Origin of the sequence: Nannocystis bainbridge (assembly GCF_028368995.1) — a bacterium.
Taxonomy (GTDB): domain Bacteria; phylum Myxococcota_A; class Polyangia; order Nannocystales; family Nannocystaceae; genus Nannocystis; species Nannocystis bainbridge.
Genome location: NZ_JAQNDL010000003.1, coordinates 173,015 through 230,291 on the forward strand (window position 1 = coordinate 173,015; position 57,277 = coordinate 230,291).

Sequence of the window (57,277 nt, forward strand, 5' to 3'; positions counted from 1 at the left end):
ACACCGACGTGCTCGACAGCTGGAAGGAGGACGGCTGCTTCGCCGAGGTCGCCTGCCGCCTCGGCTATCGCCTCGCCGTCCGCGAGCTGCGCTGGGCCGACACCGCCGCCGCGGGCAGCACGCTGCCGGTCTCGCTCGATCTGGTCAACGACGGCTTCGCCGCGCCCGTCAATGCGCGCCCGCTGGTGCTCGTATTCGCCGGCCCGACCACCTTCAGCGCCACGGTCGACGCCTTCGACATCCGCACGGTCCGGCCCGGCGAGCCGCACAGCCTGTGCGCCGACGCGGCCATCCCCGCCGACGCCCCGCCCGGGATGTACCGGATCGGCCTGCGCCTCGCCGATCCGGCCCCGAGCCTCGAAGCCGACCCGCGCCAGGCGATCCGCCTCGCCAACGACACCGGGGTCGAATGGAGCGAGGGCGTCAACTGGTTCGATGCGACCGTCGTGGTCGAGTGACGCACCGGCGGCATGTCCCCGGGGACATGTCCGATGAGCGCTGTCCGAACGGACAGCGCTCCCTCACGGCAGCATTGCGCCGGACGTCAGGTCGAAGGTGTAGGGCATCGGCGAGTCGGAGCCGTTGAGGGTGATGTTGAACTTCCAGGCCGCGATCTTCGCCTGCATGCAGGCGAACAGCGCGTCGTGCTTGAGGGTGCTGCGCTGCGGGTCGAAGCTCGTCTTCTTGACCTTGCCGTCGCCGTCGACCACGATCGTCGCCTTGACCCGCCCGGTCGGCGCATCCGGGGCCTTGCCGGCCGTTTCCTGCCAACAGGCCACGATCTCGCCGGCGTGCTCCTCGACCTTGCGGTTGAAGTTGGCGACGTCGAGGTACGGCGACTCCTCCTCGTCCGCAGGCGCCGCCGGATCGGCCGGCGCCGCCTCCTCGCGAACGTCAGCCGTCGGCGGCGGGCTCGACGCTGCCTCCTTCTTGCAGCCGAAGGTCAGGAGCAGCACCGAGACGAGCGCGAGGCGGAGCGAAGACATCGGCGCCGACGGTATCACAATCGCCGGCTGACCCGCCCACGCGCGCGACCGGGCGCGGGTCCGCTCGCCGCCACGCGCGGCCGGCAAACTAGCCCCGCTCACGCGACACGGCCACGGCCGAGCGAGTTGCCCATCATCACATGTCCCGAAGGACATCCGCTCGGGCGCAAAGCCCAATCAACCGAGCCCGGGCGGCAGCTCGCCCGACCACAGCGGCACCCCGCGCTCGTGCAGCGCCGCCGTCAACGCCGCCGCCTGCTCGCGCTGCCAATCCAGGCTGCCGGCGGCCGCCCAGCGCGGCTCGGCGAACTCCTGCTCTGCGCCCTCGACCCCGTGGAGCACGTCGACCCGCACCGACCCCGCGCATTCGGCCAGCGCGTCGGCCAGCGGCGCGATCGGCCCCGGCAGCAGCGGCTGCACGATCGCAAACGTGCGCAGCCCCGCCGCCTTGCACGCCTGCAGGGCCGCCAGCCGGGCCGGGATGCTGGCCGCTCGCGGCTCGAAGTGCCGCCGCGCCTCCTCGTCGATCGTCGGGATCGAGATCCCCGCCCACGCATTGGCGATCGCCGGCAGGACGTCGAGGTCGCGCTCGATCAGCCCCGAGCGCGTCAACAGCAGCACCCCCGCCTGCCACTGCGCGTCGCGCAGCGCCAGCAGCATGCGCCGCGTCAGCTGCAGCTTGCGCTCGATCGCGTGGTACGGGTCGCTGACCACCGCGCAGAACTTGATCGGCGCCGGCGGCGAGGTCATGAGCTCGGCCGCCAGCACCTCGGGCGCGTTGACCCTCACGTCCACGTAGGAGCCCCACGGCGCCGGCGCCAGCCCCAGCAGCGCCCGCGTCTCGGCCACGTGCGACTGCGCGTAGCAGAACTTGCAGCCGATCAGGCACCCGACATACGGCGTCACCGTGTAATAGCGGCCGCCCTCGGCCGGCTCGAGCAGGCGCTCGACCGTCACCCCCCGCACGCGCGCGCCGGGCTCTTCACCTGTCTCTTCGGCCATCTCGGCGTCGTGGGCCAGGGCCGCCAGCACCGCCTCCTCGCGGACCGCCGCGGCGCTCGCCACCGCCCGGCAGACGGTGACCCCGAGCGCGCGCAGGTCCGCCGAGACGACCTCGTCGAAGCGGTACGACAGCCCGAGCCGGCGCGTCTGCACCGCGCTGCGGCGGCCCGGGACCAGGCGGGCGACCTCGACGTGGACCCGCGTGCCACCTGTCTCGAAGGTCAGGCGCGGCCCGCACTCGGTCGTGACCTCGGCGAGGCGCAGCCCCGGCGCGAGCTCGTCACCGCGAGCGAGCCCGCCGACGAGCGCGCGCAGGTGGACCTCGAGATCGCGGGCGCCGGGCATGCCGCCGTCGCCTATACCATGACATCGAGGCCGCAGCGGGCCAACGCCGGGACCCATGACGAGAACGACCTGGCGGCCATGGCCGCCAGGTCGTCCTGGTTGCTCGGTGTTCTACTCGGCTAGCGTGTCAGACCGGCGCTCGCGTTCACCGCCTCGGAGGGGCGGTTCGCGGGGCGCTGCGGCCATTCGATCGCGAGCTTGAGAATGCGGCGCTTGAGCGCGTGGCGAGTGATCCCGAGCAACGCGGCGGCGCCGACGATGTTGCCGGCCTGGCTGAGAGCCTCGGCGCACAGTCGCCGCTCGGCCTTCTCGAGGTTGAATTCGTCAAGGATGATTTGGGCCAATGAAACCTCCGTTTCGATACTCGCGGGAACGGGCAACATAATCCCGGCGAGCTCCAGATGCGAACAGCGCCAACTCACGGCCGCGCGGCCCCCACGAGCCGGTCCCGCGGCCCGAGATCGCGCATTGGAGTGTGGCTGGCAGCCCCCTGTGAATCGAGCGAGCTGTTCATATCATCAGTGTGTTCGCCGATTGCGGGCCGAATGATCTGACCCGGCAGGTATCACCGCATCGCACATCGCCCGCGGCGGCGAGCGCGCGACCGGCGGAAGCCGCCCATACGTGGTGGCGAGGCCGCAGACCCGCCCCTCACGCATGCGGCAGAGCCCGGCAAGCCACGGCAGCGTCGTGTCGCCGTCGCCACTCGCCGCGCCATTAGTCCGGTGCAACAGCAACCATTCATCGCCTGTCTCTCGGGCCATGTATTGTAAATATCCAGTCCATTGGATGTCGCCATCACTTCGCTTCGCAGTCTCGTGATTCGGCTCCAGTACGCGCTGCGCACCCGCAACCCGCCGTCCGCAAACATCACAACCACGTCACGCCCGCGCGGCGCCGCGGTGAACTCCGCCGTGAGGCCGTTTCGCAGCGAAATCGCCAGTTCGCGTGTACGCTCGGCCCGCTCCCCCGCGCCTCGCCATGCCCGCCTCGATCCTCGTCGTCGACGATGAGCGCGATCTACGGTCCGCGATCTGTCACGCGCTCACGCGCGAAGGGTTCCACCCGCGCACGGCCGATACCGGCGCGCAGGGCCTCCTGCTGGCCCGCAGCGAGCCCCTGCCCGATCTCGTGCTGCTCGACCTCGACCTCCCGGACATGTCGGGCATCGCCGTGTGCCAGGCCCTCCGCGCCGACCCTGTCACGCGCGCGCTGCCAGTGATGATCGTCAGCGCGCGCGCCGAGGAGATCGATCGCGTGCTCGGGTTCGAGGTCGGGGCCGACGATTACGTGACCAAGCCGTACAGCCTGCGCGAGCTGGTGCTGCGGATCCGCGCCGTGCTGCGCCGCCAGGCCCCGGCGCCCGCGGTCACCGAACGGGTCACCTGCGGCCGCGTGCGCGTCGACGCCGGCGCCCAGCGAGTCTGGCTCGACGACCGCGAGCTCTCGCTCACCGCCCTGGAGCTGCGGCTCCTGATCCTGCTCGTGACCCGTCAGGGCCGCGTGCACACCCGCGAGGCGCTGCTCGCCGAGGTCTGGGGCCTGTCGCCGCACGTCACCACGCGCACCGTCGACACCCACGTGCTGCGCCTGCGCGCCAAGCTGGGCCCGGCCGCCGGGCAGCTGCAGACGCTCCGCGGCGTCGGCTATCGCTTCGCGCCCGACGACGGCCTCGTCGAGCCGGAGTGATCCCGCAATCGAACCACGCGCCCGGGTCTGCGCCTGAACGTGCAGCCGGGGCGAACCCGGGCGAGCCGCCGCCCTCGACGCGGCGCGCAGGCAGATCGGCCCGGCCCGCGCCCACGGGTCACGGGCCCGCGGGGCCATCAATGCGTGACGAAGCGATCGCTCTCGCGCAGGCACGCCTGCAGCGCGTCCTGCAGGTTGCGGTGGCTGAGGAACGGCGAGATGTCGACCCCGAGGTTCGTCATCGTCTGCGCGATCGCGGGGTTGACCCCCGACAGCCGCACCTGCCCGCCCAGCAGCCCGACCGCGCGGATGATGCGATACAGCTGCTCGGCCGTGGTCGAGTCGACCGAATCGACGCCGGTCATGTCCATGATCGCGTAGCGGGCCCGCAGCCGCACCACCTCGGCCAGCAGCCGGTCCATGATCTCGGACGCCCGCTCGGCATTGACCGCACCGACCAGCGGCAGCGTGATGATGTTGTCCCACAGCTGAATGATCGGGGTCGAGAGGGCCCGGATCGCCTTTTGCTGGCGGGTGATGAGCTCGAGCTGATCGCGCGCGGTCTCCTCGGCGAGCTTGAGCGTGGTGATGTCGCGGACCACCCCGATCGCGCGGATCTTGCCCTTGTTGTCGGCGTCGGGCAGCGAATCGCCGAACACCTGCCACCAGCGGATCTCGCCCTGGCGGTTGATCACCCGGTACTCGGCGAAGATCGGCTTGCCGGTCATCAGGTGGTCGGCGATCGCTTTCGACGACGTCCCCACGTCCTCCGGGTGAATGGCGTCCCACCAGCTGCTGGCGACCTGGGGGAAGCCGCGCTCGGGGTAGCCGAGGAGCTCGGGGAACCGCTCCGAATAATGCACGGGGATGTTGCGGTGGAACGCCTGCTCGGGATCGACGGCCGGGTACTCCCAGATCCCGTCGCCAGAGACCGCTATCGCCATTGCATATCGTTCGAGAAGACGGCGGATCTCCGTCTCGTCGTTCATCATCATCGGCCCCTGTCCTCCGCGCCTCACCCTATCAGCCGGAGCCGTCGGCGAAAAGCGGCAAAGTTCCCGCCTGCTTCGTTCCCAACTCTCCACAAATGCATGCAGTGGGCGCGGTTTCGCTCATTCTTAGGCGAGGCCCCGACGACGAGTCGCGCAGCATCGAGCGGCCGCAGCGCGCCGCCGGGGCGCCTCTGCATCGGTTCCTCCGACCGCGCCGCACACGCCGGCGCAAACTCCGCGACGGGCGCCGATGTGAGTCTCCATTCTCCGGCTTTTCCGCGCACCCCCCTTCCGCCGCTGTGGTCGGCGTGGCATAGACCCGGGCGAATGGTGGCTGCACGTGGTGTAGCCATTCGGGTGGCCGTCGAGGACGGGGGGCCGACATGATCGAGACCGAAGCGTGGGTGCTCTACGAGCGCTCCGGCGGCAGCGAATCCGCGCTGGATTCCGACGACTTCCGCCGCGAGACGTTCGCGTTCCCGGGGCCGGCCGGCGACGAATTGCTGGTGGAGCCGCTGTTCGGCAGCTGGGAGGGCAACATGACCCATTCGCTGCAGCGGCGGCCGATCGACATCTGCAAGCAGCGCGGCGAGCGGCGCGTCGTCATCGGCAACGGCAGCGTCCTGCGGGTCCTGCGGGCCGGGGCGGACGTCCGAGGGATCCACGAGGGCGACGTGGGGATCCTTCACGGCGGGCATGTGCAGGATGAATTCGGCTACACGGTCCTGGTCCAGGGCTACGACGCGCCAGGCACCGTCGGCGTGCTCGCCAAGCGGACCAAGATCGCCGCGCGCAACTTCTTGCCGCTGCCGCTCGAATCACACCACCGCCTCGAACAGTGGGCCGCGTTCTCGGTCCGCTACCTGACCGCGTGGTCGAATTATCACCTCGCCCTCGGCGCCTACCGGCTGCAGGTAAACGAGCCGCTGGACCCCGCCCCCTTCGTGCTCGGCTGGGGCGGCGGCTCGACGCTCGCCGCCCTCGACCTGGCCCGCCGGGCCGGCTGTCGCGCCGCGATGGTGTCAGGCAGCCCCCAGCGACTCGCCGAGCTGGCCCGCATGGGCATCGTCGGCATCGACCGCAGGGCCTTCGCCGGGCTCGAATTCGACGAGGGGCGCTATGCGAGCGACCCCGAGTATCACGCGGCCTACCGCGCCGCCGAGAGGGCCTTCCTCGCGGCCGTGCACGACTGGACCGGCGGCCGCGGCGCGGCGATCGTGTTCGATTACATCGGCGCCCCGGTGTTTCGCGCCAGCGTCAAAGCGCTCGGCCGCCAGGGCGTGCTGGCGACCGCCGGCTGGCTCCTGGGCATGCAGACGACCGTCAATCGCGCGATCGAGTGCATCGGCCGCCACGTCCACGTGCATTCGCATTACATCCGCCGCGCCGACTCGCCGAAGGCGATGCGCTACGCCGAGCGCGAGGGCTGGATGCCGCAGGTGTCGGAGATCTATTCGTGGGAGGAGATCGGCGGCCTGGCCCGCGCCGCCGCCGCCGGGCGCTTGCGCTCGTACTTCCCGGTCTATCGCGTCAACCCGGTCTGACCGGGCCCCGGCGGCGTCCGTGGCGTGGCCACGGTGCCACGATTGCTGCGAAGGAGTGAGGACATGAAATCGGGGCTGCCCCTTGAATCGGTAGATCTCGCGGCGGCGCGGCGGGCCGTGATCGACGATTGGAACGCCACCGCGATCGATCTCGACGGCGAGCGCTGCCTCCACGCCTGCGTCGCGGCCCAGGTCGCGCGCACCCCCGAGCGAATCGCCGTCGTCGCCGAGAGCGGCAGCTGGACCTACGCCGAGCTCGATCGCCGCGCCGATGCGATCGCCGCCGAGCTGCAGCGCCGCGGGGCCCGCCGCGGCACGCTCGTCGCAGTCTGCGCCGACCGCTCGTGCGAGCTGCTCGCGGGCCTGCTCGGCGTGCTCAGGGCAGGTGCCGCCTATGTGCCGCTCGATCCGGAGCACCCGCGCGAGCGCCTGGAGTTCATGCTCGCCGATTGTGGTGCCCCCCTGGTCCTGGCCCAGCGCCGCCACGCCGCGCTCCTGTCGGCGGCCGCGGCCACGCTCGTCGTCCTGGACGCATCATTCCCGCCCGCCGGGCCCGTCGCCGCCGAGGTCGGGCCCGACGATCTGATCTACGTCATGTACACCTCGGGCTCGACCGGTCGGCCCAAGGGCGTGATGAACATTCACCGCGGTGTCGTCAATCGCCTGCTCGACATGCAGCGCACCCTGCCGCTCGGCGCCGACGATCGCGTGCTGCAGAAGACCCCGTGCGGCTTCGACATCTCGGTCTACGAGCTGTTCTGGCCGCTGCTGGCCGGCGCGACGCTGGTGATGGCCCGCCCTGGCGGCCACCGCGATCCCGCCTACCTCGTCGAAACGATCGCCAGCCACGCGATCACCACCATTCATTTCGTGCCGCCGATGCTGGCCGCGTTCCTCGAGCAGGACGACCTCGGCCCGTGTCACTCGCTGCGGCGCGTCCTGTGCACCGGCGACGTGCTCGCGCCCGCGCTCGTCCAGGCCTGCCACGCGCGGCTCGACGTCGAGGTCTACAACCTCTACGGACCCACCGAGGCCGCCATCGAGGTCACCGCCCACCGCTGCGAGCGCGACAGCGACACCGCCTCGGTCCCGATCGGCAAGCCGATCGCCAATTGCACGATCTACGTGCTCGATCCCGCCGGCGAGCCGGTCCCGCCCGGCACCGCGGGAGAGCTCCACATCGGCGGCGTGCAGGTCAGCCGCGGCTATTGGGGTCGCCCTGCCCTCACCGCCGAGCGCTTCGTCCCCGATCCATTCACGGCAGCGCCCGCCCGGCGGCTGTATCGCACCGGCGACCTCGCGCGCTGGCGAAGCGACGGCGTGCTCGAGTTCCTCGGGCGCCTCGACCATCAGGTGAAGATCCGCGGCGTCCGCGTCGAGCCCGGCGAGATCGAGGCGGTCCTGCGCGAGCATTCGCAGGTCCGCGACGCCCTGGTCGTCGTGCACGAACAGGCCAGCGAGCGCCGGCTCGTCGCGTATGTCGTGTTCGCCGGCGAATCACCCCACGACCTCGCCGCGCTGCGCGCGAGCCTGGCGAACCGCCTGCCCGCGGCGATGGTGCCGGCCGCGCTCGTGCCCCTCGCCGCGATCCCGGTGCTCTCGAACGGCAAGATCGATCGCAGCGCCCTGCCGCGGCCCGAGGCGCAATCACCCGAGCGCGTCGCGCCGCGCGGCCCGATCGAACTGGCGATCGCCGAGCTCTGGCAATCCGTGCTCGGCGCCGGTGAGTGCGGGGTGAAGGACGAATTCCTGGCGATCGGCGGTCATTCGCTGCACGCGGCCCAGATCGTCGCGCGCATGCGGCGAGCGTTGGGCAGGTCGATCTCGCTGGCGGAGTTCTTCGCCCACCCGACGATCGCGGGGCAAGCCGCGTTGCTCGCCGAACGCGCGCGCCCGGCCGAGGATGCGATCCCTGCGCTCTCTGCCGATTCAGGCCCGCTCTCGTTCGCCGAGGAGCGGCTGTACTTCCTGCACCAGCTCGCGCCGGCCAGCCCCGCCTATCATTGCCCGCACGCGTTTCACATCACCGGCGAATGCGACGAGGCGCGGCTCGAGGCCGCCCTGCTGGCGCTGGTCGGCCGCCACGACGTCCTGCGCACCCGATACCTCGCCGAGGCCGGCCTCCCGCGGCGCGCGATCGATCGCCAAGCGCGCCTCGACCTCGCTCGCCGCGACCTGTCCCATCTCGCACCGGAGGCCCGCAGCGAGGTCCTCGCGGCCATGCTCGCCACCGAGGTCGGCCGGCCCTTCGACCTCGCTGCCGGCCCGCCGCTACGCGCCGGCCTCGTGCGCCTGGACCGCGACGCGCGGGTGCTGTGGCTCGTGCAGCACCACATCGTCACCGACGGCTGGACCGACGCGCTGCTGCTGCGCGAGCTCGGCCAGCTCTACGAGTTCGGGCAGATCGACGCCGCCCCGTCGTTGAACTACGCCGACTACGCCGCGTGGCAGCGTCATGACCGGTCTGACCAGCATCACGCAGCCCTCGCGCGCTGGCAGGCTCGCCTCGCGGGCGCGCCGGCCCTGCTCACATTGCCGATCGATCGCCCGCGCAGTGATGCCTCGACGGGTCGCGGCGCGCGCGTGACCTTCGCCGTCTCGCCGACGACCCTGGCCCCGCTGCGTCACCTGGCCCGGGCCGCGGGCGCCACCCTCGCGCACGCGCTCCTGAGCGTCTTCGTGGCCGTCCTGCGCCGCTTCGCCGATCAGGACGACATGGTCGTCGGCTTGACCACGGCCGCGCGCGCGCGCGTCGAGCTCGAGGAAGTCGCCGGCTTCTTCGTCAACACCTTGCCGATCCGGCTCGACCTCGCCGACGATCCGACGCTGCCCACCTTGCTCGCGCGGGTACGCGACGCGGTGCTCGCGGCCCACGCCGACGAAACCGTCCCGTTCGAGCAGATCGTGCGCACCGTGCGAGCCCCGCGCGACCTCGGCGGTTCACCGCTGGTGCAGGTCGCGTTCGCCCCGCAGCCGCGGATCGACACCAGCCTGCGACTGCGCGGCTGCGCGGTGCGGCCGATCGACCTGCACGCCGGCGGCGCCATCTTTGACCTGACCCTGCTCACCCGCGAGACCGAGGACGACGGCCTCGCGGCCGCGCTCGAGTACAGCACCGACCGCTTCGATCGCTGGCGCATCGAGCAGCTTGCCCGCGCGATCGAGGTCGTGCTCGCCGAACTCACAGCGCCTCCGGTCCCGATCTCCGAGCTGCCGCTTTTGACGCCAGTTGAGCAATCACAGCAGTTCGCGCTCGCCTGCGGACCGCCGCAGGACAGCGCGCCGGGCGGGGTGCACGCTCGCTTCGAGGCTCAGGTCGACCACACGCCCGACGCCGTCGCCCTCGTCGACGGCGACGCGCGCGTGACCTACGCGCAACTGGAGCGCCGCGCCAATCGCCTGTCTCATCATTTGCGCGGGCTCGGGGTCAGGCGCGGCAGCCTCGTCGGCGTGGTCGCCACGCGCACCGCTGCCACCTTCGTCGCCGTGCTCGCCGTCCTCAAGGCTGGTGGTGCCTACGTCCCGCTCGATCCGTCCTACCCCGCCCAGCGGCTCGCGCACATCCTCGAGGACGCCGGCCTGCGCTGGATCGTCGCCGAGCCCGACGCCGCAGCCCTCCTCCCGCCGCACACGGCCCGACTCGTCGAGCCCGACGCACCCTCGCCCGACGCACACCGGCTCGAGCCTTCGGACCTCGGCCCCGACGACCTCGCCTACGTGCTCTACACCTCGGGCTCGACCGGCCGACCGAAGGGCGTGGCGATGCCGCACGGGCCGCTGCACAACCTCGTGGGTTGGCATCTGCGCGACCCTCGGCTCGGGCGTCCGGCGCGGACCCTGCAATTTGCCTCGCTCAACTTCGACGTCTCGGCGCAGGAGTTTCTCACCACCTGGGCCACCGGCGGCGCGCTGATCCTCGTGGCCGAGGACGCCCGTCGAGACGCGCGGGCGCTGCTGGCCCTGCTCGCGCGCCAGGCCGTCGAGCGGTTGTTCCTCCCCTTCGTGTTCTTGCAGCACCTCGCCGAGGGGCCCCCGGCGCCGTCTCTCGTCGATGTCATCACCGCCGGCGAACAGCTCAAGCTCTCGCCGGCGCTCCGCGAGTGGTTCGGGCGCATGCCGGCGTGCGCGCTCCACAATCACTACGGCCCGACCGAGGCCCACGTCGTCACCGCGCACGTCCTGCTCGAGTCACGCGAATCGTGGCCGAGCTTGCCGCCGATCGGCGCGCCGATCTCCAATACCCGGATCTACCTGCTCGACGCCCATCAACGCCCGGTCCCGCCCGGCGTCACCGGCGAGCTCCACATCGCTGGCGCCGCCCTGGCCCGCGGCTACCTCGGCCAGCCCGCCCACACCGCCGAGCGCTTCGTGCCCGATCCATGGTGTCCCGGCCAGAGGATGTACCGCACCGGCGACCTCGCCCGCCGCGCGCCGGACGGCGACCTCGAATACGTCGGTCGTCGCGATTCGCAGGTCAAGCTGCGCGGCGTCCGGGTCGAGCTTGGCGAGATCGAGGCCGTCCTGACCGAGGATCTCGCCGTGACCGCCGCCGCGGCCGTCGTGCGCGAAGATGTCCCCGGGGACAGGCGGCTCGTCGCTTACGTCGCCGCCAGCGGGCCGCTCGACCTCGACTCGCTGCGCGCGCGCCTGCGGGCCCGCCTGCCCGCGCCGATGCTGCCCGCCGAGCTGGTCCCGCTGCCCCGCTTGCCGCTGCTGCCGAGCGGCAAGCTCGATCGCCATGCCCTGCCGCCCCCTCCGCAGCGCTCCGCCGCGCCGCCGCGCGACACGCCTGCTTCGACGCTCGAGCAGCAGATCGCCGCGAGCTGGCGCGAGCTGCTCCAGCTCGACCACGTCGACCTCGACGATCGCTTCTTCGACCTCGGTGGTCACTCGCTGCTGCTCGCCCAGGTCCGCGCTCGCCTCGAGCGCACCACCGGGCGCACGATCGCCCTCGTCGAGCTGTTCCGCCACCCGACGATCCGCGAGCTCGCGCGTCACCTCGGCGGCGCCAATGACAGCCGTGATTCACCAGCCTCGCCGCCGCCACCGCTCACCGCGCCGACCGGCGACGCGCGGGCGATCGCCATCATCGGCATGGCCGGTCGCTTCCCCGGCGCCGCCAGCGTCGACGCGCTGTGGGCCGCCCTCGTGGCCGGGCGCGAGCTCATCACCTTCTCCACCCGCGAGCAGCTCGTGGCCGCCGGCGTCGATCCGGCCCTTATCGACGCCCCGCGGTTCGTGCCCGCCATCGGCGTCATGCCCGACGCCATGTGCTTCGACGCCGCCTTCTTCGGCTACGGCCCGCGCGAGGCCCGGCTCCTCGATCCGCAGCAGCGCGTCCTGCTCGAGGTCGCCTGGGCCGCGCTCGAACACGCCGGCCACGCCCCCCGCGGCAGCGAGCGCCCGGTCGGCGTGTTCGCCGGCTGCGAGGTCCCGCGCCACTGGCTCGAGCGAATCGGTGCACCGGGCGGCCCGCTCAGCATCGAGGAGTACGAGGTCGGCTTCGCCAACATGAACGACACCCTCGCCACCCGGGTCGCCTACGAGCTCGGCCTGCGCGGCCCCGCCTTCACCGTCCAGACCGCCTGCTCGACCTCGCTGGTCGCGGTCCACCTCGCCTGTCAGAGCCTGCTCACCGGCGAATGCGAGCTGGCGCTCGCCGGCGGCGCCGTCGTCATGCCGCCCGACCGGCTCGGTCACGTCTCCGAGGGCGGCTCGGTGGTCGCGCCCGACGGCCGCTGCCGGCCGTTCGACGCCGACGCCCAGGGCATCGTCGGCGGCAACGGGGTCGGCGTCGTCGTGCTGAAGCGCCTCGCCGACGCTCTGGCCGACGGTGACAGCATTCACGCAGTGATTCATGCCACCGCGATCAACAACGACGGCGCGCGCAAGGTCGGCTTCACCGCCCCGAGCGTGCCGGGGCAGATCGAGGTGATCGAGCGCGCGCTGGCCCTCGCCGCCGTCGACCCGGTTCGGATCGGCCTCGTCGAGGCTCACGGCACCGCCACGCGCCTCGGCGACCCGATCGAGGTCGCCGCGCTCACCCAGGCCTGGCGCCGGTCGACCGCCGCGCGGGGTTACTGCGCGCTCGGCTCGATCAAGGGCAACATCGGCCACCTCGGGGCCGCCGCCGGCATCGCCGGGCTGATCAAGGCCGCGCTGGCGCTGGCGCGCGAGGCCATCCCGCCGACCCTGCACTTCCGCGCCGCCAACCCCGAGCTCGCGCTCGACACCAGCCCGTTCTTCGTCAACAGCGATACAATAACATGGCCCAAAAGCCATGTTCCACGATTCGCCGCCGTCAGCGCGTTCGGGGTCGGCGGCACCAACGCCCACGCAATCCTCGGCGAGGCCCCCGCGATCGCCCCGGGCGAACCGTCGCGGCCGGTGCAGTTGCTGGTGCTGTCGGCGCAATCCCCCGCCTCGCTGGCCGAGGGCGCCACGCGGCTCGCCGACGCCCTGAGCGGTCCCGACGCGCCCGCGCTGGCCGATGTCGCCCACACCCTCGCCCGCGGCCGCACGCCCATGCGCCATCGTCGGGCCGTCGTCGCCCGCGACGCCGCCGCGGCCGCCGTCGCCCTGCAGACCGGCGATCGGGCCCGGGTGGTCGACGGCCTCGCCGGCGACCGACCGCCGCGCATCGCCTTCATGTTCCCCGGCGGCGGCACCCAGACCGTCGGCATGGGCCGCGAGCTCTATACCGCCGACCCGTCGTTCCGCGCCGAGTTCGACGCCGCCGCCGATCGCTTCGCCGCCGAGCTCGAGCTCGACGTCCGCGCCCTGCTGTTCACCGCCGATCCCGACGAAGCTGCCCGCGGATTGCTGCGCCCGACGCGATTTTTGCCCGCGATCTTCTGCTGTGAATACGCGCTGGCCCGGCGGCTCATCGCGCTCGGCGTCGTACCGGCCGCGGTCACCGGTCACAGCCTCGGCGAATACACCGCGGCCGCGATCGCCGGGGTCCTCTCGCTCGCCGACGCGGCGCGCCTGCTGGCCATCCGCGCCCGGCTGCACGAATCGATCGAGCTGCCCGCCGGCCTGCTCGTCGTCAGCCTGTCCGAGGCCGCCCTGACGCGACGGCTCACGCCCGACCTAGACATCGCCGCCGTCAACGCCGAGGACAGCTGCGTGGTCGCCGGCCACCTCGCCGCAATTGAATCCTTCGAGGCCGAGCTCGCCCGCGACAGCGTCGAATGCCGGCGCCTGCCGGTCTCGGGCGCCTCGCATTGCGCGCTGGTCGATCCGCTGCTGGCCCCCCTGGCCGCCTGCGCCCGCGAGCTCGACCTCGCCGCGCCGACCATTCCGCTCGTCTCCAACGTCACTGGCGATTGGCTCGGCGACGACGAGGCCCGCGATCCGCAGCACTGGTGCCGTCACCTGCGCGGCGCCGTGCGCTTCGCCGACGGCCTCGGCCGCTTGCTCGCCGATCGCGACCTGCTGCTCGTCGAGGTCGGCCCCGGCCGCACCCTCGCCGGGCTCGCGCGCCGCCACCCCGACGCTGGCGGCCGCCCGATCGTCGCCACCATGGCCGCGCGCGGCGGCGGCCGCACCGACCTCGAGGCGTTCACCCACGCGCTCGCCCAGCTGTGGTGCCGCGGCGTCGACCTGCGCTGGGACGCGCTGTTCGCCGGCGAACGCCGCCGCCGCGTGCCGCTGCCGACCTACGCGTTCGCGCGGGTCCACCACGAGCACCCCGTCGCCCCGGCCCGGCGCGGCCGAGACGTCGCAGCATTCCCGATCACCGATGCGCCCGTCGCTCCTGCCATCATTCCCGCCGACGCCCTCGCCGACCCGATCGCGCGGACCCTCGCCGACGTGTTCGCCGAGGTCCTCGGCGTGCCCGCGCCGGGCCTCGCCGACAATTTCTTCGACCTCGGCGGCTCCTCATTTTTGGCCCTGCGCGTGCGCGTCCGCGTCGAGGAGCTGCTCGCGGTCAAGCTGCCGGTGCATGCATTCGTCGAGCACCCCACCCTCGCCGGCCTCGCCGACCTCGTGCGCGCCCGCCTGCCCACGGTCGCCGCGCCCGTCCCCGCGCAAGCGCGGCTCACCGTCGCATTGCGCCCGGGCCCTGGTCGGCGCCTGTTCCTGTTCCAGCCGATCGGCGGCACCGTCTTCACCTACCTGCCGCTGGCGCGGCGCCTCGAGCCCTCGCTTCACGTCATCGGCGTGCGCGCCTCCGGCATGGAACCCGGGGAGCCCGTCTTCGATCGCCTGGACCCGCTGCTCGATCGTCTGCTCGACGAAGTCCGCGCCTGCCAACCGCACGGCCCCTACCTGCTCGGCGGCCACTCGGCGGGCGGTGTGCTCGCCTTCGAGCTGGCGCGGCGGTTGCTCGCGGCCGGCGAGCGCGTCGAGAATATCGTCATGCTCGACACCGCCTCGCTCGCGCTGGTGCGGCGGCTGGTCATCACCAGCGACGAGGACGTGTTCGAGATCGCGGGGCGCATGCGCAGCGACTCCTCCCACGCTTACGAACAATTCGCGGCGACCTTGCGCGACGACCCCAGCTTCCGCACCCTCGTGCGCACCACCTGGAGCGCCCTCGCCGGCTGCGAACCGGGTCCGCTCGCCGCCGAGGTCCTCTACGTCAAGGCCCGCGTGCAGCCGGACGACGACCGCCACGCCGACCACGCGTGGATGGCTCTCGTCGAAGGAGCGTTCGCGCGTATCACCGTCGACGCCGATCATTTCTCGATGATGGACGAGCCCGCCGTGGCCCACGTCGCCGCCGCCATGAACGCCGCGCTCGCCGCCCCGCCTCGCTCGACGCCATGATATGTCTCAAAGGACAGGACGATCGCACAGGCCCCGCACGATCGCCTGTCCCTCGGGACATCTTATTTCGAGCTCAGGCCGCGCCCTTGACCGGCGTCGTCGGGGCAGCCGCGGGGATCCCATAATACAGCCGCGCCGCCAGCCCGCCTTCCTCGGCGACGCGCTCGGCCGCCGCGCCGGCCACAAGCTCGATGCGCGCCCCCGCGGCCATCGCCAGCTCGGGCAGCCGCACCCGCAGGTCGACCTCGGCCAGCGGCCACGGCACCAGCAACAGCTCGACCTGCTTGTTCTTCAGGCAGTCGAGCACCGTGGCGATGCCGAGCGCCCCGCGGCCGCCGGCCTTGGCCAGGTCGACCACCTCGTCCACCAGCGCGCTCTCGTACGCGCGCTCGTGCTCGAGCGCGTGCGGCATCAGGTGGTCCCACGTCGCCTGGTCGGTCAGGTGCAGCGGCGTCGGCACGATCGCGATCACGGCCTTGCGGACCGTGTCGTGCATGAGGCCCTCGACCGCCCGCGCCGCGCCATCCATCCCTGCGAGCACGATCCGCTTCGCACCTGACTCTTCGAGCAGGTTCGCGCATTGCTCGGCGACCTGGCGGTAGAACCGGCGCGCATGATCCTCGATCGTCGCCTCGAAGGCGTCGCGGTTGCTGCCGCCCTGGGTGTAACCGCCCTCGCCGCGGCCGGTCGCCGGCAGGTATTTCGGCGGGAAGTCGTACTCGCGGACCTCGTTGTAGCGGGTCCCGCCGAGCCCGGCGCGGCCGAGCCGGGCGACGAAGAAGCGGACCTTCTCCGAGTCGACAAGGGCCACCACGTACGGCTCGTACTCGTCGAGCAGCCACAGCAGCGAGGCCACCGCCGGCCGCCCGAAGTGGACCTCCGGCGCCACGATCGGCACCTGCAGTCTCAGCACCTCCTCGCCGGTCGGGGTGAAGAACGCCGCCACCGCCTTGCACTCCGGCCGCAGCGTGGCGAAGAACTGTTCGGCCCGCGCCAGCAGCTCCGGCAGCGCCGGGTCGTCGGAACTCGCCTTCAGGTCGCGCAGCGAGTTCTTGACCAAAATCCGCCAGCCGGGCGTGCGGCCCTGATTCTCGAGCAGCGACGGGTCGACCTGGGCGTAGATCGAGAGCGTCTTGTCGGCCCCCGGTTGGCTGAGCACGCGATGGACATCGGTAATTTTGAGCATGCAGACCTCGTTGCCGCGAAGTCTGGGCAATTGCCGCGCTCGTGCAAACGCCGGACGAGCTCTGCCGCCGCGATCGCACCGCCGCTCGCCAATGGTGGCAGGCGCAGCCGCGACGCCGGCGCCGGGGCGACGGGTGCGCTCGGTGCATGCCTCGGGATCGCCGGCGGCCGCCCGCTCTCACGAGCGCTGATATTCCGGACTACGCATTCGCCGATCGACGCGAGCGACCAGCGAGCCCGACCTTTGGCGAATGTCCGTTCGGACATGTCTTACGAGACATGTCCCGAGTCGCGTCTCGAGCCCCGCTCGCTCAGCGCTCCACCGGCCCGAGCACCTCGGCGAGGAACCCGTCGATCGCCTGCTGCGCGCGGCGGGCCGCGTCGGCGTCGTATTGCAGCCCGCGCTCGGGCATCTGCGCGCCGGGGAACGTGAAAGCGTGCATCGCGTGCCCGTACGCGTGAAGCTGCCAGTCGGCGCGCGCGGCCGTCAGCTCGCGGGCCAGCACCAGCACGTCCTCCGGCGGCGCCACCGGGTCCTCCCAGCCGTGCAGCACCAGGATCTTGGCGGTGATGCGCGGCTGCTCGGCGAAGCCCGGCGGCTTCAGCACCCCGTGGATCGACACCACCCCGCGGACCCCGCCTGCGTTGCAGCGGGCAGCGTCGAGGGCACACAGGCCGCCGAAGCACCAGCCGATCACCACCAGCCGATCGGGGTCGACGAGCGGGTGCTGCCGGGCCGCCGCGACCCCGGCGACCAGACGATCGCGCAGGTGGCCGCGGTCGTTGAGCAGCGGCATCATCAGCCGCGCGTTGTCGCCGGTCTCCTCGCCGCGCACGCCCTTGCCATAGAGGTCGAGGGCGAACGCGACGCGCCCCTGGGCCGCGAATTCCTCGGCGCGGGCGCGGATCGATCCGTTCTGCCCGTCCCACGCGTGGGCCAGCACGACGCACGGCCGCGGCCGCCCGGTCGCGCCGTCGTGGGCGACGTAGGCCTCGCCCACGACATCACCGGCGGGGTAATCGACGAATTCGGTGATGAGCGGGCGGCTCGCGGCGGCGGTCATCGGTGACAATTGATTCGCACGAGCGGCCGTCCTCGACAAGCCCCCGCGCCGCCTCACGGCCCGCGCCGGTCCGCGTTCGCCGGCGGGAACGTCGCCAGCGACGCCGGCCGCGCCGCCTGCAGCCGGACCGCCGTCGCCTCGGCCGCCCGCAGCACGCGGAGCAGGTTGCGCCCGGCGAGCTTCTCCAGCTCCGCGTCGGTCCACCCGCGACGGGCCAGCTCGGCCAGCAAATGCGGGTACTTCGAGACGTCCTCGAGGCCGACCGGCGCCGCCGACATGCCGTCGAAATCGCCGCCCAGCCCGACGTGGTCGACGCCCGCCACCCGCCGCACGTGCTCGACGTGATCGGCGACCTGCGCCAGCGTCGCCCGCGGCTGCGGCTCGGCGTCGATCTCGGCCAGACGCAGGGCCCGGGCCGCGAGATCGCCGATCTTGGCCGCCTCGGCCCGCGCCTTCCGCCGGGCTTCGCGGGCCTCCCCGGCCGCCTGCGACACGTAGGCCGGCAGGAAGGTGACCATCACGATGCCACCATTGTCGGGGATCCGCCGCAACACGTCGTCAGGCACGTTGCGCGGCGTGTCGGCGATCGCCCGCGCCGACGAGTGGGAGAAGATGAGCGGCGCCTCGCTGACCCGCAGCGCGTCGTCCATGGTCGCCGGCGATACGTGCGAGAGGTCGACCAGCATGCCGAGCCGGTTCATCTCGCGCACGACCTCCTCGCCGAACGGGGTCAGGCCGCCGTGACGCGGCGGCAGCACGGCGCAGTCGGCCCAGTCGGTATGCACATTGTGGGTCAGCGTCAGGTAACGGACCCCGAGCGCGTGATAGGCCCGTAGCGTCCCCAGCGAATTGACGAGCGTGTGCCCGCCCTCGGCCCCGAGCAGCGACGCCACCCGCCCGGCGCGGAACGCCTGCTCGACCTCGTCGGCGGTCAGCGCCAGCGCGAGATCGTCAGGATAATGCGCGATCATCCGCCGGGCCAGATCGATCTGCTCGAGCTGCAGGCGCACGAGATCGCCGGCAGGCCGATCACCGGGCACGTACACCGACCAGAACTGCGCGCCGACCCGCCCCGCGCGCAGCCGCGGCAGATCGGTGTGACCGGGAGTGGCCGCGCGCAGGTCGTAGGCCGCCACGTCGCCGGGCGCCTGCTTGTATTCGCGGATCGTCCACGGCAAATCGTTGTGGCCGTCGATCAGCGGCACGCGGGCGAGCACCGCGTGGGCTCGTCCCAGCGGATCGTCCGCCAGCGCCGGATCGTTCGCCGACGCCGAATCAGCCGAATCCGATGAATCGCGGGTGGGGTCCGGCGCCGCCGCGCGCGGCGATTCAGGCCCCGCGATCGCGGTCGCCAGCCCAGCGCCCGGCAATGGCTCGGACACAGGCGCGGCGCGTCGCTCGGGCTCGGCCGGCGACGCGCACGCGAATGCGAAGAGAGCGAAGGTCGTCGCGCACGCTGAGAGAGACGGCCGCCGGCTCGTGGTCACCCCGCGACTCTATCACGGGCGCTCCTCCGGTTCCGCTCGCCGCTCGGGGCGCCGCATCGACCCTGAACGCTCCTCGTCGGAGAGCGGCGATTGCTGGCAATCGCGGCCGCGCCCCGACGAGCCCCCGCGATTTACAGCGGCGGCGGCGTGGGCGAAGGCGCCGGCGACGGGCCGGGCGGCTGCGGCGCCGGCGACGGGTTCGGAGGCGGCTGCGGCTGCGGCTGCGGCGGCTTCGGAGCCGGCGGCGGCGGATTGGGGTTCGGGTTCGGGTTCGGATTGGGGGTCGGCGTCGGCGACGGCGTGGGGTTGGGCGTCGGCGACGGCGCCGGCGGGCTCGGCTGCATCGCGTCGGCCGAGACCGCTGCCTCGGCCTCCGGCGCCGCGACAGCGACCAGCGTCAGCGCGGCGATCGCCGCCGCAGCGGACTTGAGCATGCGGGTCATGATGCGTTCTTTCATGCATCGACCGTAGGCAACCTCCCATCACCCGTCCAGCGGCGCGGCGGCCATGCCTGCACTCCTCACATTCACCGGCGGCGCGCATCTATCGCCGGAGCCGCCCTACCAGCGAGGCCAAGCACGCCGATCGCCGCCCAGGGGCCCCTCGCGCCGAGAAAGTGGCGGCGCGAGAAGCCTCGCTCGCGGATCGCCGCGGCGTTGCATGCTCTCGCGCCCGCACGGGTCGCGAGCACCGCGCTGCTCGCGCGAGCCGCCCTTGCACCGATTCCACACCTGCGATTCGCAATCCTCGCAGCCGGTGATCGCGGGCCGCGACAATCGCCTGAGTGCGCTTCTCACCTGACCTTCGCGCCAGGTTTGAATCATCGCGGCGACGCTGCCGGACCCAGCCCTGACCTCTCACCTGCGCTTCTCACGCGATCTCCTCAGGGCCGCGCAGATCCCCCTCTACGGCCCCCAGACAAATACTAAAGTTTTAACTTTACTTTCTGGCGGCCGCCTCGCATCCTCCACTGCATGCTCGATCCAGGCGCTGTCGACCGGGTGTTTCATGCGCTCGCGGACCCGACCCGGCGCGCTCTGGTCGAGCGGCTCGGCCGGGGCCCGGCGTCGGTCAAGGAGTTGGCCGCGCCGTTGCCCATGAGCCTCGCGGCGGTCGTGCAGCACGTCCAGGTGCTCGAGCAGAGCGGCGTCATCCGCACCGAGAAGATCGGGCGGGTCCGCAGCTGTCGCCTCGACCCGACCGGGCTGGACGTCGCCGGGCGGTGGATCGCGGAGCGTCGCGCCCTGTGGGAGCGCCGCCTCGATCGCCTGGGCGACCTGCTGGCCGAGCCCGATTCGCCCTGTGAGCAGCGAGCGCAGCCCCACGACCCCAACACCACGGAGGAACAGTCATGACCCCGGAGTCCGTCGTCCACAGCACCATCATCGTCGAGCGCACCTACCCCGTCCCGCCCGAGCGCGTCTTCGCGGCCTGGGCCGACCCCCGGCAGAAGCAGCGGTGGTTCGCCGACGGCGAGGAGGGCAGCGTGCTGCAATTCGACATGGACTTCCGCGAAGGCGGCCGCGAGACCGCCCGCTTCCGCAACGGGCCCGACGGCCCCGAGTTCCGCAACGACGGTCATTATCAGGACATCGTGCCCGATCGGCGGATCGTCATCGCCTATACCATGAGCAGCGGCGCGAAGCGGTTCTCCGCCTCGCTCGGCACCGTCGAGCTGCGGCCGCAGGCCGGCGGCACCCGGCTCGTCTACACCGAGCAGGCCGCCTTCTTCGAGGGCGCCGACGGCCCGCGCATGCGCGAGCAGGGCTGGCGCCAGCTGTTCGAGCGGCTCGCCGGCAAGCTCGACGCCCCGCGCTGAGCTCGGCGGCGGCCTCGCGCATTCCGCCGGCGATCAGCGCAGCGGCAATCGCAGCACCTGCACCGGCGACAGCCGCTCGTGCGGGAAGATCTGCCCGCCCGCGAAGCTGCGCAGCTGCGAGTTGGCGATATAGACCAGAGAATCGCCGTCCAGCACCCCCGTCGTCGGGATGTGAAAATCGGGGTGTCCCGCCTCGAGCACCCGCGCCGCGACGATCCGGTCCAGGCCCGCGGCCAGCGTCAATTGCACGATCCGCCCCCCGCCCGCGCTGTTGTCGATCCCGACCAGCGCGCCGCGGTGAAAATCCAGCCCGTCGAAACCGTGCGTCGCCACCCCGCGCGGGTGCGGCAGCGTGTGCAGCCGGCGAGTCGCCAGCGGGATCGCCGTCAACCCGCGCACGAAGTCGGCCACGAACAGGACGCCCCCGTCGTCCGACAGCGCGATCCCGTTGGGGTACGCGAATTCGCCGGCGGGGGCGACGACCTCGAATTGCGCGCCCGGCCCCGGTCGCAATCGCAACACCTCGCCCGCCTCGCTGTCGGTCAGGTACAGCGCGCCGTCGGCCGCGATCACCAGATCGTTGAGCAAATGTCGGCCCGGCGATTCGCGCGGGTAACGGGCCCGCGATCGACCGGTCGACGGATCGAGCTCGTGCAGGGCCGCCCGCCCGCGATGCTCGGCCTCGACGAAGCCCTGCATCTCCGGCAGGCCGGCGCTGGCCACCCACAGCGATCCGCGGCGCCGATCGAACTTCATGCCCAGCGGGCTATAGAGCCCGTTCGTGGCGTCGGCGACGGCGAGGTCGCGGGCCGCCCCGCCGCGCTCGACCGCCACGATCTTGCGCTTGTGAATGCTGCCGACGAAGAACGTGCCGGCGCCCGGGTCGTGGGCGATACCCTCGGGGATCAGCGCGCGGTCTGCCAGCGTGAATGCGCGGACGCTGGGCGAGGCCGGCAGGCGCGCGCGCGCGGCCGCGGCCAGGCGCTCCAGCGCGGGGCCGACGAGCCCCGGAAAGTCATGCGCCTGCGGCACGAGCAGGCTGCCCGCCGCGTCGAGCCGGCCCAGCACCGCGAGCGCCTCCTGCTCGCGCCCCGCGGCCGCCAGCACCGCCGCCCGCAGGTACTCGAGCGCCGGATCGCCGACATCGATCGCCGCCGCCGCGTCGAGCGCGACCAGCCCCGCCGCGAATTCCTGGCGCCCGAGCGCGGCCCCGAGCTGGCCGTACGCGGCCGTCAGCGCGCCCATCTCGGCCTCCGAGAGCCTCGCCGCGGCCGGCTCGCCCGCCGGCGCCGCCGGCTCGCCACGGGGCGTGCAGGCGGTCGCAAGGATGGCCAGCAGCAGCAGTCGTCGCATCCCCGCGACCCTATCCGAACTCGCGCGCCGCCTCGACCGCGGTGCAGCGCGCGGGCGCCCGCCCGTGACCGGCCGGGCACGATCGGTGACGCAGGTCGGTGATCGTCCCGCACGTCCCGCGGCACTTCAAGAGCGGGGCACGCCGCACGCAACCGGGTGATGGTCGCTGCAATTCTTGCCGGAGGGGCCCCGCCTTCTGCGTCGGGCCGTATGGCCGGGCCGACGACGCCAGGTCGAGGCGAGCAGCACGGCGCCTGCTCGTCGCATTCGAGGTCCTCATAAAAACGACCTCGGAGGACGACGGGAACGATACCAAGCGCCACTGTATAGACGTCGGATGGGCTCTCTCGCAAAACCAGTATGTTCCCCGCTACCCTGGGCCGCGGTCGCCTTTATGTTCGCCGCAGGGGCGACGCCGGGCCCGGCCGGGGCCGATGTCGCCGGTCCGCCCGGTCCGAGCCGCGTCCTCGACGGATTTGAGGTCGAACCGTGCGCCTGGCCCTCGGCCGTCTATCTCCCGGATTCGAGCGGATTCTGCAGCGGCGTCCACATCGGCGGGCGGATCGTGCTCACCGAGGCCCATTGCCTCGAGGACACCTACGAGACCGAAGTTTCATGCCAGGAGAACGCCGATTGCCCCGAGCAGGACGCGTTCGGCAACCCCCTGGCGCTGAGCTGCGAGGACCTCGGCGGCGGTGAGGGCGTCTGCCGCGACACCGCCTCGCTGATCGTCAATTCCCTGCCGTCGGTCCTGTTCGGCGAGTCCTACCCGAACCACGACGGCCACCCGCGCCGCACGATCCCCGTCGAGTACTGCCGCCAGCGAGAGGTCGGAAAAAAGCCCGCTTTCGACTTCGCTTATTGTGTGCTGAGCGAAGACCCCGCGGTCCAGCCAGTGCCGATGATGATGCACTGCGAGGCCGACCAGTTTTTGACAAAGGGCGCGCCGCTGGTCGCCATCGGCTTCGGCAGCGAGGACCTCGACGACAAGCCGCCGCCGAAGGGCACCAAGCGCTTCCTCCTCTCGTCGCTGAAGTTCGACGCCTCGTCGATCGGCAACATCTCCCATACGCCGTGGATCGGCGCCGGTGACGCGCCGGGGCTGGCGGAGGGCGACTCCGGTGGGCCGCTGTTCGTGCAGCTGCCCGACAAGACGTGGCGGCTCGTGGGCCTGGCCGAGACGGCGATCTCGCACACGCACGTGTGGATGCACGTCGCTTGGATGCTCGAGGACCCGCACGTCGTCGCCGAGCAGAGCAAGATCTTGCCGTGCCACACGGCGGACGGGAAATGGGCGCCCACGCCGTCCTGCGGGCAGTTCCCGCTGGCCCCCGACCTCCCCCAGGGCGACTGGACCCGCGGCGCCTTCGCCTGCCATCACCCCGAGGTCAGCGGCCCGAGCACCACCTGCGGTCAGCCTTTCTCGTCGCTCGCCGCGCAAGACCTGCCGCCGGGGTCCATGGACGATCGCACGGAGGTCTCTGCATCGCCGGATCGCAGCAATCAAAAAATCGCGCTGCTTGGCCCCCTGCTGGCCGGAGGCCTCGGCCTGTGGGCCTCGCAGCGGCGGAGGAACCGTCATGACTGAACATCGTCTCGCTGCGATCGCACTCGGCGTTCTCGCGGCCTGCTCGCCCGGCGGCGGTGACGACGGCTCGGCCACGGCCGGTGATACCGCGTTCACGACCACCGGCGAACCAGTGGAGACCTTCCCGACCGAAGGCAGCGCCTCCGACTCCGGCTTCAACCCCGATTTCCGCCGCGTGCTCGGCGGCACCACCGTCGAGTCCGCCTATACGCGGGTCCGGGTCGGTCAGCTCGATCGCGTCGATGCGACCGGCTGCTGCGCCGACTATGTGCTCGCGGGGCCGGCCCAGAACCACGTAAAGATCCTCTTCGGCGCGCCCTCCCGCGGCCTGTTGTTCCTCGCGGACACCCCCGATCAGGCGTTCACCATGGGCCCGGCGACCGTCGGCATCGACGACATCGTGGTCGGCGATTTTGATGCCGACGGCCGCGAGGACGTGCTCGCGCTCCGCAGCGACGGGATCGTCGGCATTCGCCGCGGCGTGGGCGTCGCCGCGCCGGCCCTCGTGCTCTCCGAGCAGCTGATCGAGGTCCCGCTGACGACCAAGCACACCCGGGGCCGCCGCTCGCTTGCGCTCGCCGACCTCGACTGTCTCGGCAAGCCCGACCTCGTCGCCGTCTCGCCCGCGGACGACCACGTGGTGTACGCTCTGGCGGTGCCTGGTGATGTGTTCAGCCCCGCGCAAGTCCATGCGACCGGCGCCGGCACGGCCCCGCAGCAGCTCGCTGTCGGCGACGTCGACGGGGACGGCGACAACGACATCATCACCGGCAACAGCCACGGCTCGGCCTCGGTCCTGCGCAACGAATGCGCCGGCGCCTTCGCGCCCGCCGTCGAGTTCCCCCTCTTCACAAAACCGTTCGACACGCCCGGCATGCAGGTCGCCATCGGTCGCATGTGCATCGGCGAGACGACCTCGCATTGGCCGGCCATCGCCCTCGGCCACGCCGACCAGGTCTTCATCCTCTGCGGCAACAGCAAGGGCACCTTCGACGCGATCGACGAGGAGCCGTCGGCCGCGTTCGGCGTGCCCGTCGACTACATCATGGACAGCAACGAGAAAGGTACCGATGACGGCGCCACGGTGTTCCAGCTGCAGTACTGGGAGCCGACGCTCAGCCTGCACGTGCTGTGGTCGGGGCAACAAGAGGTCGTGCGCTTCGTCGCCTCGCCCCTGGCAGGATCCGTCGGCCCCGGGGTGCCGGTCGCAGATCTCGCAGGCCGGGACTTCATCATGGGCGAGGGCCACAAGTCCTTCGCGCTCCATCGCAGCCAGGCAGCGGCCGGTTTACAGTGGACACATATCGTACGACTCGTGCAAGGCAGTTCCTTGACCGACATCGGTTTTGCGAGGTGAAACATGCGGGTATATGCACCCCTCTCCATCGTGTTCGGTTGGTCCCTGGCCGCTTGTGGCGAAGACCCGGCCGAACCTGATCTGGAAGCCATCAGCCGCGACTATTGTACCATCGTTCAAGAGTGCAATCCTGCGGCTGCCTTTCCCAGCCAGGAGGAGTGTGAGGCCCACTCCTCGCAGGAATACGCCCTCGCGCGAAAAGACGATCCCCCGTGCTTCGAAGCGCTCATGAACTGGGAGGCTTGCGTGGGCGCGCTGGAAAATTGCGAAGAGTATGACCTCTATCTATACGCCATGGGCACGCAATGCCTGGAGGAACGCGATGAATTCTATAACTATTGCATGGTCATCTAGGATATTGACCGCAGCCTTCGTAATGTTCACCGCCTGCGCCGACCGAGCCCTCGAGGACGGCGCATCGGAGAGCTCGACCACCCTCGCCGCGGAGACGGCGGACCCCAGCGAGCATCCCGAGGCCGACACGATCGCGCGGCGCTGCGCGTGGATCGTCGACTGCCAGTTCGGCTGGGACGAGCGCGCCGAGTGCGAGCGCGACCACGCGGCGCGCCTCGCCGGCTATCGCGCGGACGACACCGCGTCGCTCGACTGCGTCCCCGCGACCCTCGATTTCTGGGCCTGCGGCAACGAGGCCACCGACTGCAGGGAGTTCTGGTTCAGCTGGGGGCTGCTCGAACACAACGAGCGGTGCGGCGACGCCAAGGAGCGGGTCTGCGAGGCCCGCTGCGGCGGCTGCGTCAGCGACACCTGACGCCGCTCATTGCTGGTACCAGTCGTCGAACGGTGCCAGCGCCCACAGCACCGTCTTCCACGTCGTGTACGTATCGACCGCCTGCGGCCCGCAGTCGCGGCCGAAGCCTGACGACTTCACCCCGCCGAACGGCACCTCGACCGGCGTCGGGTTGTAGTTGTTGATCCACACATAGCCCGACTGCAGCTCCTGCGTGCACCGCAGCGCCCGCTGCACGCTCCCCGTCCATGCCCCGGCCGCCAGCCCGAACTCGGTCGCGTTGGCCAGCGCGATCGCCTCGTCGTCCGTCGTGAACTTCGTGATGGTCACCACCGGCCCGAAGATCTCCTCCTGGAACACGCGGTGCTCCGGCTTCACCTCTGCCAGCACCGTCGGCAGGTACCAGTGCCCGCGCGCGAAGTGCTGCTCGGCCGGCGGCGGCCCGCCGCACAGCCGCTTCGCCCCCTCCGCCAGCCCGACCTCCACGTAGTCCGCGACCTTGCGCGCGTGCGCGGCCGAGATCAGCGCGCCCATCTGGCTGCGCTCGTCGAGCGGCGGCAGCACGCGGATCGCCCGCGCGCGCTCGACCAGGCGGGCCACGAAGCGCTCGTAGATCCCCGCCTGCACGAGCAGGCGGCTGCCCGCGTTGCAGTTCTCGCCCTGATTATAAAAGATGCCGAACGCCGCGCCGGCGCTGGCGCGCTCGAGGTCGGCGTCGTCGAACACGATGTTGGGTGATTTGCCGCCGAGCTCGAGCTGCGTCGGTCGCAGCAGATCGGCGCGCGCGTGCAGCACCTTGCGCCCGGTCACCACCCCGCCGGTGAACGCCAGCACGTCGACGTGGGGGTGGCTCGCCAGCGGCGCGCCGGCGTCGCTCCCGGTGCCGCAGACGACGTTGAACACCCCCGGCGGCACCCCAGCCGCCAGCGCCAGCTCGGCCGCCGCCAGCATCGTCAGGCTCGTCAGCTCGCTGGGCTTGAGCACCACGCTGCAGCCGCTGCACAGCGCCGGCGCGAACTTCCACGCGCCGACGTACAGCGGGAAGTTCCATGGCGTGATCTGCCCGACCACCCCGGCCGGCTCGCGGATCACCGTGGCGAAGCTGTTGCCCGGCACGCGCGTGGTCTGCCCGAACAGCTGCGACGCCAGGCCGGCGTAGTACTCGAGGATCTCCGCGGTGCCGACGATGTCGGCGCGGGCCTCGGCGATCGGCTTGCCGCTGTCGCGCGTCTCGAGCCACGCCAGCGCCTCGGCCTCGTCGCGGATCGCCCGCGCGAACGCCCACAGCACGCGCCCGCGGTGGGCCGGGTCGGCGCGCGACCAGGCGCCGGCGACGAAGCTGGCGCGCGCAGCCCGGACCGCGCGATCGATGTCCTCGGCGCCACCCGCGGGGATCGTGGCGAAGATCTCGCCGGTGGCCGGGTCCTCGACGGGCAACGTCGCGCCGCCCGTCGACGGCACCACGCGGCCGTCGATCACGTGGCCCTGAGGGTGGAGGAAGCGCGCGGCGCCGGCGGGGATCGTGGCAGTGCTCATGAGGACGGCGGCGAGTCTACCCGTGAAGGCGTCACCGCGGATACCGCCGAACGCCCGGCTCGGGCGACCGCCGCGGGCGCTGGTATCCTCGCCGCCATGGTCACCGAGACGCCCGTGTTCGCCGCCCTCCTGCTCCTGCTCGTCACGCTGCTGGCCGTGAACACCTCGCTCACGCGCATGCGCCTGCAGATCCGCCTCGGCGACGGCGGCGACGAACGCATGACTCGCGCCATTCGCGCGCACGCCAACGCGTTCGAGCATGTGCTGCCATTCGTCCTGCTGCTGTTCTTCTACGAGCAATCGGGCGCCTGCGCGACCGCCATTCGCTGGTTCGGCGGGCTGTTCCTGGCGGCGCGGCTCGGCCACGCGATCGGCATGCTGCGCGGCCCGTTCAACCTGCTGCGCTTCGGCGCCTCGCTCACCGCCGTGCTCGAGGTGTGGCTGGCGCTGTCGCTGCTGCGCAACCTCCTGTGACGGTCACTGCGGCAGCCGCAAGTCCAGGAACCCGTCGACCACCGCGCGCGAGAGCACGTTCGGCAATGCCGGCACGATCGCCGCGGCCGCCGCCGGCACCTCGTCCGGGTGAATCACCGCGACCTGCACCGCGCGCGCGGACTCGTCGAGCAGGAACAGGTAATAACGATCGTCCTGCGCCCGCCGCCACGCCGGGCCCTCGGCCGACGCCGGATCGTCGGCGTCGATCACCGCCCCGTGGTCCATCGCCGTCAGGCTGTTGACGTCGACCAGATCGGCGTCGCCCGGGAACTGCTCGATGCCGCACGACTCGATCCCGCAAGTCACCCCGCCGAGCGAGCCGACCTGATACGAGCGAATGCCGGTGCTGATGATGTCGCGGTTGCCCCACTGCGGCCCGGACGCCTCCGGAATCACCTCGAACACGTTGATCTGCCCGCAGCCATCGCCCAATTGGCCATTGTCGGTATTATTAAAACAATGACATGGGTGGTAGCCCGACCAGCCGTCGCGGTTCAGCTCCGACGGCGACACCCCGATCCACGGCGCGTCCTGCTCCCGCTCGTCCTCGCCGTCGGCGATGCAGCTGAGCGGCGACAGCCCGGGATCGTCGGCGTACGGCATCGACGCCAGCAGCACGACGAGCTTCGAGCCGGCCCAGCCGTGGTAATCGAGGTCCGACCCGGGGCAGTACGGCTCGCTGCCGGGGCCGCACGGGAACGGCTGCGCCTGCATCGCATAATAGGCGCAGTTGTTGCCGAGGTCGCCGAGCAGCTCCTTCGCCCCGTTCGGGCCCGACAGCTGGAGGTTGTACGGCTGGTCCGGGGTGCGGCGGTCCCACAGCGAGCGGATCGCCCACGGGCCGTCGCTCGGCCCGAGCGGCTGATACACCGCCAGCGCCTTGATGCGCAGCGGCCCCTCGAGCACCAGGTGGAGCTGCTCGTTGAACGGCGTCAGTCGGTCGGAGGTCACCTCGTGCCGCGTGCGGCAGCAGAACTCGGAGCCCCACCCGAAATCGATGGTCTCCGACTGCACGTCGCAGCGCGCATCGCCGGGCTCGGCCTCGATCCGGCGGCCCCAGTAGCCGGGCGCGCCGATGTTGGTAAACGTCAGCGTCCCGCCGCGCGTGGGCTCGCCGTCGTTGTCCGGCTCGACCGGCGGATGCGGCGGCGCGTGCGGCTCGTCGAGGTCGTCCCAGCCGCCCGTGTCGGGCTCGCCCGCCGACGTCGACCCGCCCGCCGATGTCGGCTCTCCTGCCGACGTCGGCTCGCCCGCCGAAGTCGGCTCGCCCGCCGAAGTCGGCTCTCCCGCCGACGTCGATCCGCCGGCCGAAGATGGCCCCCCGTTCGCGCCGCACGCGGTGATCACCGCCAGCAGCGACAGCGCGCGCTGCCAGTCCCTCACAGGTCCTCGATGATGGCGAACACGTGGTCGCCGCGGTCCTGGAACACCGGGCCGTTGACGATGAAGCGGCCGTTCGCGTCGTTGAGCGAGTGGACCTCGGGCCCCTCGCCGGTCGGGATCCACTCCTGATTGGGCTGCTGTTCATACGACAGCGTGCCGAGCAGCTCCGTCTTGTCCTCCTGGCCCAAATAGCGGTACAGCGTGATCTTGTAGAGTTGCTCGCTCGTCGGGATGTCGCCCATCGCCGTCCTCGCCGCGCGCAGCTCCGGCCATGTGAAGCCCTCCGCGTGGGCGAAGTTGTAGCCCGCGCGATCGCAGCCGCCCGAGTACGGCTTGTGGAAGTTGCCCGGCGAGTTGAGGCCCGGCGCCCCGTCGTCCTCCCAGATCGCCACCTCCTCCATCGGCCGGCCCTTGTGGCCCCAATACTTGTGCCCCGGCGCCCCGGCCGACGCGTAGCCCGGCAGGAACGTCTCCGACGGGTAGTAGGATTCGTTGCCCGGGAACTGCGTGCGCGTGGTCGGCACCGGCGCGCTCGCCCGGTTGATCGTCACGCACGCGTGATAGTCGTCCCAGCCGTCGTCGTGATTGGCGACGGTGGCCCGCTCCGGCTTCGGCACGTAGACCTTGCCCTCGGGATCGACGTAGAGGCCGAAGTTGAGCTGCCAGTTCGCCCCGTGGCGCGGCCACTCGAACCCGTGCGAGTCGGGCGCCTCCGGGTTCAGGAAGAACATCGTGTAGCCGTCGCCCTCGGGGTGCACCACCCACGTGGGCCGAAAGCCGGTGAAGTTGATCGGGTCGTCGGGCAGCGGGTCCTGGTTGTACGTCGAATAGCCGTACTCGTAGCCCGCGTTGACGTGATAGACGAACGGCCGCATCCCGCCGTTTTCGGCGACGAGCTCCGCCGGATCGTCATTTTCGCCGATCGCCCAGCCCTTGTTCTTGGCCCCCGGCATCCAGGCGACGTCGTCGGTGACGCCCGCGATCCACGGCACCTCGAAGTCGCTGTCGACGATGTAGTGGGTCTCGGTCTCCTCGATCGGGAATTCCTTGCCGCACTGGACCGCCGACAGCGTGTAGCTCCACGGCATCGCCGTGATGATCGGATACGGCTGGCCCTCGAACGTCGTGTCGGCGAGTGGGATCACCCGATAGATGTCCGAGAACGGCGTCGTATTGTCGACGCCGTCGACGCTGCAGCCCGCGGGCGGTGGTTGCCCCGTCCCCCCGGAGCCGTCGGTCCCGTCGGAGCCGTCGGTCCCATCGGTCGGGTCGGTCCCGTCGGAGCCGGGGTTGCCCCCGGTCGCATCGGTCGCCTCGGTCCCGCCGGTCGCCTCGGTCCCGCCGGCGCCGTCGGTCTCGTCGCTCGGATTCGTCGCCGAGCATGCGACCATCATCAGCGACACCCACAGGATCCTGCCCTCGACCGCGTTCCGCATGCATGCAGCGTATCGGACCGCGCAGACCGGCGGAAGCACGAAAAGCGAGCGCGGGAGGTGTGATACGCACCCTCGGCAAAGAGGTCTATCGCCACCCATGGCGGCAAATCGTGGGCTGCGGCCTCCAGACGTCTGCGCGAGCGGTCGGTCCTTACCCCTGCGGCTGCTCGGCCATCGCCCGAGCGCGATACTCGGTGATTCCATGCACCGCGGAGCCGCGACCTCGCGCGGGCGCACCATTGGGGGCACCGCGCTCGCCTGCACGATCCTCAGCGCCTTCGCTGCGGCTTCGTGGGGAACAGCGCCGCTACCCGCTCGCGCAACCACTTGTGAGCCACGTCGTCCTGGCGCGACGCCGCGTAGAGCAGCCCGAAGCGGACCTCCGGCAGCTCGAGCGGCGGCGCGAACGTCACCAGCGGCGCGTGGCGGACGTACTCTGTCACCAGGCTGCGCGGGGCCGTCACCAGCAGATCGGTGCGGGCCGCGATCGCCAGCGCCGTCTGGAAGCACGGCGTGCGCAGCACCACCCGGCGCGCGCGGCCGAGGCTCGCCAGGTGATTGTCGACCACCCCGCCCGGCAGCGCGCGCGGGGCCACCAGCACGTGGCGGGCCGCCAGATAGCGCTCGAGCGTCAGCCGCCCCGGCGCGTGCTCGGCCGCGATCGCCACCACGAACGGGTCGCGCAGCAGCGGCCGCAGCATCAGCCCGCCGCGCTCCGAGAACGAGGCCCCGAGCGCCAGGTCGGCCTCGCCGCGCTGGACCACGTCCTCGACCGCGTCGCCCACGATCTGCGTCACCACGTCGATGCCCGGCGCCTCGCACGCCAGCGCCGTCAGCAGCCGCGGCAACACCACCAGCTCCGCGTAGTCGGCCGCGATGATGCGAAAGCTGGCCTTCAGCGTCGCCGGGGCGAACCCCTCGCCGGCCTGGAACACCCGGCCCACGGCCGCCAGCGCCTCCGCCAGCGGCCCGCGCAGCGCCAGCACCCGCTCGGTCGGCGCCAGCTTGCGACCGACGCGCACGAACAGCGGATCGCCGAGCGCCGCCCGCAGCCGCCGCAGCGCGTGGCTGATCGCGCTCTGCGTCAGCCCGAGCTCTCGGGCCGCGCGGACGGTGCTGTGCGTGCGCAGCAGGACGTCGAGCACGCGCAGGTGGCCCAGATCGATCCCCGACGTATGAACCAGATTCATGGCTGACATGACGACGATGAGCTTCATGATGCCATGCTCCGGGCGCACAGTCGTGGCCATGACGACCACCAAGCTGCTCGCGCCCGCCCTGCTGACCGCCGCCTTCGCCCTCGCCTGCGCCCATGGCTGCGACGGCGACGACACCGAGAACCCCGAGGCCGCCCCCGACATCGCCGGCACGTGGGTCGGCGACTGCCTGCCGAGCCCCCAGGCCGACGGCTCGACCCAGTACCTGCGGCTCGAATTCGCCATCACGGGCGACGCCTGGAAGCTCGACTACGTCACCCACGCCGACGACGCCTGCGCCACCAAGCTGGCGACCGTGCACATCGAGGGCCCCTACGCGCTGCAGCAGCCCTCGAGCGCGGTGGAGGGCGCATGGGAGGCCCGGTTCGGCTTCACCACCAAGACGATCCGCCCCGAGGTCGACGGCCTGCGCGACTACCTCAATTCACTCGAAGGCTGCGGCGCCTCCGAGTTCGCCACCGGCGTCGCCCAGGACGTCCTGACGACCGGCTGCGCGGGCTTCGGCCAGTACCCGGGCGCCGACTGCCCGGCCGACTTCGACCTCGTGAAGCGCGACGGCGACGACCTGTTCTTCGGCGCCCGCCCGGCCGACAACGACATGTGCACCGCCGGCAAGCGCCCGACCGCGCTGAGCCCCGTCGCCAACCACCGCCGCTGAGCGCCGAGCGACCCTCCCATCGGCCGGCGCGCCGGTTCGCGGGTCACCCCACGCGGCGCGCGTCCTCGACCTGCGAGTTCACCTCGCGCAGCGTCGGGGAGACGAATGGCGGCTCGCCCGAGGTTAGAATGAGTCGTGCGCCACGAGATACTCGCGGGCTGCTTCACCTCGGCCGTCACACTCGGGCGATGAAGCCCGCGCTGCGCTCGATCGACCGTCCCGCCTGAATCTCGGCGCGGCCCGATCAGGGCTCGAGGCAGACGGTGGTGTAGCCGGAGCCGCCGAGGTAACCCCAGCCGGACGGGCAGATCAGGGCCTCGTCGGCGACGGACTCGGGCCAGGTCTGGCTGTTGGTGTTGCGGGTGAGGTTGATGATCGCGCCAGGGTTGGCCTCCGCGCAGGCGGTGGCCCAGCCGGAGCCGCCGAGGTAATCCCAGCCGGCGGCGCACATCTCGGCCTCGTCGTCGACGGTCTCGGGCCATGTCTGGCCGTCTTCGCTGCGGGTGAGGTAGGCGAGGGCGAGGCCATCGCTGCCGGCGCACACCGTGCTGTCGCCGGAGCCGCCGAGGTATTCCCAGCCGGGCGGGCACATGTCGGCCTCGTCGGTGACGGTCGCGGGCCAGCTCTGGCCGTCGACGTTGCGGGTGAGGCTGACGATCGAGCGCGCCTCGGCGGTGCTGCAGGCGGTGGCCCAGCCGGAGCCGCCGAGGTAATCCCAGCCGGGCGGGCACATGTCGGCCTCGTCGGCGACGGTCTCGGGCCAGGTCTGGCCGTCGACGTTGCGGGTGATATAGATGGTCGTGAGCCGCTGGTCGCTCATGCACATGGTGGCGAAGCTGTTCCCGCCGAGGTAGGTCCAGCCGGCCTCGCACATGTCGGCCTCGTCGGTGAGGATCTCGGGCCAGGTCTGGCCGTCGACGTTGCGGGTGAGGTTGATGATCGTGCCGGGGGCGTCGAGCAGGCACACAGTGGCGAAGCTCGAGCCGCCGAGGTAGGTCCAGCCGGCCTCGCACATGTCGGCCTCGTCGGTGAGGACTTCGGGCCAGGTCTTGCCGTCGACGTTGCGGGTGAGATAGGCGACCAGCGACGCGGCCGCGGGCGGCTCGCCGGTCTCGCCGGTCGGATCACCGGTGCCGGGCTCGGTCGCGGTGCCGGGCTCGGTCGCGGTGCCGGGCTCGGTCGCGGTGCCGGGCTCGGTCGCGGCGCTGGTCGTCGGTCCACCGTCGCTGTCCGTACCCGTCGAACCTTGCGTGGGGTCGTCGTCGGTGGTGCCGCCGGGCGTGGTCGAGGGGCCGGGCGTGCCGGTGGCGGTGGGGTTGGTGGTGGTGGCCCCAGTGAGGTCGGGGCCGTCGTCGCCGCAGGCGGAGCCGAAGATGAGCACGAGGGCGAAGGTGTGTCGGGGGGCCATGGGCCCGTCTACAGCGATCGGTCGGGCCGCGCAAGCCGAGTCACCCGCGGTCGCAGCGGGCGAGCGCGGTCGGGTCCCACACGAGACGAGCCCCGGCTTACCCGATATGTCAGGGTCACCCCCTGCGATCTGCAATGGCGCGCCCGCGCGATCCTCAGGCTCGTGGCATTGGCAGCGCGCCTGCCCGGGCCCGCGCCGCCAGGCCTGCGACTCGATCGTGCAACCACGTCACCCAGGTCTCGCTCTCGGGCTTCATGAGCGCGCTGCGGAGGATCCGTGCGCCCGCCGCGTCGTCGATCACCGCCGGGTGCCTCTGTCGCATCGCCTCGTTCGTGATCCTCAACGTCGAGAGGAACACCGGATCGGCCTCGCGCATCCCGGCGTGCAACACGGCCGCGCTGGCCGCGTCGATCGCCGTCATCGCCGGCCGCTCCAGCGTCGGAAAGCAATTGACGATGTCCAGCGCCGGCGGCTGGTAAAGGGTCAGCGCCTCGCTGGCCTCGATGCGGCGCGCCCACGCGCGGGCGGCCCGGAGGTTGGCGGCCAGCACGGCGCCGAGGCCCTCCGCGGACAATGGCAGCAGCCGCTGCGTCAACCACAGCGCAGCCGCGGCGGCCCCGGCCCGCGAGCACTCGAGGCTGATCTCGCCGAGGTGGAGGTCGCCGGACGTGAAGTAGGTGTACGGGGAGTCGTGGCGGTAGAAGCGGCCGACCGCGGGATCGCGGAACAACACCGCCCCGCAGCCGTAGGGCTGCAGACCGTGCTTGTGCGGATCGATCGCCACCGAGTCGCACTCGGCGATCGCGCGCCACGGCGCCGGGTCGAGGCCGTCGGGATCGACGCCGGCGAGCAAGGCATAGAACCCGCCGTAGGCGGCGTCGACGTGGACCCTGACCCCGTGCGCGCGCGCCAGCGGGACGATCGCGTCGAGCGGATCGATCGCGCCGAGCGAGGTCGTGCCGAGCGTCGCTACCACCGTGCCGATCTCGCCGCCGGCGAGCAGCTCGGCGAGCGCATCGAGATCCATCCGGCCGCGCGCGTCGGCCGGCACGGAGCGCGTGGTCACGCCCAGCAGATGCCCCATGCGAGCGTGCGTGTAGTGACTCTCCGCGCCGACGGCGATCGCCCGGCCCGGCTGGCTCTCGCGCGCGACGAACAGCGCCTCGAGGTTGGCGATCGTCCCGCTCGACGTCAAATGACCCAGGTGCTCCGCGAACCCGAACATCCGCGCCAGCGCGTCGACGGCCTCTCGCTCCATCGCCGCGGTCGGCGGCCCGCCGTCGAGGGCGTGGTTGTTGGGGTTGATCAGCATGGTCGCGAGGTACCCGACCACCGCGACCGGGTGCGGCGGTTTGATCATCTGCCCCGCGTAGCGCGGATGGAAGAACGGGTAGTTGCCGGTGAGCCGCTCGCTCAGCTCGGCCAGGCCACGCGCGAGCGCGTTTGGATCGACCGCGAGCGACGGGTGAGCCGCATAGGCGCCCCAATTCGCCTGCCACTCGGCGACTGCATCGACGGCGCGCACCGCCCATTCGCGGATCTTCATGATGGTCGTTCCTCTCGGCTGCCGCGCGTGACGGCGGCGGACGATACCGCCGGCGAGGACACCCGGTCGAGGCCGGCGCGCGTCGTCCTGGCCGCAGCGCTCGTCGGCGCCGCGGACGCCGGACGCGCCCGCACGACGGCCAGCCACCGCTTCGATCTCGGCCCCGGGGAACCACGTCGAGCAGCGCAAGGCGCGGCGGCATCGACGCCCCCGCGACGCACGAGCACGGGCCCCTCGGCCCATCTGTCCCGAAGGACAGCCGTCACCCACCGTCGCGCGGTCCTCCGGCGCGCTCGCGGCGAGCCCAGTCACGCCGGCGCCGAGACCCGGCGCGATGAAGATCGCAAGTGCGCGCGCGAACGTCTGCGCCCCGGCAGGCGGGCGCTCCGCGAGCCGTGCGAGCACGGGTCGGCGTCGAGGCGACACGCCGGCACGTGTCGGCGTGCTGGCGGGGAACACTCACCGGACACCGCGCGCCTCGCCTCTCGGCGGACGCTCCGCGTCGAGCGACGCGATCCCTCCAGGCGCCCCACCGCCTGCGCCTCGCGGACGCCGACCCTCTGGCGGGCGCGACACCTCTGTCTCTCGCATCGACTCGAGCTCCCCTGCGTGCATGCGACGACACCCCATCGCAATCGTGGCAGGTCACCTCGGATGGACTTGCGTCGGCGCCTGCGCCGGCGCACCGTCCGACGCGCCCTCCGACACTTCCACCTACGCCTCGTCCGACACCTCGGCGCACGCTCCCGACGCCTCGGCCCAGTCGTCGTCCGGGGCCGCTCTCGACGCCCCGACGTACTACCGCGACGTAGCGCCGCTGCTCGCGAGTCGATGCACCGAATGTCATCGCTCGGGGGGCATCGCGCCGTTCGCCCTCGGCACCTACGACGAGGCCGCGCCCTTCGCCGCGCTGGTCGCCAGGACCGCCGTCGAGCGGACGATGCCGCCCTTCAACCTCGACAACAGCGGCGCCTGCAACACCTACGTCGGCGCGCCCTGGCTCGCCGAGAGCGACATCGCCACCCTCACCGCCTGGGCGCAGGCCGGCGCTCCCGCGGGCGAGCCCACCGGCGAGACCCTCGAGAGCCCGTCCGTCTGGCGGCTCGATCGCGTCGACCTCACCCTCGAGATGCCGACCCCCTACGCCCCGACCGAGCCGATCGTCGACGACTACCGCTGCTTCATCCTCGAGCCCGGCCTCGCCGAGGACGCGTTCGTCACCGCCTTCGAGGTGCGCCTCGGCCGGCCCGACGTGGTCCATCACCTGACCCTCTACGCCCTCGACACGGCGAAGGACGAGCAGGAGGCCGCGGCCCTCGACGCCGCCCAGGACGGCCCGGGCTACACCTGCTTCGGCGACACTCTGGTGCCGTCGCGCTGGCTGGTCGGCAGCGGCCCGAGCGACAAGGGCGGCGATCTTCCGGCAGGCACGGGGCTGCGCATCGGCGCCGGGCGCAAGGCCGTGCTGCAGATGCACTACAACTGGCAGAACGGCGCCGCGCCCGATCGCACCGCCGTCGACCTCAAGCTCGAGCCGATGGTCGAGCGCGAGGCCTTCATCGGCCAGATCGCCGACAAGGAGCTCGAGCTCCCGCCCGGCCTGCCCGCGGTGAGCGAGTCCGAAGCGCTGCTCATGGACGGCGACTACACGCTGTGGGGCGTATGGCCGCACATGCACAACCTCGGCGAGGCGCTGCGCGTGACCGCGAGCCGCCCGGGCAGCGAATCGTGCCTGGCCCAGGTGAATCGCTATCAGTTCCACTGGCAGCGGTTCGCCTTCTACGACCGACCGGTGCGCGTCTTCGGCGGTGACACCCTGCGGATCACCTGCACCTACGACACCACGAGCCGCGACACCACGACGCAGTGGGGCTTCGGGACGGACGACGAGATGTGCATCGGCTTCTTCTACATCACGCCGGGCGGCGAGACGGACCGCGCGGATGGACCCCTCGCGGCCGGCGTCAGCCGCTCGCCAGGAGCCCCTGGATCTGCTCCTTCAAGCCAGCGTCCGCGGTTCGAGCGATGAGCGACTCGAGCGCCTCCCTCCGGGCCGCGGCGACGAGGTGCCGATCGACGAACAACGCGAGCTGCATCTCGTTGGGTCGCCCATGTCTGCGGTCGGTTGCCGCGCGCTAGCGCCTCGATCGGGCTCGCCTTTTCGGCCGGGTCGCGCGACGCCTTCGAGACATGTCATGAGGGTCAGGCCCGCGCTCGGCCACCAGCGCGGCAGCGCCCCGGTCGAGAGGTCGACCTCGAAGCTCGCCGTCGGCAAGCCGAGCACCGCCCGACCCGGGGCCCGCGAACGCCAGGCCCGCAGGCTCCACCAGCGCGTCCCACGTCTGCGGCACCGGCCACACCGGGACCTCGGTCGGCCCGCGGCCCGCCTGCGGCAGCTCGCGCGCCAGCGTCGGCGCCGGCGGCTCGCTCGCCCCCCACGCGGCCAGCACCGCCTGCAGCGCCTGCTGGACCACCGACCGGTGGTACGCGCCGACGATCGGCGGCGCCCCCAGCTCGAGCAGCCGCCGCAAGCGGACCGTCGCGTCGATCAGCGCCACCAGGCTGCCGCCGCCCGGCCCGACCACCCGCGCCCGCGCGGGCTCGTCGGCGGCCGTCAGGCGATCCTGCGCGCGCAAGATCGCCGCGGCATCGGCGGTGAAGAAGCCCGCGAGCGGATCGTCGCGCACGGCTTTTTCTATCTCGAGCGCGCCGCCTTTCGTCCCCTGCGCTGCGAGCCCCGATCTTCGCGGCACGGGGTCGCGCAGACGAGCGGGCCGGGGGCCCCGGGCGAACGTCGCCGCGGCGTCGCGGGCCGACGGCTCGCCGGGCTCAGTGACGCGCGGCGATCGCCACGCGGTTGAGCGCGTTCATCAGCGCGATCGCCATGGTCAATTCGGAGATCTCCCGCTCGCTGAAGTGCTCCGCGAGCGCGGCGTAACTCGCGTCGGGCGCGTGGGTGCGAGCGATGTCCGTCACCGCCTCGACCCACTCGAGGGCGGCGCGCTCGCGCGGCGTATAAGCGGTACTCACCCGCCAGCCGGCCAGGGCGTCGATGCGCCGGGTCGTCTCGCCGCCGTCGCGCAGCGACTTCGCGTGCATCTCGAGGCAATACGCGCAGCCGTGGATCTGCGACACGCGCAGGTACACGAGGTCGATGAGCGGCCGGCCGAGTGGACCGCGGAGCAGCGCGGCGTGGGACGCGTAGAAGCCCTGGATCACCTCGGGCGAGAGGGCGGCGTAATCGTAGCGGGGCATCGTCATTCCTCCGGTAGTTGCAGATCCAGCCAGGCGCGCGCGCGTCGTTCCGCGGCCTGCACCGCCTCCGGACCGCGCACGAGGCTCTCGAGGATGTGAAAACGGACGTCGCAGATCCCCACCACCGACAGCACGTGTTGCAGGTAGGGCGTGACGAAGTCGGGCTGGCGGGGCCCATCGCCGGACACGGCGCCGCCGGCACTCACGACCACGTAGGTCGGTCGGTCCGCCAGCAGACCCTCCTTGCCGCGGGGCGTCAGCGCGAAGCTGCGTCGCGCCCGCACGACATGGTCGATCCACGCCTTCAGCGTCGACGGCACCGTGAAGTTGTGCATCGGCGTGGCGATCACCAGGCGGTCGGTGGCCTCGAGCTCGGCGATCATCGCCTCCGAGCGCGTCAGCGCCTGGCGGTCCGCGGCGGTGTGGTGCGCCTCCGGCGTCGCCATCGCCGCGGCGTAGGCGGCGTCGATGTGTGGCGGCGGCTCGACGCCGACGCGCCGCACGATCAGGTCCGCGTCGAGCGAGCGCCGCAGCAGGCGCTCGACCACCATGCGGCCCACCTGCTCGCTGTGAGACGCCGCGCCGCGCGGGCTGGCGTAGATGGCGAGGATCGAGGGCATGTCAGTCCAGGCTCCGGCCGAAATGCATACCGACCGCCAGCAGGCCCTGGCGGAAGTAGAAGCGCTGCGCCAGCGCATTGGCCATCCCGGTGTCGAGCACCAGGCGGGCGCAGCCGAGCCGGCGCGCCTCCGCGGCGACCGCGGTGAGCAGCCGCTCGCCGAGCTGCTCGCGGCGGGCATCCTCTCGCACCACCAGGTCGTCGACGTACACGAAGCGGCCGTAGATCAGGTTCTCCTGCTCGCGGTAGCCGGCGAGCCCGAGCGGCTCCCCGCCGCGCCAGGCGGCCAGGAGGCGGTAGCCCTGCGCATGCTGGCGACGGACCCGCGTCCGCAGCTCCTCGGCGTCCCGGAGGTCCGGCCGCAGGCTCGCCATCGTCGCATAGCAGGCGCGGAGCTCGTCGTCGTGCTCCGCGTGGCGCAGCAAAATCTCGTCGGTTGCGATCGTCACCCCGCGAGTATGTGAGGACCATGTCCTGGCCAGAAGGTCCAAGATCTGCAAAAATCACTGGGACATGTCCGCCACGGCGTTTCCGCTGACGCTCGACCCCTCGGAGGACACCCCCTATTACCGACAGATCTACGCGCGCGTCCGCGACGCGGTCGCCGCCGGCCGGCTGCGACCCGGCGATCGGGTGCCCTCGATCCGCGGCCTCGCGAGCGACCTGGGGCTCGCGCGGGGCACCGTCGAGGCCGCCTATGACCTGCTGATCGGCGAGGGCTATCTGCTGCCGCAGGGCCAGGCGGGCACCCGGGTGGCCGCGATCGGCCCGCACGCGGCCCGGCTCGGCCGCCCCCGCCCGGCCGGTCCGGCCGCCGCGCTGCCGGACCGGCGATCGGTGCGTCCCTTCCAGCTCGGCCTGCCGGCGCTCGACGCCTTCCCGCACGCGCTGTGGTCGCGCCTGACGGGCAGGCGGCTGCGCGACGCGACCCGGCTCGACGACGGCTACCCCGCGCCCGCCGGAGACCCGCGGCTCCGCGAGGCCATCGCGGCCCACCTGGCGCTCTCCCGCGGCCTCCGCTGCGCCCCGGCGCAGGTGTTCGTCACGGCGGGCTACCGCCACACCCTCGATCTGGTGGCGCGCACCCTGCTGCGCCTGGACGACGCCGTGTGGGTCGAAGATCCCGGGTACCCGCCGACGCGCCTGCTCGTCGAGGCTCACGGCGCGCGCGCGGTGCCGGTGCCGGTCGACGCAGAGGGCCTGCGCGTCGCGGAGGGCCGCCGCTGCGCCGCGCGGGCCAGGCTCGCGGTCGTCACCCCGTCGCATCAAGCCCCGCTGGGGGTCGCCCTCGCCTTGCCGCGCCGCCTGGAGCTGCTCGCCTGGGCCGCCGGGGCCGGGGCCCGGGTGCTCGAGGATGACTACGACGGCGAATACCGCTACGAGGGCCGGCCGCTGCCGGCCCTCGCCAGCCTCGACCGCGAGGGCGTGGTCTACTACGCCGGCACTTTCAGCAAGGTGCTGCTGCCCGCGCTGCGCCTCGCCTACGTCGTCGTCCCCGAGCGGGACGTGCCCCGCTTCGAGGCGACCTGCGCCGCCTTCCACGGCGGGTGCCCGCAGTTGGTCCAGGCGGTCGTCGCGGACTTCATGCGCGAGGGTCACTTCGCCCGCCACGTGAAGAAGATGCGCGGCCTCTACGCGCGGCGCCGGGCGGCGGTGGTCGATGCCCTGCGCGCGGTGTTCGGCGCGCGCCTCCGCGTCGAGCTGCAAGCGGGCGGCATGCACCTGCTCGTGCGCCTGCCGGGCCGCGCCGACGACCGCGAGCTCGCCCGCGCCGCCGACCGAGCAGGCCTGGCGCTGCAAGCCATGAGCGACTGGCAGCACGAACAGCCAGTCGAGCCGGGGCTGCTGCTCGGCTTCACCAACGTCGCCAGCCCAGCCGCGGCGCGCACCCTCGCTGAGGAGCTGCGGGCAGCCTGGCGCCCGGCGCCGCCGCGCCGTCGCGCGGGATGAGCGGCGCTGGAGCGTCTCCACCACCGGGCAAGCCTGCTCGACAGGCGCGGGTCGGAGCGCGAACCAGACCGGGAACGCGAGCAAGCGAGGGCGACCGCCAGGGACTGGCCGCGGGCGCCGAGCGCGAGGGCGGTCGCCGGGGCGTCGGCGTCCCGGCGGTGCCGGTTTGTACCCCCGTGGACGAACGCAGTAGAGTCCCGCACGTGACCAGGCTCCTGAGCGCGCTCATCCTCGTCGTGGCTTGCAGCGGCGGTCCATCGCGGCCGCTCGCCGAGGAGATCCTCGGCGAGTGGGAGGTGCTGTGCCGCACTGACAAGGAGTCGACGGCGACCTGCCTCGGCAAGGAGAACCGCGGCATGTACAAGACCTTTCTCCCGGCCGGCAAACTGGTGAGCGGCGCGCGCACGGGGATCTCGATGGACGGCACGTGGACGCTGACCGGCGACGAGCTCGTGCTGGCCTTCGAGGGCGGCGGGATGCGCATCCAGGAGAGCTACCGGGCGCGGATCGAGGACGGCAGGCTGGTGCTGTGGTTCCCGACGCGGGAGTTCGGGTCCGTGCTCGGTCGAGTCGGGGCGGCGTTCGAGCCCGGCGCGAGCAAACAATCCGCCGGCGGGCCGACGTCGCACGCGATCGGCGGGGTGGCCTACACGCTCGCCCTCCCCCCCGACTACCGGCTCGCGCGTGACGACAACAACCGCCAGGAGTGGTCGCCGTCGGCGAACACCGGGTTCATCGTCAAGCTCTCGATCTCGGCGCGCTCGCAGACGCAGGTCGACGGCAAGTGGGTGACGCCACCCTGCAATGATTACGATGATGGGGGAGTCTCGGGGTCGGGCAACGTGATCGACGGGGTCGAGCGCGACACCTCGATCGGCACCACGGTGTGCCTCGACGGCCGTGACCAGGCGCTCATGTGCTCGGCCGAGCACACGCGCGGGTACCTCGAGAAGGCCGAGCTGGACGCCGCGCTCGCGCTCTGCAGATCGCTCGTGGTCGAGGGCGGACTCGACGCCCGTCGCGCGCCCAGGTGAGCGGACAGCTGCACGCGGGAGTCCGGTCGATGCGCTCCGCGCGGGCGCGCTCGCGGGCCCGGCCGTCGGGGAGCGCCTGGACGGCGTCATGGGCGAAGGGCGGCCGCAACAAGCTGCTCCTCGCCCTGCACGACCAGAGCGAACACGGGCTCGTCGTTGCTCCGAGATTGGTCGGATCGTGCAATCCGTCGGAACGATTCGTTCCGCGGCTGGCGACCACGAGCTGCATCGAGCGACTCTGTCGCGTCGGCGGCGATCCGATCGGTGATCTCGGGTCGAATTGTGCTGTTTGGGCCGCGTGCTCAGTCGTCGCCCCATACGATTTTCATGCGCTCGAGGTCCAGGTGGGCGTCGTCGCCGGCGAAGTTTCCGCCGACGTCTCGCTCGTCGATGTGCAGGTAGCGCGGGCGCACGCGTGTCTCGTATGAATTCGTCGTGCCGCCGAAGTGGTTGCGAGCCAAGGCCGCGAGCTGCTCTCGGGCCAGCTCTTTGTAGCCGCGGCTGTTGGTCGGTTTGCCGACGTTGGGGTCCTCGAAGCGTGCGCGCAGCTCGATGAATCGGTGGTCCTTGCCCGCGGGTCCGCGCGCCCCGGGTACGGGCAGAGTTCGACCGGAATCGTATTTTCGACGCACTTCCAGAGGCCGTCGACACAGCCCGGATTCAGGACACCGTTGGCGCAGAAACCCGGCTCGTCGTCGACCTCGATGCACGCAGCACATCGAAGCGGCACCTCGGGGCCGGGGTGCGCATCGGCCTCGCAGTGGAGGGGTGACGTGGTCTCGCTGGGGCTGCCGCTGCCGGTCGGACTCTCAGTGGTCGTTCCGTTCCCGGTCGTGCTCGTTCCGGCGCCCGACGAGTCGGTCTCGGTCGTGCTCGGCCTGGCGCCCGACGAGTCGGTCTCGGTCGTGCTCGTGCCGCCGGACGGGCCCGCGCAGGCGACGAGAAGGATCAGAATGAGCGGTCGCAGATTCCCCACGGCTCAATCTACGCCTTGCGGCGTCCCGCGACAGCTCGATGCAGCCCACTGGCCGCGCGCGGAGACTCCGCTCGCGTCAGGACTCTGCCCGGGTGAAATCCATGATCCAGTTGGTCTCCCAGGTCATGCCGCCGTCGTAGGAGAAGGCCTGGGTCCAGCGTGCGCTGTGCGGCGTGATGTCGGACCAGATGAAGCGGGCGAGGATCGGCTGGTCGCCATCCATGTCGGGGCCCACGAACACGCCGACGCCCCCGTCGAAGCCGCCGCGCACGGGCGGCTGGAGCTGGCCGTCGAGGCTGTTGAGCCACCAGATCGACCACTGGCCCGTCTGCAGATCCAGCGCCCGCAGGGCCATGCCGGTCCAGCCGCGCGCGGGACAAACGACTTCCTCGACGTTGGCGGCGCCGCCCAGACGCGGTTCGCAGGTCGAGGCGGAGGGGAAGGCGTCCCAGTCCGCGGCGCCGGCGTTGCGGGTCTTCAGCCGCCGGTTGGCGATGGTCCAGCGACCGTGGATGAAGTGGAAGGCGTGGGCGGCCGGCGAGGCAGAGGGAGCGAGGGCGGCGGTGGTCATGACAGGTTCCTCCATGGGCTTGGTGCCCGTTCAGGAGGCATAAGCCCCATAACCTGTCATCCCGTGTCAGGATTTATCGGCTAGCCTCGAACAATGCGCGCCAGCCGGCTGCTTTCCATCCTGCTCCTGCTCCAGACCCGGGGGCGGATGACGGCCGAGGCGCTGGCCGCCGAGTTCGAGGTGTCGGTGCGCACGATCTATCGCGACATCGACCAACTCAGCGCCGCCGGGGTGCCGGTCCATGCGGATCGCGGGCGGGCTGGGGGGTTCCAGCTGCTGGACGGCTATCGCACGCGGCTGACCGGCCTGACGGACGGCGAGGCCGAGACGCTGTTTCTGGGCGGGCTGGCCGGGCCGGCGGCGCAGATGGGCTTCGCCGAATCGCTGACGACCATGCAGCTGAAGCTGCTGGCCGCCTTGCCGCCCGAGCGCCAGGCGGCGGCGGAGCGGCTGGCAGGACGGTTCCACCTCGATCCCGTCGGCTGGTATCAGCATACCGATGGCGCCGAACGCCTGCCCGCCATCGCCCAGGCCATCTGGAACGAGCGCCGGATCGCCGTCGCTTATGAGAGCTGGAAGGGGCCGGTCGAGCGCGAGCTCGAGCCGCTGGGCCTGATCCTGAAGGGCGGCGCGTGGTATCTGGCGGCCCGGCCGCGCGCGGCCAATGGCGTACGCACCTATCGAGTGGCGAACATCCGCGAACTGGCGGTCCATGACGAGCGGTTCGAGCGGCCGGCCGATTTCGATCTGGCCGCCTGGTGGGCCGAGACGTCGCAGCGGTTCGAGCGCGACCTGTTCACCGGGGAAGCGCGGCTGCGCCTGACCCACGAGGGGTTGAAGCGGCTGTCCAGCCTCGGCGCGGAGCAGGCTCGTATCGCCTCCGGCGTGGCCTGCGTCGCCGACGGCCATGCCGAGGTCACCGTGCCGATCGAGTCGATCGCTCACGCAGCCCGCGACCTGCTGCGCCTCGGCGCCGAGGCCGAGGTCCTGGACCCGCCGGAACTCCGTCGCGCCCTGGCCGACACTGCCGCACGCATGGCGACGCTGTATCGCGCCTGACGATCGGGCGGGTCTGAGCAACTCCATGACCCGAGCGAGTGCGACGCCGCGTCGGCCGATCGCCCGGGAAAAACAGGAGCGCGGCGGGCGCGAGGGCGAGCGGCACGAGGCCGAAAAATTCTTCGACGGGAATCGGCGCTGCTGGAGATGCGACCGTCATGCACACGCGCCCTCCATCACGTCTTTCGTCCTCGCCCCCGAAATTGCGGCGTGGGACGACGTGGACGACGACGACACCGCCTCCGGCACCACGGCCGCGGCCTCGCCAGTGACGACGAGCCCGACCGGTCCGAACGGCGACACCGACGACCCGCCCGTCGCTGGCAAGCAGCGACGACGGCGATCTCCACGAATCCCGCGACGAGCGATAGCCCCTCCTATCGACGACGGCGACACGACCCACCTGGCAACCGGCGACGACGACGCTGACGGTGATACGACCGGCAGCGACGGGTCGCCCTGATTCGGAGTTCATTCCAATGCGATCCCTTCGCGCCCTCTATTGCTTCGCCATCCTTTTACCCGCGTGCCCTGGTCCGACCTCGGCCACCTCGGCCAGCGCTTCCGGCGACGGCTCGACCACCGATGCGACCGGCGATCCGACCGCCGGTTCGACCAGCGATGACCCCACCGGCGGGGATACCGAGCAGTCCGTCGATCCGGTCGACCTCGCCTGCGACCTCATGCGCGAGGCGTGCGAGCGGCAGGTCGCGTGCGGACACGCGATCGTCAACAACAACCCCGGCAGCGTCGATGACTGCCTCGCGGAGCAGCGGTGCGAGACTGTCGGCGAGCTGCTCGACTTGCCGAACATCGAGCTCGACCCCGACGCCGTGGAGGCGTGCATCGCGGCGCTCGCGGCCGCGAGCTGCGGCGAACTCGTCACGCACGGGCTGGGGAGCGATCCGAGCTGCTCGCGGTACCTCGCCGGCACGCTCGGCGAGGGCGAGGCCTGCCACGGCGGTACCGTCTCCGACTGCGCGCCGGGCCTGTCCTGCGTGTTCGAGGGCGACGCTTGCCCGGGCACCTGCGTGGCCCCGCCCGCGCCTTGCAGCGAGGGATCGTGCGGCGCCGACGCGTTCTGCGCCGTGGACGGCACGTGCCAGCCTCGGGCCGCGCTCGGCGAGGCGTGCGACGAGACGAAGATCGACTTCGACAACCTGAGCGAACGGGCTTGCGCGGCCGGGAGTCATTGCGAGGAGTCCGTCTGCGTTGCCGACCTCGGCGCCGGCGCGCAGTGCGGCGGACTGGACGTGCACGCTTGCGGCGACGGGGCGTGCGTGTGCGCCGATCTCGCGAATTGCGACGAGCCGGCCGATTTCACCTGCAGGCCCGCGCTCGGGGCGACGGGCGAGCCGTGCTCGACCGCCTTCGATTGCGTCGAGGGCCTCTATTGCGACTTCTACGGCGGGAACCGCTGCGCCCCGCGCGGGGAGCGAGGCGAGGCGTGCAACGAATCGTTCGGCGCCTGCCTCCATTCGCTCGTGTGCGTCGACGGGACATGCGCCGACGAACAGGCGAGCGTCACCGAGGTGCCCTTGCTCGCGGAGCACGAGAGCTGCATCGGCGGCGGCTCCTGCCCACTCGGCACGGCGTGCACTTGCGACGACGCGGACTGCGTCGACAAGCACTGCCTGCCGGCGCCCGGCCTCGGGGAGAGCTGCGCTGCGCAGGACCTCGACGGTTTCGCCTGCTCCGAGGGCCTGTGCGACATCCTCGCTAGCCACACCTGCGTGCGCCCGGGCGCCGCGGGGGAGGCCTGCCCCGTGGACGGCTTGACCTTCGCCTGCGCCTCGCTCGTCTGCGTCGAGGGCCATTGCGCATCCATGGCGCAGACGCTCTGCCAGGAGTGACGATCGTTCGGGCTCGCCAAGTCGAGGAGCAGTCGTCGGCGTCCGAGAGCGAATCGTCCACGCCGACCATTGCCCTCGACATCGAGCAAACCAAGCTCCGCGTTCTCCGCCCTGCAGGCGATCGACGCCCGCCTCGCGTCCTCGCGGTGCTACGCTCGGCGCCATGCTGTTCGAGCCGGAGCGCCACGAGCCACTGACCACGACGGCCTGGGACCCCGAGCGGGCCCGTGCCGCCGTGCGCACGATCGTCGCCGACCTCGCCGCCAACTTCGATCCCGCCGCCTTTTGGCCCGAGCACCCGCTCGACGTCGACGGCCCCTCTCCTGCCGGTGGTTGTTATAAATCACTCTACCTCGGCGCCGCCGGCGTGCTGTGGGCTCTGTGGTGCCTCGCACGCGAGGGCGCGGCCGACCTGCCGTTCGCCCCCGAGGATCACATCGCTCGCGTCCACGCCGCTTATCTCGCCGCGCCCGACGTCGGCGAGGTCGTGCCCTCCTATTATCTCGGCGAGGTCGGCATCCTGCTCGTCCAGTGGAAGCTGACGCGCGAGCCCGCCGCCGCCGAGCGGCTCCACGCTGCCATCACCGCCAACATCCCCAACCCCACCCACGAGGCGCTGTGGGCCGCGCCGGGCACCATGCTCGGCGCCTGGCACATGTTCCAGTGGACAGGTGAGCCGCGCTGGCGCGAGCTGTTCCTCGCCAACGTCGAGCAGCTATGGCGGACCTGGACCCCGAGCGACGACGCCACGCATCACCTGTGGACGCAGGACATGTACGGCCACGTCTACCGCTTCATCGGCGCCGGCCACGGCTTCGCCGGCAACGTCTACCCGCTGCTGCGCGCCCGCGAGTGGCTCGCGCCCGAGCGACGCGAGCAGCTCTACGCGCGCTGCGTCGAGGCCCTGCGCCACACTGCGAGGATCGAAGGCGACGCCGCCAACTGGCCGCCGGAGTTCGGCCCGCCGCGACCTGGGCCCGAGAAGCTGCTCCTCCAGTGGTGTCATGGCGCCCCGGGCATCATCACCGCGGTGAACGAATTCCCCGCCGGCCAGTCCGCCGAGATGGACGCGCTGCTGCTCGCCGCCGGTCAGGCCACCTGGAACGCCGGCCCGCTGCGCAAGGGCGCCGGCCTGTGTCACGGCACCGCGGGCAACGGCTACGCCTTCCTCAAGCTGCATCGGCGCACCGGCGATGCGCAGTGGCTCGCGCGCGCCCGGGCGTTCGCTATGCACGCGATCGGCCAGAGCGAGCGCATGCGTCAGGACCACGGCCGCGGCCGCTACACCCTGTGGACCGGCGATCCAGGGGTCGCCCTTTACGTGTGGCATTGCCTTCACGAGCGCCACGACCTGCCGAGCCTCGACAGCTTCGATTGACGCGCTCCCTCATCCACGCGCCGCCGACGATCGCCGACCCGACCCGCGCCTCGCCTGCAGCGATTCTGCCACCACCGCCAGGTCGGCCACGAACCTCGCCATCTCTGCCCGCCGATCGTCCGCCGTCGGCTGGCGCAGGATCGACGACGGATGCACCGTCGCCAGCACCTGCGGCACGCGTTCGTCGGCCAGCAGTCGCCCGCGCATCGTCGTCACCCGGAACGCCCGCCCCAGCAGCGCCTGCGCCGCGGTCGCGCCCAGGCACACCAGCACCTCCGGACGGATGAGCTCGATCTCCTGCTCGAGCCACGGCAGGCACGCCTTCACCTCGCGCGCCCCCGGCTTCTTGTGCAGCCGCCGGCTGCCGCGGCGCTCCCATTTGAAGTGCTTGACCACGTTCGTCACGTAGGCGTCGTCGCGGGCGATCCCCGCCTGCTCGAGCGCCTCGTCGAGCACGCGGCCCGCGGGGCCGACGAACGGCTCGCCGGCGATGTCCTCGTCGTTGCCGGGCTGTTCGCCGACCAGCATCACCCGGGCGCCGCTGGGTCCGGCGCCGAACACCGTCTGCGTCGCGTCGCGGTAGAGCGGGCAGCCGTGGCAGCCACGCGCCGCCGACCGCAGGTTCGGCAGCGACAGCCGCTGCGGGAGAAAATCCCGGGCGCTGCCCGTCACCTCGTCGTCGTCGTCGTGCATGCGGGCAGTGTGGTGCAGATTGCCACGATGCGCTTTTCCGCGCCTCACCTTTATCGGCGCGCGTGCTCGCCGGAGATCCGGTGCTACATAGCGGCCATGCTCGCGCTCGTCGCATTCGTGCAATCGCTGGCCTGTCCCGATTGCGCCCCCGTCCGCGCCGCCCGCACCGCGATCGCCGCCGACCCGGACCGCTGGTTGTACGCCCTCGGCGTCGCCGCCCCGTTCCTGGTCGCCTCGGCGGTGATCGCTCTGGTGTATCGCCTCGGCCGCGGCGAGCCGAGCCGGGAGGTCACGCGATGGCGATGAATTCACAGCATGACGGGCCCCTGATCGCCGCCGGCATCGCGCTCGGCGTCGGCCTCGGCGGGTTCGTCGACGGCATCCTGCTGCATCAATTGTTGCAGTGGCACAACATGCTCAGCGCCAGGCTCCCGCCGGACAACCTGGTGGCGATGAAGATCAACATGATGTGGGACGGCCTGTTCCACGTGTTGACCTGGCTGATGACCGTCGTCGGTCTGGCCCTGCTGTGGCGCGCCGGCGGCCGCGAGGACGTGCCGTGGCGCGGGCGCACCCTGCTCGGCGGCCTCGCGCTCGGCTGGGGCCTCTTCAACTTCGTCGAGGGCCTCATCGATCACCAGATCCTCGATCTCCACCACGTCCACCCCGGCGCCTACGAGCTGGCCTGGGACCTCGGGTTCCTCGGCTCGGGCCTGCTCGGCATCGCCCTCGGCATCGCCCTCGTCTGCCCGACGCGCCGCTGAGCGCGCTCGCCTTCCGGTCCCTCTGCCCGCGCTCGCCGGAGCGCGGGTACGATGATTCGAACCGGGCTCTGCCGCCGAGTGCCATGAATGTGAACGAGCCCGACCGGGCTCGTCCGGGTCCGACGATTCGCACCTCGGGATCGCGTGGCCCGCCGACCTCGACTTCACCGCGACGCGGCGAGCTCGGCCTTCGCCCGCTCGCCGCTCATGACGGTCGCGTTCACCGCCGCTTCGCCGCGGTCCGCTTGGCCGTCTTCTTGCTCGCCTTCTTGCTCGCCTTTTTGCCGGCCTTCTTGCTGGTCTTCTTGGCCCCGCTCGCGGCCTTGCGCCGGCGCGTCTCCCAGCCCTTCTTGGCCGCCTCGCTGCGCTTCTTGGCCGACTGGCTGCTGCCGCCGATCCGGCCGCCCTTGCGCGACGACGAGCGGCTGACCTTTTTGCCGCGGCCGCTCCCGGACTTCTTGCCGCCGCCCGTCTCCTTGTTGACGGTGGCCCAGGCCCGGCTCTCGGCCTCTTCTTCGCCGACGCCGCGCTTCTTGTAGCTCTCCTCGATGTGCTCGGCCTGGCGCTTCTGTTTGTCGGTGTAACTGTCCTTGCTTCCGCGTGCCATCGTGGGTCTCCTTCAGCCGATTCGCTCGAGAAGGTGGCACACACGCGGGCCGCGGCAACACCCGGCCCGACGTTCGGGCGCGACCGATCGCGGCCGTGCGGGACGACCGATCAGAAATCGACCCCGCAGCACTCGCTGGCCGCCGCGTTCAACGCCGCCGCGTCCTGCCCGGCGCACAGGCCCCGATCGGGGCAGCTGGCGAACTCCTGCTCGCCGTCGTGGCAGCGACACGTGCCCCCGGAGCAGACGAACGACACTCCGAGCACGTCCGGACATTCGACGAGCGTCGTGCACTGGTCGGGGGCGATGAAATCGGGGGCGACGAGGCAGTCCCCGCAGCGGACCAGGTAGTTGGCGCCCTCGATGAAGCACGGGGTGTCCGAGTGCAGGTCCACCGAGGCGAGCCCGTCGCAGTCGAGCGCCGCGCGACAGTCGTTCCAGGCGGTCGCGCTGCACAGGCACGCTGGCGTGTCCTTGACCAGGCGGTCCTGGCCGCAGCTCGTCGCGCAGGCCGCCGGATCGACCTCGGGGTCGCACCCGCCGAAGACCTCGCACAGCGACGCGCACGACGCCTCGAAGTCGGCCTTCTCGAGGTCGCACAGCGGCTCGCCGGTGGTCGCGCCGGTGGTCGGCCCCGCCGTCGTCGGCTCCGCCGTGCTCGCGTCCGAGGTCGCGCTCGCCTCGGTCGTCGCCGCGGTCGTCGTCGCGGTCGTCGTCATCGCTTCGCCCGTCGTCGGCGCCCCGCTCGTCGCGTTCGTCTCGCTGCCCGACGCCGACTCGCCGCCCTTGTCGGGACAGCCGGTCGGGAGCACCAGCGCCACTGCGCAAGAACCGCGAATTGCACTCGACACCAAGCTTTTAGTTTCAAGTCGCATTGCGCGAGCATGAATCAGCGAGCTCGACCCGTCCAGCGCTTTCCTCACGCGGCCTCGCGGCCCCAGGCCCATCAGGACCGCAGTGCACACATACCTAACAATCAAACCCAGGTGATTCACCGATCGAGATCCATGAATCATCGCAATCACCCCAGGGCCCGAGCGCCCGAGCGCACGGTGCGCGAATGACCGCACACGGAATCAAGCTTGGCGAGCGGGCCCCAGATGCTATGGCAAGCCCATGCACCTGCGACCTCTCCTTGGCATGATGATGATTTCGTGGTCCGGCGTCGGCCTGCTGGCCTGCGGCGACGACGGCGACGCCTCGACCACCGACGGCGCCGGCACCGATCCGACCGGCACCACCGCGACCGTCGGCGAACCGACCACGACGATACCGACCACGACGACGCCCACCACGGACGTCGAACCGACCACCGGTGACAGCGAGGGTGAGACCAGCTCGACGACCGACACCACGACCGGCGACCCGCCTGCGCTCGCCTGTCACGAGCTCCCGCTCCCGGCCGCGCTCGTCGAAGACGGCGCCTGGGACGACGACCTGACGATCTCCGGCTTCGCCGGCTACGACGGCCTCACCCCCAAGGTCTACGACTTCGCCCGCGACGCCGACGGCGACCTGCTCGCCGTCGGCTACTTCCATTACATCGGCAAGGACAGCGTCCAGCCATTCGCGCGCCACGACGGCAGCGGGTGGATCGAAGACCCGGGCCTCGACGTCGCGCTCGAGCGGCCCACGCTCTCGGCCGTCGCCGCCGACGACGGCGGTCGCGTCGCTCTCGCCACCTACTCGGCCCTCCCGTTCGACCTCATGCAGCGCGACGGCGAGCTGCTGCTGGCCGACGGCGGCGGCTTCGAGGTCATCGCCACCTTCAAGGGGGCGGTCCGCAGCATGGCGTGGTATGACGGCGAGCTGTGGGTCGCCGGCGTGTTCGCCCTCGACGGCGAGCCTGCCATGCCCCACCTCGCGGTGTACGACGGCGTCGACTGGCACGCCCCGCCGGGCGGCGCGCTGGTCGGCTTCGGCGCCTTCGAGCTCACCGTCGACGACGAGGTCCTGCTGGTCGGCGGCCGCTTCTCCAACGTCGGCGGCGTCGCGGCGCAATCGGTGGCCGCGTGGGACGGCGCCGCCTGGACCGCCTTCGACCTGCCCGACGCGACGGTGTACGCGCTGGCGCGCGACGGCCAGGGCGACCTCTACGCCGGCGGCCTGTTCTCGGTCGAGAACAGCGTCGAGACCGGCGGCATCGCCCGCTGGTCCGGCCAATCATGGCAGTCGGTCGCCGGTGGTCTCGCCAATCCGAGCTTCCGCGGGGTCGTCTCCGACCTGGCCGTTCGGTCAGGTGAGCTCCACGTCGCCGGCTGCTTCACCGCCGCCGGCGGCGTGCCCGACGATCCCGACGCCATCCCGGCGCCGGGCCTGGCGCGCTGGGCCGGCGGCGCCTGGGAGGCCCTCGCCGACCCCGCCAGCGGCGTCGGCACGGCGTGGTTCACCCCGCTCAAGTGCGGCGACGAGGGCCCCGACGCGCTGTGGGACGCCCAGCACCAGCGCCTGTTCGCCGCCGGCGATCGCCTGCTGCTCGGTGGTTCGTTCGCCGGCGTCGACGGCGTCCCGTCGCAGAGCGTCATCGAGCTCGACGCAGACGATCAATGGATCGCCCAGGGCGAGCCCGGCCGCGGCTTCTCCGGCTCCACCCGCTCGCTCGCCGTCGGCGGCCGCGAATGTGCGGTCCACGTCATGGGCGGCGTGACCCACGCCGGCGCGCTCGCGGTCGACAATCGCGTGCTGCGCAGCGACGGCGACGCCTGGGTCCCCGTCGGCCCGCCGATCCCCGCCGAGGCCTATTGTTGGCAGCTCGCGGTCGACGGCGCCGGCGTGCCCGCGCTCGGCTGCGACCTCCCGCCCGAGGGCGACCTCCCGCCCGAGGGCGGCGTCCTGCGCCTCGTCGACGATTCATGGCAGTTGTTCGGCGCCTCGTTCGTCCAGGGCGGCGTCGCCACCGTCGGCTTCGATCCGGCGGGCGCGCTGTGGGCCGCCGGCGGCGGCGGTGAGGGCTTCGTCGCCCGCGAGGACGGCAACGCGCTGATCACTCTCGGTACCAGCAATGGCCGGGTCGCCGCGCTCGCGTTCCGCACCACCCCCGCGGGCGAGCCGGTGCAGCTCGTCGTCGGCGGCTACTTCAGCGAATTCGAGGGCTTCCCGGCCGCCGGCGTGGCTCACTGGAACGGCGAAGTCTGGGAGCCGCTCGGCCCCGGCATCGTCGGCAGCGTGCTCGCCGTCGCCTACGCCGAGGACGGTGCCATCTATGCCAGCACCGCCGACGACGGCACCCCCGAACGGCCGATCCTGGCCCGCTGGGACGGCACTTCGTGGCTCGACGTCGCCACCCCCGAGCCCGGACCCGTCGACGCCGGCTACGCCTTCTATTCGCTGCTGGCCCGCGGCCAATACGTGGTCGCGTCCGGCTTCGCCTGGCCCGGCTCCGAGCGGCGCAACGTCTTCGTCTACGACGGCACCAGCTTCGAGAGCCTGCGCGGCGGGGCCACGGCCATCTACGTCGAATCGTCGGCGCTGGCCGGCGACGGCCTGTGGTTCGGCGGCACGATCGCGGAGGCCGGCCCCCCCGAGGCTCGCGTCTCCTCGGTGGGGATCGCCCACCTCCGGTGATTGGCACGACAGCACCCACGTTCACGACGTCGCGTGCGTCTGGCGCGCCTCGTCGTCGACCGTCGCTGCCGGTTAAAAGGAACGTCGCCGACCACGCTCGCGCCCGGCACCGAGGCCCCGCACGCCGACGGCGTTCGCGCACCCTGCCCCACCCCGGGGGCTCACCGGCGAATCGCCATACCCGACGGCCTTCCGGGGAAATAACCGTGTTCTCGCGACCCCGGGGCCCCTCCGATTCAGCGCGGTCGAGCCCTGTGACGTTGTCCGCGAAAATCCCGGCAGACCTTTTACGAGCCGCGGCGATTGCCCGCTCGAGCCGACTCCGCGACGATCCCGCCGGACCTCATGCCCCGGTGATTTCCCGCGTGGGCCCGGAGTCGCCGATATGGGAGCACGTCGCATCCGGGCCGTTCGCATCCGCCCGCTGCGCGATCGCGCAATGTTGCGCCGCTTCGCGGCTTCGGGGCATCATCCCGGGGTTCGATGGAGAGCGGCCGCGCATGAGCTATCACGAGCCCATCTTTGCCATGACCCTCGACCCTGCCGTATTGCTCGACCCGCAGGGCCTCGTCACGCGCGTCAACGACAGCTGGCAGCCGGCCTTCGGCCATACCACGGACGATCTGGTGGGGCGGCCGCTCGTGGGTCTGCTGCCTCCGCAGGAGGCAGAGCACCTCGGCCGCTGGCTCGGCGACCTCCCCGGCGACGGCAAGCCGCAGGATCTGCACACCCGCCTGCGCGCCGGCAACGGCGAATACCGCCTGGCCCACCTCCGGGCCGTGCGCGCCCCGCAATCCGGCTACGTGTGCTTGATCGCCCGCGAGCGCTGGCTCGACGACGGCGAGCGCGACCATTTGCGGCGGATCGGGCACCGCTGGGACGCGCTCGTCCACTGCTTGCCCGACTTCGTCGTCACCTCCGACACCGAGGGCGTCGTCCTCACCATCAACCGCGAGGTCCCGGGCATCCCCACCGATCAGCTCGTCGGCCGCCCCGAGAGCATGTTCACCCCCATCGCTCCTGACGAGCGGCCGGCCCTGCGCCAGCGGTTCGCCCACGTCGTCGCCACCGGCGAGACGCTCACCTACGAGACCCAGGTCCTCTACCCCGACAACACCCACGGCACCTTCGAGAGCCGTCTCGGCCCGATCTTCGACGGCGACCGGGTCACCGGCACCGTCCTCGTCACCCGCGACCTCACCCGCCAGCGCCAGGCCGAGGAGGCGCGGCGGGCCGCCGAGCACCAGATCCGCGAGTACACCATCCAGCTCGAGCGCAGCAACCGCGAGCTCGAGCGGTTCGCCTCGGTCGCCTCGCACGACCTGCAGGAGCCGCTGCGCAAGATCCAGGCCTTCAGCGACCGCCTGCGCCAGAAGTACGAGGAGCTGCTGCCCGAGCCCGGGCGCGACTACGTCAATCGCATGCAAGAGGCCGCCAAGCGCATGCAGGATCTGATCAACGACCTGCTGATGTTCTCGCGCCTCACCACCAAGGAGCAGCGGCACGCCCCGGTCAACCTCAACAAGATCTTGACCGCCGTGCTGTCCGACCTCGAGGTGCGCATCGAGGAGAACGAGGCCAAGGTCGAGGCCGGCGCATTGCCGCAGATCGAGGCCGACCCGATGCACATGCGGCAGCTGTTCCAGAACCTCATCAGCAACGCGATCAAGTTCCGCCGGCCCGACCAGGCGCCGACCGTCAAGATCACGGCCGAGGAGCTGCCCGCGCGCGGCAAGCCGACCACCATGGTCATGCGCGTGTCCGACAACGGCATCGGCATCGACGCCAAGTACCACGAGCGGATCTTCGGCATCTTCGAGCGCCTGCACAGCCGCGGCAAGTACGAGGGCACCGGCGTCGGCCTGGCCGTGTGCCGCAAGATCTGCGAACAGCACGGCGGCGCGATCCGGGTCGAGAGCAACCCCGACGAGGGCAGCACCTTCGTCGTCGAACTCCCGCTTCGTCAGGAGAGGAAGCACCAGTACCCATGAAGTCGAACAGCAAGCGTCCCATCACTATACTGATCGCCGACGACGACCCCGAGGACCGCATGCTGGCGGCCGAGGCGCTCAAGGAGAGCCGCCTCGCCAACGACATCCGCTTCGTCGAGGACGGCGAGGAGCTCATCGACTACTTGCTGCTGCGCGGCAAGTTCACCAACCCTGACGACGCGCCGCGCCCGGGCGTCATCCTGCTCGACCTCAACATGCCGCGCAAGGACGGCCGCGAGGCCCTGCGCGAGATCAAGGAGACCCCGGACCTGCGCCGGATCCCGATCATCGTGCTCACCACCTCCAAGGCCGAGATCGACATCTATCGCAGCTACGACCTCGGCGTGAACTCGTTCATCGTCAAGCCGGTCACCTTCGACTCGCTGGTCGAGGTCATGCAGGTCCTGCGCAAGTACTGGTTCGAGATCGTCGAGATCGCCGCGGACTGAGATGCACGAGCCGGTCGACGTGCTGATCGTGGACGACGACGAGGACGACTTCGTCCTCGCGCAAGACCTGATCGCCGACATCACGGCCAGCGAGTACCGGGTGCGGTGGATCCAGTCCTACCAGGACGCCGTGCACGCGCTCCTGACCGCCGCGCCCGACGTCTGCCTGCTCGACTACCGGCTCGAGGCGCGCACCGGCATCGACCTGCTCCGCGAGGTCCGCGGGCTCGGCTGCGACGTCCCGATCATCTTCCTCACCGGGCAGACCGAGCGTGAGCTCGACGTCGAGGCGATGCACGCCGGCGCCGACGATTTCCTGATCAAGGGCAGCTTCACCACCCGCGAGCTCGAGCGGGCCATCCGCTACGCCATCGAGCGCGCGGCCACCGGCGCCGCCCAGCGGCGGCTGACCGAGGAGCTGCGGCTGATGCAGGTCCAGGCCCAGCGCTCGAGCCAGGCCAAGAGCACCTTCCTGGCCAACATGAGCCACGAGTTCCGCACCCCGCTGAACGCCATCCTCGGCTACAGCGACATGTTGATCGATCAGGCGCGGGCCGGCGAGTTCGAGCAGATCGAGGACGACCTCAACCGGATCCGCGCCGCCGGCAATCACTTGCTCGCGCTCGTCACCGACATCCTCGACCTCAGCCGCATCGAGGCCGGCCGGCTCAGCCTCGCGCCCGAGTCTTACACCCTCGGCGAGCTGCTGCGCGAGGTCGTCGACGCCGTCGCCCCGCTCATCCACCGCAACGGCAACCGCTTCGTCTACGCCCCCGCCGACGAGCTCGGCGAGATGGTCGCCGACGCCACCCGCGCGCGCCAGATCCTCTTCAACCTGCTCAGCAACGCCGGCAAGTTCACGCGCAAGGGCCTCGTCTCGCTGGCCGTCACGCGCCGGCCC

General features: G+C 71.6%; 48 protein-coding genes and 1 pseudogene (2 of these 49 cut by a window edge). 25 read left to right on the forward strand and 24 right to left on the reverse strand.

The genetic code is table 11. From position 1 onward, the window contains the following. Positions 1–458 carry the 3' end of a DUF4832 domain-containing protein gene (locus POL25_RS26145; protein WP_272088916.1) on the forward strand. It extends 1,162 nt beyond the left edge of the window, so only the last 458 of its 1,620 coding nucleotides appear in the window; its start codon lies off the left edge, out of view; the stop codon is at positions 456–458. 63 nt (positions 459–521) lie between these two features. On the opposite strand, the gene POL25_RS26150 is transcribed toward POL25_RS26145, so the two are convergent. From POL25_RS26150 to POL25_RS26160, 3 genes are all read right to left on the reverse strand, one after another. Continuing rightward, positions 522–986 carry an AgmX/PglI C-terminal domain-containing protein gene (locus tag POL25_RS26150; protein ID WP_272088917.1) on the reverse strand — a complete coding sequence of 155 codons (465 nt, stop codon included), beginning with the start codon at positions 984–986 and terminating at the stop codon, positions 522–524. Positions 987–1,163: 177 nt separating this feature from the next. Then, the gene (locus tag POL25_RS26155) at positions 1,164–2,333 is read right to left on the reverse strand and encodes an SPL family radical SAM protein (RefSeq protein ID WP_272088918.1); all 1,170 of its coding nucleotides are present in this window, start codon (positions 2,331–2,333) and stop codon (positions 1,164–1,166) included. A gap of 119 nt (positions 2,334–2,452) precedes the next feature. Then, positions 2,453–2,677: a helix-turn-helix domain-containing protein gene (locus tag POL25_RS26160; protein WP_272088919.1), complete on the reverse strand. Its 225-nt coding sequence runs from the start codon at positions 2,675–2,677 to the stop codon at positions 2,453–2,455. A 637-nt stretch (positions 2,678–3,314) separates the two neighbouring features. On the opposite strand from POL25_RS26160, the gene POL25_RS26165 reads away from it, so the two are divergent. Next, positions 3,315–4,022, forward strand: coding sequence for a response regulator transcription factor (locus tag POL25_RS26165; RefSeq protein ID WP_272088920.1), 708 nt, complete (start codon positions 3,315–3,317; stop codon positions 4,020–4,022). A 137-nt stretch (positions 4,023–4,159) separates the two neighbouring features. On the opposite strand, the gene POL25_RS26170 is transcribed toward POL25_RS26165, so the two are convergent. Further along, complete coding sequence (locus POL25_RS26170) at positions 4,160–4,966, reverse strand: PAS domain-containing protein (protein WP_272088921.1); 807 nt, start codon at positions 4,964–4,966, stop codon at positions 4,160–4,162. 431 nt (positions 4,967–5,397) lie between these two features. On the opposite strand from POL25_RS26170, the gene POL25_RS26175 reads away from it, so the two are divergent. Together POL25_RS26175 and POL25_RS26180 are read left to right on the forward strand one after the other, a co-directional pair. Then, positions 5,398–6,558 (forward strand): MDR/zinc-dependent alcohol dehydrogenase-like family protein, encoded by a 1,161-nt coding sequence (locus tag POL25_RS26175; protein WP_272088922.1) that lies wholly within the window; start codon positions 5,398–5,400, stop codon positions 6,556–6,558. A 63-nt stretch (positions 6,559–6,621) separates the two neighbouring features. Beyond that, entirely contained in the window at positions 6,622–15,333 is an 8,712-nt protein-coding gene (locus tag POL25_RS26180; protein ID WP_272088923.1) for a non-ribosomal peptide synthetase/type I polyketide synthase, read from the forward strand. A gap of 73 nt (positions 15,334–15,406) precedes the next feature. Here POL25_RS26180 and POL25_RS26185 read toward each other — a convergent pair whose 3' ends face one another. The 4 genes from POL25_RS26185 to POL25_RS26200 all read right to left on the reverse strand — a co-directional run bounded on the left by POL25_RS26185 (position 15,407) and on the right by POL25_RS26200 (position 19,527). Continuing rightward, positions 15,407–16,519 (reverse strand): VLRF1 family aeRF1-type release factor, encoded by a 1,113-nt coding sequence (locus POL25_RS26185; protein WP_272088924.1) that lies wholly within the window; start codon positions 16,517–16,519, stop codon positions 15,407–15,409. Positions 16,520–16,829: 310 nt separating this feature from the next. Further along, positions 16,830–17,582 (reverse strand): dienelactone hydrolase family protein, encoded by a 753-nt coding sequence (locus POL25_RS26190; RefSeq protein WP_272088925.1) that lies wholly within the window; start codon positions 17,580–17,582, stop codon positions 16,830–16,832. A gap of 53 nt (positions 17,583–17,635) precedes the next feature. Next, positions 17,636–18,832 carry a dipeptidase gene (locus tag POL25_RS26195; protein WP_373372129.1) on the reverse strand — a complete coding sequence of 399 codons (1,197 nt, stop codon included), beginning with the start codon at positions 18,830–18,832 and terminating at the stop codon, positions 17,636–17,638. Positions 18,833–19,200: 368 nt separating this feature from the next. Continuing rightward, positions 19,201–19,527 (reverse strand): hypothetical protein, encoded by a 327-nt coding sequence (locus POL25_RS26200; RefSeq protein WP_272088927.1) that lies wholly within the window; start codon positions 19,525–19,527, stop codon positions 19,201–19,203. A gap of 516 nt (positions 19,528–20,043) precedes the next feature. Between POL25_RS26200 and POL25_RS26205 the strand changes: the two genes are divergently transcribed. After that, a complete protein-coding gene (locus tag POL25_RS26205) occupies positions 20,044–20,424 on the forward strand; it encodes an ArsR/SmtB family transcription factor (protein ID WP_272088928.1) in 381 nt (126 codons plus the stop codon). Beyond that, positions 20,421–20,888 carry an SRPBCC family protein gene (locus POL25_RS26210; protein ID WP_272088929.1) on the forward strand — a complete coding sequence of 156 codons (468 nt, stop codon included), beginning with the start codon at positions 20,421–20,423 and terminating at the stop codon, positions 20,886–20,888. Before POL25_RS26205 ends, POL25_RS26210 begins: the two co-directional genes overlap by 4 nt. 33 nt (positions 20,889–20,921) lie before the next feature. On the opposite strand, the gene POL25_RS26215 is transcribed toward POL25_RS26210, so the two are convergent. After that, complete coding sequence (locus tag POL25_RS26215) at positions 20,922–22,241, reverse strand: SMP-30/gluconolactonase/LRE family protein (RefSeq protein ID WP_272088930.1); 1,320 nt, start codon at positions 22,239–22,241, stop codon at positions 20,922–20,924. A gap of 394 nt (positions 22,242–22,635) precedes the next feature. Between POL25_RS26215 and POL25_RS26220 the strand changes: the two genes are divergently transcribed. The 4 genes from POL25_RS26220 to POL25_RS26235 are packed head-to-tail and all read left to right on the forward strand — an operon-like array spanning position 22,636 to position 25,955. Beyond that, positions 22,636–23,829: a trypsin-like serine protease gene (locus POL25_RS26220; RefSeq protein ID WP_272088931.1), complete on the forward strand. Its 1,194-nt coding sequence runs from the start codon at positions 22,636–22,638 to the stop codon at positions 23,827–23,829. Next, complete coding sequence (locus POL25_RS26225; protein ID WP_272088932.1) at positions 23,822–25,186, forward strand: FG-GAP-like repeat-containing protein; 1,365 nt, start codon at positions 23,822–23,824, stop codon at positions 25,184–25,186. The genes POL25_RS26220 and POL25_RS26225 overlap by 8 nt, the downstream gene beginning before the upstream one ends. 30 nt (positions 25,187–25,216) lie before the next feature. Beyond that, positions 25,217–25,540, forward strand: coding sequence for a hypothetical protein (locus POL25_RS26230; protein ID WP_272088933.1), 324 nt, complete (start codon positions 25,217–25,219; stop codon positions 25,538–25,540). Positions 25,541–25,544: 4 nt separating this feature from the next. Beyond that, a complete protein-coding gene (locus tag POL25_RS26235; RefSeq protein ID WP_272088934.1) occupies positions 25,545–25,955 on the forward strand; it encodes a hypothetical protein in 411 nt (136 codons plus the stop codon). 6 nt (positions 25,956–25,961) lie between these two features. On the opposite strand, the gene POL25_RS26240 is transcribed toward POL25_RS26235, so the two are convergent. Next, positions 25,962–27,470, reverse strand: a complete 1,509-nt coding sequence (locus POL25_RS26240) for an aldehyde dehydrogenase family protein (protein ID WP_272088935.1) — start codon at positions 27,468–27,470, stop codon at positions 25,962–25,964. A gap of 96 nt (positions 27,471–27,566) precedes the next feature. On the opposite strand from POL25_RS26240, the gene POL25_RS26245 reads away from it, so the two are divergent. Further along, positions 27,567–27,944, forward strand: a complete 378-nt coding sequence (locus tag POL25_RS26245; protein WP_272088936.1) for an MAPEG family protein — start codon at positions 27,567–27,569, stop codon at positions 27,942–27,944. A 3-nt stretch (positions 27,945–27,947) separates the two neighbouring features. On the opposite strand, the gene POL25_RS26250 is transcribed toward POL25_RS26245, so the two are convergent. The 3 genes from POL25_RS26250 to POL25_RS26260 form a co-directional block, all read right to left on the reverse strand. Then, positions 27,948–29,348, reverse strand: coding sequence for a DUF2403 domain-containing lipoprotein (locus POL25_RS26250; RefSeq protein WP_272088937.1), 1,401 nt, complete (start codon positions 29,346–29,348; stop codon positions 27,948–27,950). After that, positions 29,345–30,784, reverse strand: a complete 1,440-nt coding sequence (locus POL25_RS26255; protein ID WP_272088938.1) for a hypothetical protein — start codon at positions 30,782–30,784, stop codon at positions 29,345–29,347. The genes POL25_RS26250 and POL25_RS26255 overlap by 4 nt, the downstream gene beginning before the upstream one ends. A gap of 269 nt (positions 30,785–31,053) precedes the next feature. Then, complete coding sequence (locus tag POL25_RS26260) at positions 31,054–32,001, reverse strand: LysR family transcriptional regulator (RefSeq protein WP_272088939.1); 948 nt, start codon at positions 31,999–32,001, stop codon at positions 31,054–31,056. Positions 32,002–32,032: 31 nt separating this feature from the next. On the opposite strand from POL25_RS26260, the gene POL25_RS26265 reads away from it, so the two are divergent. Next, positions 32,033–32,659, forward strand: a complete 627-nt coding sequence (locus POL25_RS26265) for a hypothetical protein (RefSeq protein ID WP_272088940.1) — start codon at positions 32,033–32,035, stop codon at positions 32,657–32,659. A 244-nt stretch (positions 32,660–32,903) separates the two neighbouring features. Here the strand turns inward: POL25_RS26265 and POL25_RS26270 are convergent, their stop codons facing one another. Both POL25_RS26270 and POL25_RS26275 read right to left on the reverse strand, forming a co-directional pair. Beyond that, positions 32,904–34,067, reverse strand: a complete 1,164-nt coding sequence (locus tag POL25_RS26270; RefSeq protein ID WP_272088941.1) for an RAD23 family protein — start codon at positions 34,065–34,067, stop codon at positions 32,904–32,906. 154 nt (positions 34,068–34,221) lie between these two features. Continuing rightward, the gene (locus POL25_RS26275) at positions 34,222–35,613 is read right to left on the reverse strand and encodes a pyridoxal phosphate-dependent decarboxylase family protein (protein WP_272088942.1); all 1,392 of its coding nucleotides are present in this window, start codon (positions 35,611–35,613) and stop codon (positions 34,222–34,224) included. A gap of 637 nt (positions 35,614–36,250) precedes the next feature. Here POL25_RS26275 and POL25_RS44530 point away from each other — a divergent pair. Continuing rightward, on the forward strand, positions 36,251–37,642 hold the full coding sequence (locus POL25_RS44530; protein WP_272088943.1) for a monooxygenase: 1,392 nt from the start codon (positions 36,251–36,253) through the stop codon (positions 37,640–37,642). 106 nt (positions 37,643–37,748) lie between these two features. Here POL25_RS44530 and POL25_RS26285 read toward each other — a convergent pair whose 3' ends face one another. From POL25_RS26285 to POL25_RS26300, 4 genes are all read right to left on the reverse strand, one after another. After that, positions 37,749–38,300, reverse strand: coding sequence for a hypothetical protein (locus POL25_RS26285; RefSeq protein ID WP_272088944.1), 552 nt, complete (start codon positions 38,298–38,300; stop codon positions 37,749–37,751). Between the two features lie 142 nt (positions 38,301–38,442). Beyond that, the gene (locus POL25_RS26290; RefSeq protein ID WP_373372112.1) at positions 38,443–38,874 is read right to left on the reverse strand and encodes a carboxymuconolactone decarboxylase family protein; all 432 of its coding nucleotides are present in this window, start codon (positions 38,872–38,874) and stop codon (positions 38,443–38,445) included. After that, complete coding sequence (locus tag POL25_RS26295) at positions 38,871–39,488, reverse strand: FMN-dependent NADH-azoreductase (RefSeq protein ID WP_272088946.1); 618 nt, start codon at positions 39,486–39,488, stop codon at positions 38,871–38,873. The genes POL25_RS26290 and POL25_RS26295 overlap by 4 nt, the downstream gene beginning before the upstream one ends. 1 nt (position 39,489) lies before the next feature. Then, positions 39,490–39,861: a GNAT family N-acetyltransferase gene (locus POL25_RS26300; protein ID WP_276594513.1), complete on the reverse strand. Its 372-nt coding sequence runs from the start codon at positions 39,859–39,861 to the stop codon at positions 39,490–39,492. Between the two features lie 139 nt (positions 39,862–40,000). Between POL25_RS26300 and pdxR the strand changes: the two genes are divergently transcribed. Beyond that, complete coding sequence (pdxR, locus tag POL25_RS26305; protein WP_272088948.1) at positions 40,001–41,437, forward strand: MocR-like pyridoxine biosynthesis transcription factor PdxR; 1,437 nt, start codon at positions 40,001–40,003, stop codon at positions 41,435–41,437. A 203-nt stretch (positions 41,438–41,640) separates the two neighbouring features. Beyond that, positions 41,641–42,471, forward strand: a complete 831-nt coding sequence (locus POL25_RS26310; RefSeq protein ID WP_272088949.1) for a hypothetical protein — start codon at positions 41,641–41,643, stop codon at positions 42,469–42,471. 302 nt (positions 42,472–42,773) lie between these two features. Here POL25_RS26310 and POL25_RS26315 read toward each other — a convergent pair whose 3' ends face one another. Then, positions 42,774–43,103, reverse strand: a complete 330-nt coding sequence (locus POL25_RS26315; RefSeq protein ID WP_272088950.1) for a hypothetical protein — start codon at positions 43,101–43,103, stop codon at positions 42,774–42,776. 420 nt (positions 43,104–43,523) lie between these two features. Continuing rightward, positions 43,524–44,018: a hypothetical protein gene (locus POL25_RS26320; RefSeq protein ID WP_272088951.1), complete on the reverse strand. Its 495-nt coding sequence runs from the start codon at positions 44,016–44,018 to the stop codon at positions 43,524–43,526. 93 nt (positions 44,019–44,111) lie between these two features. Here POL25_RS26320 and POL25_RS26325 point away from each other — a divergent pair, with 93 nt between their 5' ends. The 4 genes from POL25_RS26325 (at position 44,112) to POL25_RS26340 (ending at position 48,308) form a co-directional block, all read left to right on the forward strand. Beyond that, positions 44,112–45,077 carry a helix-turn-helix transcriptional regulator gene (locus tag POL25_RS26325; RefSeq protein WP_272088952.1) on the forward strand — a complete coding sequence of 322 codons (966 nt, stop codon included), beginning with the start codon at positions 44,112–44,114 and terminating at the stop codon, positions 45,075–45,077. Positions 45,078–45,297: 220 nt separating this feature from the next. After that, the gene (locus tag POL25_RS26330) at positions 45,298–45,540 is read left to right on the forward strand and encodes a hypothetical protein (RefSeq protein WP_272088953.1); all 243 of its coding nucleotides are present in this window, start codon (positions 45,298–45,300) and stop codon (positions 45,538–45,540) included. Between the two features lie 16 nt (positions 45,541–45,556). After that, the gene (locus POL25_RS26335; protein WP_272088954.1) at positions 45,557–46,930 is read left to right on the forward strand and encodes a hypothetical protein; all 1,374 of its coding nucleotides are present in this window, start codon (positions 45,557–45,559) and stop codon (positions 46,928–46,930) included. Positions 46,931–47,093: 163 nt separating this feature from the next. Further along, positions 47,094–48,308: a lanthionine synthetase C family protein gene (locus tag POL25_RS26340; protein WP_272088955.1), complete on the forward strand. Its 1,215-nt coding sequence runs from the start codon at positions 47,094–47,096 to the stop codon at positions 48,306–48,308. Between the two features lie 9 nt (positions 48,309–48,317). Here the strand turns inward: POL25_RS26340 and POL25_RS26345 are convergent, their stop codons facing one another. Next, positions 48,318–49,001 (reverse strand): UdgX family uracil-DNA binding protein, encoded by a 684-nt coding sequence (locus tag POL25_RS26345; protein WP_272088956.1) that lies wholly within the window; start codon positions 48,999–49,001, stop codon positions 48,318–48,320. 96 nt (positions 49,002–49,097) lie between these two features. Between POL25_RS26345 and POL25_RS26350 the strand changes: the two genes are divergently transcribed. Together POL25_RS26350 and POL25_RS26355 are read left to right on the forward strand one after the other, a co-directional pair. Then, positions 49,098–49,307: a hypothetical protein gene (locus tag POL25_RS26350; protein ID WP_272088957.1), complete on the forward strand. Its 210-nt coding sequence runs from the start codon at positions 49,098–49,100 to the stop codon at positions 49,305–49,307. Then, positions 49,298–49,765, forward strand: coding sequence for a DUF2243 domain-containing protein (locus POL25_RS26355; protein ID WP_373372113.1), 468 nt, complete (start codon positions 49,298–49,300; stop codon positions 49,763–49,765). The genes POL25_RS26350 and POL25_RS26355 overlap by 10 nt, the downstream gene beginning before the upstream one ends. A 322-nt stretch (positions 49,766–50,087) precedes the next feature. On the opposite strand, the pseudogene POL25_RS26360 reads toward POL25_RS26355, so the two are convergent. Beyond that, positions 50,088–50,372 (reverse strand): annotated as a pseudogene (locus POL25_RS26360) (plasmid stabilization protein); the annotation flags it as partial. Positions 50,373–50,482: 110 nt separating this feature from the next. Beyond that, the gene (locus POL25_RS26365) at positions 50,483–51,193 is read right to left on the reverse strand and encodes a hypothetical protein (RefSeq protein ID WP_272088960.1); all 711 of its coding nucleotides are present in this window, start codon (positions 51,191–51,193) and stop codon (positions 50,483–50,485) included. A gap of 295 nt (positions 51,194–51,488) precedes the next feature. Between POL25_RS26365 and POL25_RS26370 the strand changes: the two genes are divergently transcribed. The 4 genes from POL25_RS26370 to POL25_RS26385 form a co-directional block, all read left to right on the forward strand. Next, a complete protein-coding gene (locus POL25_RS26370; protein WP_272088961.1) occupies positions 51,489–53,936 on the forward strand; it encodes a hypothetical protein in 2,448 nt (815 codons plus the stop codon). A gap of 500 nt (positions 53,937–54,436) precedes the next feature. Beyond that, positions 54,437–55,927, forward strand: coding sequence for a sensor histidine kinase (locus POL25_RS26375; RefSeq protein WP_272088962.1), 1,491 nt, complete (start codon positions 54,437–54,439; stop codon positions 55,925–55,927). Further along, a complete protein-coding gene (locus POL25_RS26380; protein ID WP_272088963.1) occupies positions 55,924–56,376 on the forward strand; it encodes a response regulator in 453 nt (150 codons plus the stop codon). The genes POL25_RS26375 and POL25_RS26380 overlap by 4 nt, the downstream gene beginning before the upstream one ends. Position 56,377: 1 nt before the next feature. Then, on the forward strand, positions 56,378–57,277 hold the beginning of the coding sequence (locus POL25_RS26385; protein ID WP_272088964.1) for an ATP-binding response regulator. Its footprint extends 1,059 nt past the window's final position; the window shows 900 of its 1,959 coding nt (coding positions 1–900); it begins with the start codon at positions 56,378–56,380; the stop codon falls past the right edge of the window.

What these genes read in the sequence shown, in the direction of transcription:
- POL25_RS26260 (WP_272088939.1), bottom strand. Translation starts at nt 32,001, where the DNA reads ATGAAGCTCATCGTCGTCATGTCAGCCATGAATCTGGTTCATACGTCG.
- POL25_RS26165 (WP_272088920.1), top strand. Translation starts at nt 3,315, where the DNA reads ATGCCCGCCTCGATCCTCGTCGTCGACGATGAGCGCGATCTACGGTCC.
- POL25_RS26340 (WP_272088955.1), top strand. Translation starts at nt 47,094, where the DNA reads ATGCTGTTCGAGCCGGAGCGCCACGAGCCACTGACCACGACGGCCTGG.
- POL25_RS26215 (WP_272088930.1), bottom strand. Translation starts at nt 22,241, where the DNA reads ATGCGACGACTGCTGCTGCTGGCCATCCTTGCGACCGCCTGCACGCCC.
- POL25_RS26220 (WP_272088931.1), top strand. Translation starts at nt 22,636, where the DNA reads ATGTTCGCCGCAGGGGCGACGCCGGGCCCGGCCGGGGCCGATGTCGCC.
- POL25_RS26270 (WP_272088941.1), bottom strand. Translation starts at nt 34,067, where the DNA reads ATGGCCCCCCGACACACCTTCGCCCTCGTGCTCATCTTCGGCTCCGCC.
- POL25_RS26245 (WP_272088936.1), top strand. Translation starts at nt 27,567, where the DNA reads ATGGTCACCGAGACGCCCGTGTTCGCCGCCCTCCTGCTCCTGCTCGTC.
- POL25_RS26170 (WP_272088921.1), bottom strand. Translation starts at nt 4,966, where the DNA reads ATGGCGATAGCGGTCTCTGGCGACGGGATCTGGGAGTACCCGGCCGTC.
- POL25_RS26150 (WP_272088917.1), bottom strand. Translation starts at nt 986, where the DNA reads ATGTCTTCGCTCCGCCTCGCGCTCGTCTCGGTGCTGCTCCTGACCTTC.
- POL25_RS26275 (WP_272088942.1), bottom strand. Translation starts at nt 35,613, where the DNA reads ATGAAGATCCGCGAATGGGCGGTGCGCGCCGTCGATGCAGTCGCCGAG.
- POL25_RS26240 (WP_272088935.1), bottom strand. Translation starts at nt 27,470, where the DNA reads ATGAGCACTGCCACGATCCCCGCCGGCGCCGCGCGCTTCCTCCACCCT.
- POL25_RS26320 (WP_272088951.1), bottom strand. Translation starts at nt 44,018, where the DNA reads ATGACCACCGCCGCCCTCGCTCCCTCTGCCTCGCCGGCCGCCCACGCC.
- POL25_RS26380 (WP_272088963.1), top strand. Translation starts at nt 55,924, where the DNA reads ATGAAGTCGAACAGCAAGCGTCCCATCACTATACTGATCGCCGACGAC.
- POL25_RS26350 (WP_272088957.1), top strand. Translation starts at nt 49,098, where the DNA reads ATGCTCGCGCTCGTCGCATTCGTGCAATCGCTGGCCTGTCCCGATTGC.
- POL25_RS26205 (WP_272088928.1), top strand. Translation starts at nt 20,044, where the DNA reads ATGCTCGATCCAGGCGCTGTCGACCGGGTGTTTCATGCGCTCGCGGAC.
- POL25_RS26290 (WP_373372112.1), bottom strand. Translation starts at nt 38,874, where the DNA reads ATGACGATGCCCCGCTACGATTACGCCGCCCTCTCGCCCGAGGTGATC.
- pdxR (WP_272088948.1), top strand. Translation starts at nt 40,001, where the DNA reads ATGTCCGCCACGGCGTTTCCGCTGACGCTCGACCCCTCGGAGGACACC.
- POL25_RS26335 (WP_272088954.1), top strand. Translation starts at nt 45,557, where the DNA reads ATGCGATCCCTTCGCGCCCTCTATTGCTTCGCCATCCTTTTACCCGCG.
- POL25_RS26355 (WP_373372113.1), top strand. Translation starts at nt 49,298, where the DNA reads ATGGCGATGAATTCACAGCATGACGGGCCCCTGATCGCCGCCGGCATC.
- POL25_RS26325 (WP_272088952.1), top strand. Translation starts at nt 44,112, where the DNA reads ATGCGCGCCAGCCGGCTGCTTTCCATCCTGCTCCTGCTCCAGACCCGG.
- POL25_RS26295 (WP_272088946.1), bottom strand. Translation starts at nt 39,488, where the DNA reads ATGCCCTCGATCCTCGCCATCTACGCCAGCCCGCGCGGCGCGGCGTCT.
- POL25_RS26210 (WP_272088929.1), top strand. Translation starts at nt 20,421, where the DNA reads ATGACCCCGGAGTCCGTCGTCCACAGCACCATCATCGTCGAGCGCACC.
- POL25_RS26255 (WP_272088938.1), bottom strand. Translation starts at nt 30,784, where the DNA reads ATGCGGAACGCGGTCGAGGGCAGGATCCTGTGGGTGTCGCTGATGATG.
- POL25_RS26180 (WP_272088923.1), top strand. Translation starts at nt 6,622, where the DNA reads ATGAAATCGGGGCTGCCCCTTGAATCGGTAGATCTCGCGGCGGCGCGG.
- POL25_RS26345 (WP_272088956.1), bottom strand. Translation starts at nt 49,001, where the DNA reads ATGCACGACGACGACGACGAGGTGACGGGCAGCGCCCGGGATTTTCTC.
- POL25_RS26155 (WP_272088918.1), bottom strand. Translation starts at nt 2,333, where the DNA reads ATGCCCGGCGCCCGCGATCTCGAGGTCCACCTGCGCGCGCTCGTCGGC.
- POL25_RS26225 (WP_272088932.1), top strand. Translation starts at nt 23,822, where the DNA reads ATGACTGAACATCGTCTCGCTGCGATCGCACTCGGCGTTCTCGCGGCC.
- POL25_RS26190 (WP_272088925.1), bottom strand. Translation starts at nt 17,582, where the DNA reads ATGACCGCCGCCGCGAGCCGCCCGCTCATCACCGAATTCGTCGATTAC.
- POL25_RS26175 (WP_272088922.1), top strand. Translation starts at nt 5,398, where the DNA reads ATGATCGAGACCGAAGCGTGGGTGCTCTACGAGCGCTCCGGCGGCAGC.
- POL25_RS26265 (WP_272088940.1), top strand. Translation starts at nt 32,033, where the DNA reads ATGACGACCACCAAGCTGCTCGCGCCCGCCCTGCTGACCGCCGCCTTC.
- POL25_RS26200 (WP_272088927.1), bottom strand. Translation starts at nt 19,527, where the DNA reads ATGAAAGAACGCATCATGACCCGCATGCTCAAGTCCGCTGCGGCGGCG.
- POL25_RS26375 (WP_272088962.1), top strand. Translation starts at nt 54,437, where the DNA reads ATGAGCTATCACGAGCCCATCTTTGCCATGACCCTCGACCCTGCCGTA.
- POL25_RS26300 (WP_276594513.1), bottom strand. Translation starts at nt 39,861, where the DNA reads ATGGCGAGCCTGCGGCCGGACCTCCGGGACGCCGAGGAGCTGCGGACG.
- POL25_RS26185 (WP_272088924.1), bottom strand. Translation starts at nt 16,519, where the DNA reads ATGCTCAAAATTACCGATGTCCATCGCGTGCTCAGCCAACCGGGGGCC.
- POL25_RS26370 (WP_272088961.1), top strand. Translation starts at nt 51,489, where the DNA reads ATGCACCTGCGACCTCTCCTTGGCATGATGATGATTTCGTGGTCCGGC.